This is a genomic window from Xanthomonas translucens pv. cerealis, from assembly GCF_006838285.1.
Classification (GTDB): Bacteria; Pseudomonadota; Gammaproteobacteria; order Xanthomonadales; family Xanthomonadaceae; genus Xanthomonas_A; species Xanthomonas_A cerealis.
This window is the reverse complement of sequence record NZ_CP038228.1, coordinates 4284476-4341479: the sequence shown is the minus strand read 5'-3', so window position 1 is coordinate 4341479 and position 57004 is coordinate 4284476. Positions and strand designations below refer to the sequence as shown.

The window sequence follows — 57004 nt, the reverse complement described above, 5'->3', positions numbered from 1 at the left end:
GAAAGGCTGCCGTTGCGGTCGCGGCGGTCGGCCTGTCCGAATCGCTGCGCGGCCATCGATGTAGCGCGGGTGGGGGCTCGCTCGCGATTCACGATGAGTTCGGGCGTTTCGGCAAGCGCCTCATGCGGACGGTTTTTGCTCGCAGCTGAAGCCGCTCCCATACGGGCCGCCTGATAACGCGCGGCCCACCTTGTAGGAGCTTCAGCCGCGACCGGCACAACCGACCGCCCGATAGCGGCCGCAACGCAAACCATTTCCCGCACCGATCGACCACCTCCCGCCAACACGCCGTCGCGCCGATCGCAGCGGCGCGGCACCCCACCACCCGTCGGCTCGGTTCTGTTGGCTCAGCTCTGCACCGGCTGCAGCTTCAGCAAGCGTCCGCTGCTGCCGTCCTCCAGCAGCCACAGCGCGCCGTCCGGGCCCTGCTCCACTTCGCGGATGCGCTTGCCCATGTCGTAGCGCGCCGCTTCGCGGGCGGTCTCGCCGTTGAACTCGATCCGTACCAGCGACTGCGACGACATACCGCCGATGAAGCCGTTGCCGCGCCATTGCGGAAAGGCGCTGCCGCTGTAGATGACGAAGCCGGCCGGCGAGATCACCGGCGTCCAGCTGAGTTTCGGCGCGGCGAATTGCGGACGCGTGCTGTGATCGGGGATCGGCCGGCCGTCGTAATGGTCGCCGTTGGAGACGATCGGATAGCCGTAGTTGGCGCCGCGCTGGATCAGGTTCAGTTCGTCGCCACCGGCCGGGCCCATTTCGTGTTCCCACAGCTGGCCGTTGGCGTCGAAGGCGAGGCCGAGCACGTTGCGATGACCCAGCGACCACACCTGCGCGGCGACCCCGCCGCGGCGCGCGAACGGGTTGTCGGCCGGCAAGCTGCCGTCGTCGTTGAGGCGCACGATCTTGCCCAGGTTGCTGTTCATGTCCTGCGCCGGATCGAATTTCTGCCGCTCGCTGGAACTGATCCACAGCTTGCCGTCGGGACCGAACGCCAGGCGATGGCCATAATGGCCGTCGCCGGACACCTTGGGCTGCTGGCGCCAGATCACCTGCAGCTGCGACAGCGCACCGCCGCCATTGCCGTCCAGGGTGAGCTTGGCGCGCGCCACCACGGCGCCGCGGGTGTCGCCGCTGCCGGCCTCGGCGTAACTCAGGTACACCCAGCCGTTCTGCGCAAAGCCCGGATGCGGCAGCACGTCGCCGAACCCGCCCTGGCCGCCGTAGTCGACCGCGGGCACACCGCTGACCGTGCCGGTGCGGCCGCTGGCCGGGTCGAAACGCTTGAGCGTGCCGCCTCTCTCGCTGATCAGCGCGCTGCCATCGGGCAGGAAGCTCATCGCCCAGGGTTCGTTGAACGTGGCGAACGGCGTCGCCGAGAACGGCCAGTCGCCCCGCCGTTCGGCGCTCTTGGCGGCCGGCGCCGCGTGTGCGGCGGACACGGCCAGACTCATCAACAACGCGCAGGCCAAACCCTGGGGAGAACGTTGCATGACGCGCACCTATCAAATGGGGTCGCGGGCGAACCTAGCAAACCCGGCGTGGACGACAAGCATGCAGCGGCCAAGCCGTGGTTGCGGTCACGCGTGGCGTTGGTGCGGCGTAGACAGCGCCTGCACGCGACGCAGCGGCCGGCAGGCAGAGCGGCGCGCAGACGAGCGTACCGCGGCCGCCTGCGCGCAGGTGTCAGGCCTGCGGCAGCAGTTCGAAGCCGACCGGCTCGCCGCTGACCGACGATGCGCACACCCACAGCTCGAACAGCCCCGGCTCGGCTTCGCAGCGGCCGTCGCGGCCGCTGAAGGCCAGGGCGCGGCGGTCCAGGGTGAACACCACGTCCGTGCCCTGCCCCGGCGCCAGTTGCACCTTGCGGAAGCCCTTCAGTTCGCGTACCGGGCGCACCCGGCTGGCGACGCGATCGTGCACGTACAGCTGCACCACTTCCTCGCCGACGCGCGCGCCGACGTTGTCGATGCGCGTGGTCACGGTCAGCGTGTCGTCCCAGCCCAGCTGCACGCGATCCAGCTGCGGCGCGCCGTAGGCGAAGCGGGTGTAGCCGATGCCATGGCCGAACGGATACAGCGGCGCGTTCGGGATTTCGCGCCAGCGCGCCTTGAACTCGCTCATCGTCGGCAGTTCCGGCCGCCCGGTGCGCGCATGGCTGTAGAAGTACGGCTGCTGGCCCGGGTCGAGCGGAAAGCTGACCGGCAGCCGCGCCGAGGGGTTGTAATCGCCGAACAGCACCTCGGCCACCGCCGGGCCGGTCTGCGTGCCCAGGTACCAGGTCACCGCGATCGCTGCCGCGTCGCGCACCGCGCCCTGCAGCGCCAGCGCGCGGCCGTTGCGCAGCAGCACCACCAGCGGCGTGCCGGTGACGGCAAGCGCTTCGGCCAACTCCTGCTGCGCCGGCGGCAACACGATCTGCGTGCGCGACTGCGCTTCGCCGCTGTAGCGCTGCGGCTCGCCCAGCGCCAGCACCACCACATCGGCGCCGCGCGCGGCGGCCACCGCCGCAGCGATGCCGCCGTCCAACGGCGCTTCCAGCGCGCAGCCCGGCACCACGCTCAGCGCATCGCTATCGTCCAGCGCGGCGCGCATGCCGGCTTCCAGGGTCACGTAGCGGGTCTTGTCGCCGAACAGGGTCCAGCAGCCTTCGATGTTATCGCGGTCCTGCGCGAACGGCCCGATCAGCGCGATGCTCTGCCCGCGCTTGCGCAGCGGCAGCACCTCGCCGTCGTTCTTCAGCAGCACGATCGAGCGCCGCGCCGCCTCGCGCGACAGCGCATCGTGCGCGGCGATGTGCGACTGGTCGGCCTCGCGTTGCGGGTCCAGCGAGCGGTACGGATCGTCGAACAGGCCGATGCTTTCCTTCAGCGCCAGCACCCGCCGCACCGCTGCGTCCAGCACGGCCATCGGCACTTCGCCGTCGGCCACCAGCGACGGCAGATGCGCGGCGTAGAAACCGCTCTGCATGCTCATGTCCATGCCGGCCAGGAACGCCTTCTTGGTGGCGTCGCGCTCGTCAGCCGCATAACCGTGCGCGATCAGCTCCATGTCGGCGGTGTAGTCGGAGATCACCACACCGGGAAACTTCCATTCGCCGCGCAGGATCTCGGTCAGCAGTTCGTGGTTGGCGCTGGCCGGCACGCCGTTGATGTCGTTGAACGAGGTCATCACGCTCAGCGCGCCGGCAGCGAACGCGGCCTGGAACGGCGGCAGGTGCACGTCGCGCAGGGTCTGCGGGGCGATGTCCACGCTGTTGTATTCCATGCCCGCGGCGACCGCGCCGTACGCGGCGAAGTGCTTGGGCGTGGCCAGCAGCGCGTCGTGCGCGCGCAGATCCGGGCCGTGGAAGCCGCGCACGCGCGCGGCGGCGAACGCGCAGCCCAGCACCACGTCCTCGCCAGCACCCTCGGCACCGCGGCCCCAGCGCTGGTCGCGGGCGATGTCCACTGCCGGCGCATAGGTCCAGTGGATGCCGGCGGCGGTGGCCTCGATCGCGGTGGCGCGCGCGGTGCGCTCGGCCAGTTCCGGCTCGAAGCTGGCGGCCTCGCCCAGCGGGATCGGGAACACGGTGCGCATGCCGTGGATCACGTCCGCGGCCAGGATCACCGGAATGCCCAGGCGGCTCTCTTCCAGCGCGGTCTGCTGGATCCGCCGCCCCAATTCGGCGCCCACGCCGTTGAACAGCGAGCCGACCAGGCCCGCGCGCACCTGCTGCAGCACCTCGTCGGCATTGCTGACGTTCGCTTCCGGATTCACGTCCGGCGCGAACGGGCGCACCATGTCGGCGAAGACGCCAAGCTGGCCGACCTTCTCTTCGACGGTCATGCGGGCGATGAGCGATTCGATACGATCCGAAGCCATGAGGTCCTTAGAGAAAACGTTTACATAGCCGGCAATTCTAGCTCTCCGGCCAGACGAAAGAGCAAATTCGGGCGCCGTACCCGCCCGTTCAGGCAACTGTCTACCGCCGGCTACCGACGCCACCGCCCGCCCCATACGCCCCCGCGCCGCCCAAGCGTTTGCGGCGCGAGCGCGGCGGCCCGGGCCGCGGCAGGCGCGCAGCGCTCGCATGCTGCGACCACGAACACGCCGGCATTGCCCCCTGGCGTAGGCCGAATTGCATCTCAACTTTCATGCGACGACATGGCCGCGAACCCCACGGCGGCGATGCACGGCAGCGGCCGGCCGCGCGGCCCTCACGAACTGAAGTAGGCCTCGGCGATCGCGCTGTGCAGGTAACCCAGGTGGGTCTGGATCTCGTCCATGAACTCGGCCGGATTGTGCCGCGCCAGGTAGGACGGGTCGGCATTGCGCACCAGCCCGTTGATCCGCATCAGCGCGCGCTCCACGTTCGGCCGCGGCGGCATGGTCGGCAGGATGTGCTGGGCGCGGGTCAGGCAGAAGTGCACGCTGCGCGGGAAATCGTTGTTCTGCAGCAGGAAGCGCAGCGCATGCTCACCGGTGACGCGCTGGCGCACATGGCGCCGGTACATCTGGTAGGCGGCCAGCGAGCGCAGCACGCTCATCCACTGCATGTTCTGGTAGGCCTCCAGATCGTCGGCCTTGCGCGGGGTGATCAACCCCGAGGCGCCGGCATCGATGATGCGCGTGGTCATGTCGGCCTGTTCGATCGCTGTGCCCAGGCGCAGGAACTGGAAGCCGATGTCGCGGCTGACGTTGGCGGTGAGCAGGCCGGACACCTTCAGGCAGGCGTCGGTGACGTGGCCGAGGAATTCCATCCGGTAGCGGCGACCGACGCTGCGCTCGCCGTTGGCGTCGATGTACAGGTGCAGGTCGTTGACCGCCTCCCACACTTCCTGCGGCAGCGTGTCGCGGATGCCGCGCAGCAGTTCGCGCGCCTGCCGCGCCGAACTGCGCAGCGAGGACGGATTGCGTTCGTCCAGCAACAGAAAGCGCACCACGTCGGCATCGCCGACATCGTCGCCGGCATTGGGGAACCACACGTTGAAGATCTCGCCGGCGCCAACCGTGTCGACCATCGGCCGCCAGGCGAAACGCACCGAGCGCGGCAGGTCCAGCTGCAGCAGGCTGCCCACGCCGACCAGCCGCGCGGTGGTCTCGGCGCGGCGCACGTAGCGACTGAACCAGTAGAGGTTGTCGGCGACCCGCGACAGCATCAGTCCATCTCCTCGTCCAGGTCCACCACCCAGGTGTCCTTGGCGCCGCCGCCCTGCGAGGAATTGACCACCAGCGAGCCCTCTTCCATCGCCACCCGGGTCAGCCCGCCGGTGGTGACGTAGACGTCCTCGCGCGACAGAATGAACGGGCGCAGGTCCAGATGCCGCGCCGACGGCCCGACCTCGGTCACGATCGGCGCGGTGGACAGGCCCAGCGTCGGCTGCGCCATGTAGTTGCGCGGATCGGCCTGGATCAGCTTGCGGAACTCGTCGCGCTGACGCTTGGTCGAGCGCGGCCCGATCAGCATGCCGTAGCCGCCGGATTCGTTGGCCGGCTTCACCACCAGTTCGTCGAGGTGCTCGAGCACGTACTGGCGGTCCTTGTCGTCGTGGCACAGGTAGCTGGGCACGTTGGGCAGGATCGGCTCTTCGTCCAGGTAGTAGCGGATCATCTTCGGCACGTAGGCGAACACCACCTTGTCGTCGGCCACGCCGGCACCGGGCGCATTGGCCAGCGCCACCTTGCCGGCGCGCCAGCTGCGGATCAGCCCGGGAACGCCGAGCACCGACTCGGGTTGAAACACCTCCGGGTCGATGAACAGGTCGTCAACCCGGCGATAGATCACATCGACCCGGCGCGGCCCGTAGATGGTGCGCATATAGGTGCAGTCGTCGTCGGCGACGAACAGGTCGTCGCCCTCGACCAGTTCGATGCCCATCGCCTGCGCCAGATAGGCGTGCTCGAAATACGCGCTATTGAAGATGCCCGGGGTCAGCAGCGCGATCACCGGCTGGTCGCCCGGACGCGGCGACAGCGCGGCCAGGGTGTCGTACAGCTGCGCCGGATATTCGTCCACCGGCAGGATCGCGCTGGTGTCGAACAGCTCCGGAAACACGCGCTTGGCGACCATGCGGTTTTCCAGCATGTACGACACGCCGCTGGGAATGCGCAGGTTGTCCTCCAGCGCGTACAGCGTTCCGTCGGCGTCGCGCACCAGGTCCGAACCGCAGATATGCGCCCATACGCCCAGCGCCGGGGTGATGCCGACGCACTGCGGACGGAAGTTCACCGAGTGCTCCAGCAGCATCGCCGGAAACACCTTGTCCTTGACGATGCGCTGCGCGCCGTAGACATCGCCGATGAACAGGTTGAGCGCGCGCATGCGCTGCTTCAGCCCGGCCTCGGTGCGCTCCCATTCGCGCAGCGGGATCACCCGCGGAATCAAGTCGAACGGCAGCGTGCGGTCGACGTTGCGGCCATCGGAATAGACGGTGAAGGTGATGCCCATGACCCGTGCGGCGACATCGGCGGCGAGCTGGCGCTCGGACAATTCGCGGCCGGACAGGCTGGACAGGTATTCGATGACCCGGCGGGCGGCGGGACGCGGCTGACCATCTGCCTGGATCAGCTCGTCGTAGGTGGCCGTGCGGTACTTACTCCAGTCCATCGTGTCCCGTGGGTGTACGCCACCGGACGCCAGCGGCCAGGTGTTGCGTTGCACAGCAACATGCCCGTAACCGGAATGAGCGTCAAGCGGCTGCGGCGATGCCGCGTGGGCGTGCGCTCAGCCAGCGTCGCGGCTGCGTTCGATGATCACGCCCACCGCCTGCGCGCCGCGCACCGCCCCCGGTTTGCTCAGTTTCAGCCGCAGCCAGCGCACCTCGAACTCGGCCAGCACCGCGGCCGCGCAGCGCTCGGCCAGCGTCTCCACCAGGCCGTAGCCGGACTGCTCGACCAGCTCCACCAGGCGCTTGCTGACCGCCTTGTAGTTGAGCGTATCGGCGATGTCGTCGCTGGCCGCCGGCACGCGGTTGTCGAAGCCCATCTCCAGATCGAAGCGCAAGGTCTGGCGGATCCGCCGCTCCCAATCGTAGATGCCGATCAGCGCGTCGATTTCTAGACCTTCGATGAAAACTCTATCCATTTTGGGGACCAGGGACCAGGGACCGGAGACCGGGAAAAGCAGAAGCAGAAGCCGGAAGCGGAGGCTCTACCGGGTCCCCGCTCCCCGGTCCCCGGTCCCGCAGCAGCGGCGCAGCCGCCAACGGCGGCAGCGCCGCCATGTCCCAGCGCGGCGTCACCCGTACCGCCGCGTCGCTGCACTGGCCGGCCTGCAGGCGCAGCGCGCCGGCGAAGGCGATCATCGCGCCGTTGTCGGTGCACAGCGCCGGGCGCGGGAAACAGGCGCGGCCGCCGCGCGCCTGCGCCATCGCCTGCAGCCTGGCGCGCAGACGCACATTGGCGCCGACGCCGCCGGCGACCACGATGGTGTCGCAGCCGGCCGCCTGCAGCGCGCGCTCGCACTTGATCGCCAGCGTGTCCACCACCGCATCCTCGAAGCCGCGGGCGATGTCGGCGCGGGTGCTCTCGCTCTGGTCGCTACCGCGCCAGGCCAGCAGCACCTGGGTCTTGAGCCCGGAGAAACTGAAATCCAGCCCGGGCCGGTCGGTCATCGGCCGCGCGAAGCGGAACCGGCCCGGCATGCCCTGCGCGGCCAGCGCGGCCAGCTGCGGGCCGCCCGGATACGGCAGGCCCATCATCTTGGCGGTCTTGTCGAAGGCCTCGCCGGCGGCGTCGTCCAGGGTCTCGCCGAGCAGCCGGTAGCTGCCGATCGCGTCAACCGCAATCAATTGGGTATGCCCGCCGGACACCAGCAGCGCCACGAACGGCGGCGCCGGCACGCCGTGCACCGGGTCGGGATCCTCCATCAGTGGCGCCAGCAGGTGGCCTTCCATATGGTGGACGCCGATCGCCGGCACCTCCAGCGCCCAGGCCAGCGCGCGGGCGACGCCGGCGCCGACCAGCAAGGCGCCGACCAGGCCCGGACCGGCGGTATAGGCCACCCCGTCCAGGTCGCGCACGTCCAGCCCGGCCTCGGCCAGGGTCTGGCGGATCAGCGGCAGCAGCTTGCGCACGTGGTCGCGGCTGGCCAGCTCCGGCACCACCCCACCGTATTCGGCGTGCAGCGCGATCTGGCTGTACAGCCCGTGCGCGCGCAGCGCGGCCGCGCCGCACAGGGCGGTGTCGTAGACGGCGACGCCGGTTTCGTCGCAGCTGGATTCGATGCCGAGGACTCTCATGGCTACCATTGTGGGGCCGAATTGGCGGCAGGCAAACGACCCGCTTGCAGCCAGGAAATCAGTCGCTATAATGTGCGGCTCGCCGGGCGTGACCCGGTCACCATTGTGTCCCGGAGATTCCATGCCCAGCGTCAAAGTCCGCGAGAACGAGCCCTTCGAGTTTGCGCTCCGTCGCTTCAAGCGCACCTGCGAAAAGGCCGGCGTGCTGGCCGAAACCCGCAAGCGCGAGTTCTACGAAAAGCCGACCCAGGAACGCAAGCGCAAGGCCGCAGCCGCGGTGAAGCGCCAGCTACGCCGGACGTCTCGCGACGTCACCAAGCGCCAGCGTCTGTACTGAGGATCGCGGTTTGCGGTAGCGGATCGTGCCGGTTTCGGCATCCGCTACGGTAAGCCCACGAAGCCGGCACGCGCAAGCGTCGCCGGCTTTTTGTGTGACCTTGGATTAAGGTCCGGATCTGCGACCAGGTACCGCGTGGCGCCGCCGCCGTGGCCCGACCCGTCGGTCCGCCCCGTACCGGGACCGATGCCCGCGCCCTGATTGCGCTTGCCCCCGTCCCGCCGCGGCCGGCATGGTGCAACGCCTAGAATGCCCACTTTCTTCCTTTAGGAACCCCTCATGACGACCCTCAAGCAGCAGCTCATCGACGACATGAAGGCCGCGATGAAGGCCCGCGACACGCACAGCCTGGGCGTGATCCGGCTGATCAACGCGGCGATCAAGCAGAAGGAAGTGGACGAGCGCAAGGACGTGGACGACGCCGCGGTGCTGGCGCTGATGGACAAGATGGTCAAGCAACGCAAGGACTCGGTGAGCCAGTACGCCGCGGCCGGGCGCGAGGACCTGGCCGCGATCGAGCGCGAGGAGATCGTGGTGATCGAGCGCTACCTGCCGGCCAAGCTCGGCGAGGCGGAGATCGTCGCCGCGATCCAAGCTGCGATCGCGCAGACCGGCGCCAGCGGCGCGGCCGACATGGGCAAGCTGATGGCCGTGCTGAAGCCGGCGCTGGCCGGCAAGGCCGACATGAGCCTGGTCTCGGTGCTGGTCAAGCAGCAGCTGGCCGGCTGATCCGGCGGCGGGTTTCACCCGCCTTTCGGCCGCCGGCTGCTACAACGCCGGCGAGCCTGCGATACCTTTCGCGCACACGCGGGCCCGGCATCGCACGCTGCCGCGCCCGTCGCAAGGCTGCTCCCTATCACCATGTCCCTGTCGCTGTCGCCCACACGCCTGCAAAAACACCTGGAACGGCTGCAGCAGAGCCTGCCGGCAGCATTGATGCGGCGTTTCGTCGAGATCGACCTGATGACCCAGGCCGCCTCGCTGTCGTTCTACGCGCTGCTGTCGCTGGCGCCGCTGCTGGTGTTGCTGCTGTGGCTGACCGCCTCGCTGTACCCGCAAGCGCAGCAGGCCTTTATCGAACAGATCGGGCAGCTGGCCGGGCATGGCGCGCGCGAAGTGGCGCAGACCATCATCGACAACGCCAAGAACCAGCCCAACATCGGCTCGCTGGCCGGGCTGTGGAGCACGCTGCTGCTGTTCGTCGGCGCCACCGCGGTGTTCGCGCAGCTGCAGAACGCGCTGAATCTGATCTTCCGCACCGACAAGCAGCGCCTGGAAGGCGTCATCGCCTGGCTGAAGAAGCGCGTGTTCTCCTTCGGCGTAGTGCTGGGGCTGGGCTTTCTGCTGCTGATCTCGATGATCCTGACCACCGTGGTGCAGGTGCTGTTCGCGCGCATGCCCTCGCTGCTGCCGGCGGTGGGCTACGCCTCCACGCTGGCGATCTACATCCTGGCCTTCGCCGTGCTCTACCACTACCTGCCGGACCGGCGCGTGGAATGGCGCCAGGCGTTCATCGGCGGCGCCATCACCGCCTGCCTGTTCGTGGCCGGCCGCTATGCGATCGGCGTATACATCGCCACCGCCGCGCCTGGCAGCGCCTACGGCTCGATGGGCGCGCTGGTGATCCTGCTGGTGTGGATCTACTACGCCACCGTGGTGTTCTTCGTCGGCGCGCTGATCACCGCGGTGATCGACGAACGCCTGCGCTCGCGGCGCACGCTCGCCGCGGCCGGGATCGACGCCAGCGCGATCACCGCGGTTCCGCCGCAACTCTAGCCCCGCAACGCCAGGGTTTGCGCCCCGATCCGTGGCGGCGGCGCGGGCGCGTGGCATCCTATCGCCCATGGCCCGCATCCCCGACGCATTCATCGACGATCTGCTCGCCCGCACCGACATCGTCGAGGTGGTCGGCACGCGCGTGCCGCTGAAGCGCCAGGGCAAGGAATACGCGGCGCGCTGCCCGTTCCACGACGAGCGCTCGGCCTCGTTCACGGTCTCGCCGACCAAGCAGTTCTACCACTGCTTCGGCTGCGGCGCGCACGGCACCGCGATCAGCTTCCTGATGAACTACGACCGCCTCGAATTTCTCGACGCGGTCGACGAACTGGCCAAGCGCGCCGGCATGGAAGTGCCGCGCGACGCGCAACAGCGCGGCGCCGCGCAGGCCGCCGGCGACGACCACCGCGACCTGTACTCGGCGCTCGACGCGGCCACCAAGTTCTTCCAGCGCCAGCTCGACACCAGCGACAAGGCGCGCAGCTATCTCGACGGCCGCGGCGTGGACGCGGACAACCGCACGCGCTTCCAGATCGGTTACGCGCCGGACGGCTACAGCGCGCTGAAGGAGGCGCTGGGCACCGACGAACGGCGCCACAAGCTGCTCGAGCGCGCCGGGCTGTTCTCCAAGAACGAGCGTGGCCACGTCTACGACAAGTTCCGCGACCGGGTCATGTTCCCGATCTTCGACCGCCGCGGCCGGGTCATCGCCTTCGGCGGCCGGGTCATGGACAAGGACGACGGCCCCAAGTACCTGAACTCGCCGGAGACCGCGCTGTTCCACAAGGGCCGCGAGCTGTACGGCCTATGGCAGGTGCGCCAGGCCAACCAGAAGATCGAGCGGCTGATCGTGGTCGAAGGCTACATGGACGTGGTCTCGCTGTTCCAGTTCGGCGTCACCCAAGCGGTGGCGACGCTGGGCACCGCGACCACCTCCGAGCACGCCGAGCTGCTGTTCCGCAACGCGCCGGACGTGTTCTTCTGCTTCGACGGCGACGCCGCCGGCCGCCGCGCCGGCTGGAAGGCGCTGGAATCGGTGCTGCCGCGGATGAAGGACGGGCGCCAGGCGTTCTTCCTGTTCCTGCCCGACGGCGAAGACCCGGACAGCATCGTACGCAAGGAAGGCGCCGACGGTTTCGCCGCGCGCCTGCAGCAGGCCACGCCGCTGTCGCAGTTCTTCTTCGACGAGCTGTCGCGCGAAGTCAACCTGGCCACGCTCGACGGCAAGGCGCGGCTGGCCGAACGCGCGCGGCCGATGCTGGCGCAGATTCCCGACGGCGCCTTTGGCGACCTGATGCGCCAGCGCCTGGCCGAGATCACCGGCATCGGCGGCCCCGCGCCCGCCGCCGCGCAGCTGGCCAAGCCGCCGCCGCGCGCGGCGGCACGGCCGACGCAAAAGCGCAGCCTGGTGCGCGAGGCGATCGTGCGCCTGCTGCACACGCCGGCGCTGGCGCTGGACCTGCCCCCGCCCTACCCGTTCGCCGCCCTGCGCCTGCCCGGCATCGAGCTAATGATCGAACTTCTGGAGATCGTGCACACGCGTCCGGACATCTCCACCGGCGCCCTGCTCGAGCATTTCCACGAACGCGAGGAACTGCCCGCGCTGCAGAAACTGGCGGTGCAGGAGATTCCCGGCGAAACCGCCAGCTGGCGCCAGGAACTGCACGACGTGGTGGTGCAGCTGGAGCGGCAGACCCTGCAGCAGCGGCTGGAGGAACTGCAGGCCAAGCAGCGCGCGCAGGGTCTGGACGAGACCGACAAGTACGAACTGCGCGAGCTGCTGCGACTGCGCCCCGGTGCGCGCTGACGCGATGCGTCGGCCTGCGACCAGGATGCATGCCGTGCTGGCGCAGCTTGCGTGCGTGCACGACCGGCAGCGTTTGCCGTCTGCGGCGCATGCGCTGCGCGTCGCACTCCACCACCCAGGCGATACCCGCGCCACGGAGCGCGGTCTACGCTGGCCAATGCGGGACGCAACCGCTTTGTGCACTACCGCGGCGATCGCAAGCGCTACGCACCACGGCGCAGTTGTGCACGCAGCGTCGCAAGCGCGCGTCCCGTGCCGCTGCTGCCGGCAGCCCACCTCGCACGGACGCCCCCCCCGATGAGCCTGCTGAAAAAACTGCGCATCGAACCGTTCACCCTGGCCCTGCTCGGCACCGTGCTGCTGGCCTCGCTGCTGCCGGTGCGCCGGCAGGCCGCGGCGACCATGGACGACGTCACCGACATCGCCATCGCCGCGCTGTTCTTCCTGCACGGCGCGCGCCTGTCGCGCGAGGCGATCGTCGCCGGCGCGCTGCACTGGCGCCTGCACCTGACCATCCTCGCCGCCACCTTCGTGCTGTTCCCGCTGCTGGGACTGCTGCTCAAGCCGCTGTCGCACTGGCTGCTGACCCCGCAGCTGTACATCGGCGTGCTGTTCCTGTGCGCGCTGCCGTCCACCGTGCAGTCGTCGATCGCATTCACCTCGATGGCCGGCGGCAACGTGCCGGCGGCGGTGTGCAGCGCCTCGCTGTCGAGCCTGCTCGGGGTGTTCCTGACGCCGCTGCTGATGGGCCTGCTGGCCGGCGCGCAAAGCGCGATGGCCGATCCGCTGCAGGCGATGGGCAAGATCATGCTGCAGCTGCTGGTGCCGTTCGTCGCAGGCCACCTGCTGCGGCCCTGGATCGGCGCCTGGGTCGAGCGGCGCCGCGCGGTGCTGCGCTATACCGACCAGGGGGTGATCCTGCTGGTGGTGTACACCGCCTTCAGCGCCGCGGTGATCGAGGGCCTCTGGCGCAAGACGCCGTTGCCGGCGCTGCTCGGCGTGGCGCTGGTCGCCGCGCTGCTGCTGGCGCTGGCGATGGGGCTGATCAGCTTCGCCGCGCGGCGGCTGGGCTTCGGCCGCCGCGACGAAATCCCGATCGTGTTCTGCGGCTCGAAGAAGAGCCTGGCCACCGGCGTACCGATGGCCAAGGTGCTGTTCGCCAGCGGCAGCCTGGGCGCGATCGTGCTGCCGGTGATGATCTACCACCAGATCCAGCTGATCGTCTGCGCCTTCGTCGCGCAGCGCTACGCACGCGATGACAAGGCCGCCAAGCCCGGCTGAGTGTGTATCGGATCGGCCGCCGCGCTGGCGAAACTGCAAAGCGGTTCACACCGCGCAATGTGATCATCCGACGGCGTCGGCAGCAGACGCCGCACCGATGCTGAATCAACGCATCTGCGAGCAATGCACGAAGAGAACCGATAGGTACAGTAAGCAGCGGCGCAATGGGTTTGGTGCGCGCCTCTTATTCCTCTGTTGGTGAACACGCATGCGCCGTAGATTCCGCCTTTCCGTGATGACGTCCGCCAGCCTGGCCGCAACCCTCGTGCTGGGCGGCTGCGACAAGCCGCCCGCACCGGCCAAGCCGCAGGCTGTCGCGCCGGCCAAAGCGCCGGACAGCGCCGGCATCGCCTGGCGCGAGGGCGACGTCGAGGATGCCTTCGCCGAAGCACGCGAGCAGAACAAGCCGTTGCTGCTGTACTGGGGCGCCGCCTGGTGCCCGCCGTGCAACCATCTCAAGGCCACGCTGTTCAAGGATCCGGCCTTCATCGCCCGTACCCGTGCCTTCGTCGCGGTGCACCTGGACGGCGATTCGAAAGGCGCGCAAGCCTGGGGCGAACGCTTCGGCATCCTGGGCTATCCCACCATCATCGTGCTGCGTCCGGATCGCAGCGAGATCACCCGCCTGGCCGGCGGAAGCGACACCGCCAGCCTGGCCGAGGCCCTGCGCGTAGCGGCGACCCGCACCACCACCTCGGCGCAGCTGCTGCAAAAAGCGATGCAGGCGCCAGCCACGCTGAGCGCCGACGATTGGACTCTGCTCAGCGGCTACAGCTGGACAGCCGACGCCAGCAGCGTGGTCAAGCCCGAACAGACCGCTGGCGTGCTCGCGAAACTGGCTGCCGCCGCCCCGCAACCGGCCCTGCAACGCCAATTCGCACTGCTGGCGCTGGCTGCGCAGGAGCCGGACAAGGCTGGTGCCATCGACGCCAGGCAACGCGCCGCCAACCGCCGCCTGCTGCTGACGGTCCTCGCCGATCCGGCCGAAGTCCGCGCCAACCACACCTCGCTGACCTACTCGACGCGCGAACTGGTGCAGGCCGCGGCGACCGACGCTGCCGAACGCGGCAAATTATCCGACGCGCTGAGCCACACATTGGATCAGATCTACGCCGACAGCAGCCTGCCGATCAATGATCGCCTGGGGACTGCCATCGCGGAAGTGGAACTGGCATGGCTGGCACAAGGCAAGCCGGCCGACCCGGGCAATGGGCCGTATCCGCCCCTGCCGGCCGCGGTGGTCGCCAAGGTGCAGCAGCGCGTGCAGTGGGCACAACAGGCGGCCAAGACCGACGCCGAACGCCAGTCCACGATCAGCACTGCCGCCAGCCTGCTCGACATCGCCGGCGACAGTGCCGGCGCCGAACAGCTGCTGTTGGCCGAACTGGGGCGCAGCAAGACGCCGTACTACTACATGCCGGAACTGGCCGACCTGGCCGAGAAGCGCGGCGACAAGCAGACCGCGCTGTACTGGTTGAAGAAGGCCTACGAGAGCGCCGAAGGCCCCGCCACCCGGGTGCAGTGGGGCGTGCTCTACGTCGATGGCCTGATCCGGCTGCAGCCGGACAATGCGGCCGCGATCGAGGCCGCCGCCGGCCAGGTCATCGGCGAACTGGCCGGGCAGCCCGGCGGCTATCACCAGCGCACCAAGCAGCGCTTCGATACGCTGGCCAAGGCGCTGCAGGGCTGGAGCAAGGGCCATGGCGGCAGCGCCGTGCTCGCACGCCTGCAGCACAAGATGCAGGAAAACTGCGGCAGCCAGGACCGCGACAGCTGCCAGCACTGGCTCAGCTGAGCGACGGCGTCGACGCGGACGGCCGCCAATTTGCAGCAGCAGCGGCGTTGCTGCGCAGGTTTGCGGACGCACTGGCTGATGCGCCGGAGCAACGCCGCGCGGCTGGTCGCCCAGGGCCATCCGTCCCGGCAGTGACCGGAGCCGGAACCCGCGCGGCTCAGGCGGTCGCGGCTGAAGACGCTCCAACGGCCTGCGGATAGCCGGCTGGGTGAACTGTGTCGGCTTCAGCCACGACCCTATCCGAAGCCGGAAGATCCATCGCTCCGCTCGTCGCGACTGAAAGTCGCTCCCACAGGGACTCGCGGCCAGCCAGGTGCACTGCGAGAGGCGCTTCAGCCCCGACGGCGTCCGCAGCCGATCGGTTCGGCGACTGACGCAGCATCGCCGCAGCCGCTGCCAGGCTTGGCCAGGCCGCTCAGCCCGGCAACAACCAGTGATCCACCAGCAGGAACGCGAACAGCGCCATCAGGTACACGATCGAATAGCCGAACATGCGCATCGAGAACATCTCGTCCGGCGGGTCGAGCATGCGCCAGGCGTACCAGACGAACACCGCGTTCAGCACCAGCGTGCCGCCGAGGTAGAACACCCCGCTCATGCCCACCGCCACCGGCAGCAGCGTCACCACCGCCAGCAGCAGCGTGTACACCAGGATCTGCTTGCGCGTATGCGCCACGCCATGGGTGACCGGCAGCATCGGGATCGACGCCTTGGCGTAGTCGGCGCGGCGGAAGATCGCCAGCGCCCAGAAGTGCGGCGGCGTCCACACGAAGATGATCAGCACCAGCAGCGACGCATAGGCCCAGTCCCACTGCCCCTGCATGCCGGTGATCGCGGCCCAGCCCAGCAGCGGCGGCGCCGCGCCGGCCAGGCCGCCGATGACGATGTTCTGCGGCGTGGTGCGCTTCAGGAACACGGTGTAGATCACCGCATAGCCGATCAGCGAGGCGAACGTCAGCACCGCGGTGATGGGGTTGACCCAGATCACCAGGATCGCCATCGACAGTGCGGTCAGCGCTGTGGCGAACAGCAGCACCTGCCACGGCAGCACCTTACCCACTACCAGCGGCCGCCACGAGGTGCGCGCCATCTGCGCGTCGATGCGCGCGTCCAGCAACTGGTTGATCGCCGCCGCGGCCGAGGCCGCCAGCCAGATGCCGAAGAAGCCGATCAGGCCGGTGCGCACCTGCGCCCAGGTCGGCACGCCGGGAACCGCCAGGCACATGCCGACCAGCGCGGTGAACACGATCAGCGCCACCACCTTGGGCTTGGTCAGGTCCCAGTAGTCGCGCCAGTAGATGCCCTTCGCGCTCATTGCGGCGCCCGCAGGCGCGCCAGCAGCGACACCAGCACGAACAGCAGCGCCACCGCGCCGGCGTTGTGCAGCACCGCCACCGGCAGCGGCAGCGCCAGCTTGACGTTGAAGATGCCCAGGCTGACCTGCGCCACCAGCAACAATGCCAGCGCCGCCGCCCAGCCGCGCATACCCGGCGAACGGCTCAGCCGCCAGCCCAGCCACAGCAGGTAGGCCGCCACCAGCAGCGCCATCATCCGGTGCGCCATCTGGATCGCGATGCGCGCCGCGCCGTCGAGCACGCCGCCTTCGTAGTCCACGCCGATGCCGCGCCACAGGGTGAAGCCTGCGCGGAAATCGTGCGGCGGCCACCATTGGCTGACGCAGCGCGGGAAGTTGTCGGCCGACCAGCTGCCGCCGCCGCAGGCCAGCGCCGCGTAGTTGGCGCTGACCCAGCCGCCGAGCGCGATCTGCAGCGCCAGCAGCGCCACGCCCAGGCGCAACAGCCACTTCAGCCGCGACGCATCGGCCAGGGTGATCGGCAGGTGGGTGGCGCGCCAGGCCATCCACACCAGCAGCGAGAACATCAGCAGGCCGCCGAGCAGATGCCCCATCACCACGATCGGCTTGAGCAGCAGGGTCACCGTCCACATGCCGAGCAGCGCCTGGAAGATCACCACCGCCAGGGTCAGCACCGCCGCGCGCGCCAGGTCGGCATTGGACCAGCGCAACGCCGCCAGCAGCAGGATCGCTTCGCCAGCGCCGGCCAGCGCCATCGCCAGCGACGGCCAGCCGGACATGTACAGCGGAATCGACAACGCCACCAGCAGCGCGGCACCGACGATCCGGGCGATGCCCAGGCGCCGCCGGCGCGCGGCCAGCAGCGACAGCACCAGCACTTCCACGCCCAGCGCCCCGGCCAGGAAGCGGTGCACCTGCTCGCGCCAGGCCTTGTGGGTTTCCAGCGGGCGGATCGCGCTGGCCGCGTGCGCGTTGGCCTCTGCGCTGCTCTGCGGCCAGGTCACCCGGCCATAGCAGGTCGGCCAGTCCGGGCAGCTCATGCCCGCATCGGACAGGCGCACGAACGAACCGAACATGATCGTACTGGCGGTGAACAGCGCCGCCAGCCAGGCCATGCGATGGAAGTGTCGAAACAGCGCCGGTGGCGCGAACAGGTTCATAGGGGACGGCTCACAGGAGTTTCAGCAGCTTCGACATATCCGCGCGCAGCCCGGCCGGGTCGAAGCCCGGCGCGTAGCGCAGCACCACAAAGCCGTTCGGATCGATCACGTAGACCGGCACCCCGGCCACGTCGTGCACGCGTGGCAGTGCGGCCAGCAACGCAGCGTCGGCACGCAGCACGCGCAGCTGAGGCAGCGCGCGCACCGCCGCTGGCGGCGTGCCGATCCACAGGATCTGCACGTGGTCGGCGTCGCGGCCGAACAGCTGCCAGACCTTGTCCAGCTCGCGCGCCAGCGCCTCGCAGGCGGTGGCGCAGTCGCGCGGCGGCGCCAGCGCGATGCGCCATAGCCGCTGCTGCGGCTGCCAGGCGTAGACGCTGCCGTCTTCGCGCTGCGGTCGTAGCGCGCGCAGGTCGGCCGGCGGCTGCAGCAACTCGCCATGGTTGCGGCTGCCGGGCGGTTGCCAGCCGGAAAACCGCAGCGCGCCGGCGACCAGCATCGAGCCGAAGAACAGCGCGAACAGCGCGATCAACGTCCAGCGCCCGCGCGCGGTCGCCTGGCGTGGAGCCGAGGGGGAGGCATTCATGCCAGGGATTTTCTCATGCGCGCGCGCTCAGCGCCCGCCTCGCCCCTTGCGCGCGCGCCAGCTGAGCAGGCCCGCGGTGATCAGCACGGCCAGCGCCAGGCCGAACCATTGCACCGCGTAACCCAGGTGGCGCTCGGGCGACAGCGTGTTCGGCAGCATGTCCAGGTCGCGCGGGTAGCCCAGCGGCAGCGCCGGATCCAGGCGCAGCACCTGCGACAAAATGTCGCGGTGGCCGAGCGCCTGGCCGATCGCCGCCGGCTCGATGCGCATCGCCAGCCACAGCTGCGGCGCCGGCGCGGCGACCAGCGCCGGCCCCAAAGTCAGCCCGTGCGAGGGCGCCGGCCCAAGCAGGCCGACCAGCGCGTGCCGCCCTTGCAACGGCACCGGCCTGGGCAATGCGCGGTCCGCCGGCAACGGCAACCAACCCAGTTCTACCAGCAGCGGCGCCGATGCGCCATCGGCCAGGAACGGCTGGTAGACCTTGACCCCGCTGCGGCCCCGGCGCAGTTGGTTGTCGAGCAGGATCTGTCCTGGCAGGAAGCGGCCATCGCCGTGCACCCAGGCTAGTTGCGCTGGCCGCAGCGTGTGCAGCGCAGCGGCCAGCGCCTGCGGACGCTCGCGGATGTGCGCGGCCTGCGCGAGCAAGGCTCGTTTCTCGTGCATGCGCAGCAATTGCCAGCGGCCGAGCGCGCAGAATCCCAGCGCCACCGCCAGCGCGAGGCACCAACCCAGCCACGGCGGCATGTGCGCGCGCGCGGCGACGCGCGGGGACGCGGCGAGGGTCATAATGCGGCGATACCGTGCACCGAGACGCCCATGAACGACTCGCTGAAAACCCTGCTGATCGTCGTGTTCCTGCTGGTCATTCTGTGGAACCTCGGCGCCGGCCTCTACTACCTGTTGGTGGACCGCGGCCAGAGCGAGCGCACGGTGAACGCACTGACCTGGCGCATCGGCCTATCAGTGTGTCTGATTCTGCTGGTGATCCTGGGGATTTATACCGGGGTGATCAAGCCGCATGGGTTGGGGCGGTAGAGCCGGGACCGGGGACCGGGGACCGGGGACCGGGGACCGGGGACCGGGGACCGGGGACCGGGGACCGGGGACCGGGGACCGGGGACCGGGGACCGGGGACCGCAGTGATGGTGTCTGAGCGAAAATCGCTGTCAAGCGATCATCCACCGGGACCCTGGTCCCTGGTCCGCGGTCCCCGCCTCACAACACATAAACAAACAAAAACAACGCCAGCCACACCACGTCCACGAAGTGCCAATACCACGCCGCCGCTTCGAAGGCGAAGTGGTTGTCGCGGCTGAAATGCCCGCGCGCCGAGCGCAGCCACATCACCAGCAGCATGATCGTGCCCAGCAGCACGTGCGCGCCGTGGAAGCCGGTGAGCATGAAGAAGGTCGAGCCGTAGATGCCCGAGCCCAAGGTCAGGTTGAGTTCCTTGTAGGCGTGGATGTATTCCTCGGCCTGGAAGTACAGGAAGGCACAGCCCAACAGCACGGTCAGCCCCTGGAACACCAGCAACCGCGTGCGCTGGCCGGCCTTCAGTGCATGGTGGGCGATGGTCAGGGTCACGCCGGAGCTGAGCAGGATCAGCGTGTTGATCAGCGGCAGGCCCCACGCCGGGATGGTCTGGAACTGGCCGCCGATCGCGCCCGGGCCGTTGCTCGGCCAGGCCGCCGAATAGCCGTCCCACAGCAGCGCGTTGGTCATCACCCCGTCGCCGTCGCCGCCCAGCCACGGCAGGATGAAGGTGCGGGTGTAGAACAGCGCGCCGAAGAACGCGCCGAAGAACATCACTTCGGAAAAGATGAACCAGACCATGCCCATGCGGAACGACACATCGACCTGGCGGTTGTAGTGCCCGGCGATCGATTCGCGGATCACGTCGCCGAACCACATGAACAAGGTCGCCATCAGCATCGCGATGCCGGTGAAGAAGGTCCACTTGCCCCAGGCCGCGTCGTTGAGCCAACTGGCCACGCCGATCATGGTCACGAACATCGCGATCGAGCCGATGAACGGCCAGCGGCTGTGGCTGGGCACGTAATAGGCAGTGGCGTCGGTGCTGGGCTGGGCCATGGCGGGCGTTCCGGGTGAGGTCAAGGGGCCGCGCGCACGGAACCGGCCAGTTTCGGCGATTCCAGTTCCGCGCTCAGCGCATCGTTCTTGTAGAAGGTGTAGGACAGGGTGATGGTGGTGATGTCGCCGGGCAGGTTCGGATCGACGATGAAGCGCACCGGCATGTCGCGTTTCTCGCCGGCCTGCAAGGTCTGCGCGGTGAAGCAGAAGCACTCGGTCTTGGTGAAGTAGCCGGAGGCGCGCGACGGCGCCACCGACGGCACCGCGCTGCCGACGATGGCGCGTGCGCTGTCGTTGCGCGCGTAGTACAGCGCTTCGTTGAGTTCGCCCGGCACCACCTGCATGGTGAGCTGTTCGGGATGGAACGACCACGGCAGCTTGGAATTGACCCCGCCGTCGAACTCGATCTTGACCATGCGCTTGCCGAGCAGCGGCTTGCCCGCCTGAGGGCCTTCGCCCGGGCCGCGCTCCAGGCGCACGCCGAACACCTTCTCGCAAGCGATGCGGTACAGCGGCACCAGCGAGAAGGTCAGCACGAACACCGCCAGCGCCACGCCGACCAGCTTGAACAGCCCAGCGCTGCTGTGCACTCGCGGCGCCGGCGCGTTCATCGGCCCAGTATCCCGGACAGGATGAAGCCGGCATAGATCAGCACCGCGATCGCGCCGATCAACAGCGCGGTACGCACCGCGCGCTTGCGGCGCAGGGCCAGATCGTCGAGCGGCGTTTGCGCGGTCATCAGTGGCTGATGTCGTCGTGGGCCAGGTCGCCGGGCTTGAGCACCGGCGGCAGAGTGAAGGTGTGCGCCGGCGCCGGCGACGGCACGGTCCACTCAAGGCCGCGCGCGCCTTCCCATGCACGCGCCTCGGCGCGCGCGCCGTTGCGCAGCGACGCCAGCAGGATGCCGGCCATCAGGAACGGGGTGACGAACATGCCGAACGCGCCGATCGAGCTGACCAGGTTCCAGTCGGCGAACACCACGTTGTAGTCGGGGATACGCCGCGGCATGCCGGCCAGACCGAGGAAATGCTGCGGGAAGAACAGCAGATTGACGAACAGCATCGTCCACCAGAAATGGAACTTGCCCCAGGCCTCGCTGTACATGCGCCCGGTCCACTTCGGCCACCAGTAGTAGACCGCGGCGATCAGCCCGAACACCGCGCCGGTGACCAGCACGTAATGGAAGTGGGCGACCACGAAATAGGTGTCGTGGTACTGGAAGTCGGCCGGCACGATCGCCAACATCAGCCCGGAGAAGCCGCCGATGGTGAACAGGATGACGAACGACACCGCCCACAGCATCGGCGCCTCGAAGGTCAGCGAGCCCTGCCACATGGTACTGACCCAGTTGAACACCTTCACTCCGGTGGGGATGGAGATCAGCATGGTGGCGAACATGAAGTAGATCTCGCCGCCCAGCGGCATGCCTACGGTGAACATGTGGTGCGCCCAGACGATGAAGCTCAGGAACGCGATCGCGGCGATCGCGTACACCATCGCCTGGTAGCCGAACAGCGGCTTGCGGCTGAAGGTCGGGATGATCTCGCTGACCACGCCGAACGCAGGCAGGATCATGATGTAGACCTCGGGATGGCCGAAGAACCAGAAGATGTGCTGGAACATCACCGGGTCGCCACCGCCGGCGGCGTTGAAGAAGCTGGTGCCGAAGAATTTGTCGGTCAGCAGCATGGTCACCGCGCCGGCCAGCACCGGCATCACCGCGATCAGCAGGAACGCGGTGATCAGCCAGGCCCAGCAGAAGATGGGCATCTTCAGCAGGTCGATGCCCGGCGCGCGCATGTTCAGCACGGTGGCGATGATGTTGATCGCGCCCATGATCGAGCTGATGCCGGCGACGTGGATCGCGAACACGCTGAAGGCGACGTTGTAGCCGCCCTGCAGCGACAGCGGCGGATACAGGGTCCAGCCGCCGGCCGGCGCGCCACCGGGCAGGAACAGGGTCAGCAGCAGCAGGCTGAAGGCCACCGGCAGCAGCCAGAACGACCAGTTGTTCATACGCGGCAGGGCCATGTCCGGCGCGCCGATCTGCAACGGGATCATCCAGTTGGCCAGGCCGACGAAGGCCGGCATCACCCCGCCGAAGATCATCACCAGCGCATGCACGGTGGTCATCTGGTTGAAGAACTCGGGCTTGACGAACTGCAGGCCCGGTTGCGCCAGTTCCGCGCGGATCACCACGCTCATCCCAGCGCCGATGATGAACATGATGAAGCTGAAAAGCAGGTACAGCGTGCCGATGTCCTTGTGGTTGGTGGAGAACAACCACCGTTCCACGAAGCTCTGCTGATGCCCGTGCTCGTCGTGGTGATCGACTGCGGAATGGGCCATGGCGGCTACCTCGAAAAGGAATGCAGGAGATCAGGCGGCTTGCACGGTCAGGTGTGAGCCGGAACGAAGACGGGGCAGCAGGGCCTGTGGCGGCGCGGCCGGCGCGGGCGCGGGCGCATCCGCAGCCGCCGGCGCGGCGGGCGCGGTGGCCGGGGCAGCCGGAGCCGCCGCCGGGGCCGGCTTGCGTGCCGCCAGCCACTTCTGGAAGTCCTGCTTGGACATCGCCTCGACCACGATCGGCATGAAACCGTGGTCCTTGCCGCACAGTTCCGCGCACTGGCCGCGGTACACGCCGGGCGTGTCGATGTCGGTCCAGGCTTCGTTGATGATCCCGGGGATGGCGTCCTGCTTCCAGCCCAGCGCCGGCACCCACCAGGCGTGGATCACATCATCGGAGGTGATCACGAAACGCACCTTGGTGTTCACCGGCAGCACCAGCCGGTTGTCCACGTCGAGCAGGTAGTGCGGATTGCTTTGCGGGGTCGGCACCTGGCCGCTCTGGCGCATGCGGTCCGAATCGCGCGCCAGGCGGCTGGTGAAGGTGACGTTCTCGCCCAGGTACTCGTAGCGCCACATCCACTGGTAGCCGGTGACCTTGACCGTCAGCTCGGCGTCGCGGGTGTCGTACATGGCGATGAGTTTGGCGGTGGCCGGCCACGCCATGGCGATCAGGATCAGCACCGGAATCACCGTCCAGATCACCTCGGCCTTGGTGTTGTGGCTGAACTGCGCCGCGACCGCGCCCTTGGACTTGCGGAACTTGAACATCGCATAGCCCATCGCGCCGAACACCAGCACGCCGATGACCGCGCAGATCCACAGCGACAGCATGTTCGAATCGTAAGCGTTGCGCGCGCTCTGGGTGACGCCGCGGCCCATGTTCAATTGCCAGGGTTTCGGGTCGGCCGATTGCGCCCACGCCAACGGTGCCGCCAGCGCTGCCGCCGTTGCCATCGCAGCCCTGACCGCCTGTTGCTTCCATCTGCCGCTTCGCTTCATTGCCTAGACCCCTTGGAGCGTCATCGGTTGCGGCCGGTCGCGGCCGCCAGCAAGCCTTCCAGGGTCTGCGCCAGCGCGCGGCGCTCGCCAGGGCCGAGGAATTCGCCGACCCGGACCTGCTTGCCGCTGCACGCCAGCACCACCCTGTCGTCGCCTTCGATCCGCAACCGCACCCAATGCGGGTGGGCGCGGAACGCCGGCGTTCCTGCATTCGTGCGGGTCACTTCCACGCAACCCGGACCCACCCGGATGTCCTCTTCTCGATCGCCGCTGCGCCATGACCAGCGCAGCGCGAGCGCCACCACGGTGCTGTGCAACAAGGCGAACACCGGCGCGAACACGTTGCCGGCGAACCACCCCACTACCGCCACTGCCCACATCGCCCCGGCCAGCACCGCGAACAACATCACGAATTGTCGGGCAGTGAGCGCCCGTGGCGGCCGCAGCCGCAGCTGCGTCCCCGCTCCTTCTGCAGAAAACGGACACATTTCGATCACGACGAACCGCGCCTCCGAGCCGCCGCGCCGTGCCAGCCGCGAGCAACGGTTCGATGGTAGCCCCGGGCCTGCGCGCCGGCAAGCGCGGCTTAATCATAAAAAATGCTGCATTGCAACCAGATTTATCGCCATGCACGTTCAGACAACGCGGTGCAGCGCGCGCAAGCGCAGGCCGCGCCGACGCGCTGCGCGAGCGGGTGCTGGCATAAAATGCGCGCATCTTCCATGGTCCTTCCTGCATGAACGCTCTGTCTGGCGCCGGTTCCTTCCCGGCGATGCCGTCTGCGTCTCCCTCGCCGTTGCTTGCCCCCGAACTGCCCCCTGCGCCCCAGGCCCTGCGCGCCGCGATCACCGCTGCGTGGCTGAAGGACGAGGCCGAACACGTGCACGAACTGCTCGAGCAGGCGCGCCTGCCCGCCGCCGACCAGGCCAAGGTGCAGGCGTTGGCGGCCGACCTGGTCACCCGGGTGCGCGCCCGCGCCCAGAACCAGGGCGCGATCGAAGCCTTCATGCGCCAGTACGACCTGGGCAGCGAGGAAGGCGTGCTGCTGATGTGCGTGGCCGAGGCGTTGCTGCGCATCCCCGACCAGGAAACCGCCGACAAGCTGATCCGCGACAAGCTCGGCGACGCGGACTGGAAAAAGCACATGGGCGAAAGCGACTCGGTGCTGGTCAACGCCTCCACCTGGGGCCTGATGCTCACCGGCAAGCTGGTGCAGATCAACGACCTGACCCGCGCCGACGTGGCCGGCGCGTTCAAGCGCCTGATCGGCCGCGTCGGCGAGCCGGTGATCCGCCTGGCGGTGCGCCAGGCGATGAAGATCATGGGCCACCAGTTCGTGATGGGCCGCAGCATCGGCGAGGCCTTGTCGCGCTCCAAGAAGGGCGATAACGCGCATTACCGCTACTCGTTCGACATGCTCGGCGAAGGCGCGCTGACGATGAAGGACGCGTATCGCTACCTCGACGCCTACCGCCAGGCAATCCACGCGATCGGACGCAGCGGCCCCAACGGCTCGTACCAGGGCAGCGACGTGTTCGCCGCGCCCAGCATCTCGATCAAACTGTCGGCGCTGTACCCGCGCTACGAGCACGCCAAGCGCGCGCGGGTGATGGCCGAGCTGGTGCCGGGCGTGCTGGAACTGGCGCAGCTGGCCCGGTCCTACGGCATCGGCTACACGGTCGATGCCGAGGAAGCCGACCGCCTGGAGCTGTCGCTGGACATCATCGAGGCTACCTTCTGCGATCCGTCGCTAGACGGCTGGGAAGGCTACGGCCTGGCGGTGCAGGCGTACCAGAAGCGTACCCCGTACACGATCGACTTCCTCGCCGACCTGGCGCGCCGCGTCGGCCGCCGCATCCCGGTGCGCCTGGTCAAGGGCGCGTACTGGGACGCGGAGATCAAGCGCGCTCAGGTTGAGGGCCATCCGGGCTATCCGGTATTCACCCGCAAGCAGAACACCGACGTGTCCTACCTGGCCTGCGCCAAGCGCATGTTCGCGCACAGCGACGCGCTGTACCCGATGTTCGCCACCCACAATGCGCAGACCATCGCCGCGGTGCGTGCCATCGCCAGCGGCAAGGACTACGAACACCAGAAGCTGCACGGCATGGGCGACGACCTGTACGCCGAGGTGATCCCGGCCGGGCGCCTGGGCGTGCCGTGCCGCGTGTACGCGCCGGTCGGCTCGCACGAAGACCTGCTGCCGTACCTGGTGCGGCGCCTGCTCGAGAACGGCGCCAACTCCAGCTTCGTCAACCGCATCACCGACGAGGACGTGGCCATCGAGGACCTGATCCGCGACCCGGTCGAGGCCGTGTCCGCGTTCGCCTCCATCCCGCATCCGAAGATCCCGCTGCCGGCCGACCTGCTGCGCAGCCAGAACCACAACAGGAAGAATTCCATGGGCGCCAACCTCGCCAACGACAACGACCTGCGCGCGCTGGCCGACCAGCTCAACGCCGCGATCAAGCCCTGGCAGGCCCCGCCGCTGGTGCCGGGCGCGGTGCTCGCCAACGACGCGCTGGCGGTGACCAACCCCGCCGACCGCCGCCAGGTGGTAGGCCGCTGGCAACCGGCCGACGCGGCCACCGTGGAGAAGGCGCTGGCCAACGCGGTGGCCGCGCAGCCGGGCTGGAACCGCACCCCGGCCGCCAGCCGCGCCACCATCCTCGAGCACGCCGCCGACCTGCTGGAAGCGCGTATGCCCGAGTTCATCGCGCTGTGCGTCAAGGAAGCGGGCAAGACCCTGCCCGACGGCGTCGCCGAAGTGCGCGAGGCGGTGGATTTCCTGCGCTATTACGCCGGCCAGGCGCGCGCCCAGTTCGGCGCGCCCGAGCGCCTGCCCGGGCCGACCGGCGAATCCAACGAACTGCAGCTGCACGGCCGCGGCGTGTTCGTGTGCATCAGCCCGTGGAATTTCCCGCTGGCGATCTTCCTCGGCCAGGTCGCCGCGGCGCTGGCCGCCGGCAACAGCGTCATCGCCAAGCCGGCCGAGCAGACCAACCTGGTCGGGCATGCCGCGGTGAAGCTGCTGCACGAAGCCGGCGTGCCGGAAGCGGCGGTGCAATTCCTGCCCGGCGACGGCGCCACCGTCGGCGCCGCACTGACTCGCGATGCGCGCGTGGCCGGCGTCGCCTTCACCGGCTCCACCGAGACCGCACGCGCGATCAACCGCGCACTGGCCGCGCGCGATGCCGCGATCGGCGTGCTGATCGCTGAGACCGGCGGCCAGAATGCGTTCATCGCCGACTCCTCGTCGCTGCCCGAGGCGGTGGTCAAGGACGCGATCTCCAGCGCTTTCATCTCCGCCGGCCAGCGCTGCTCGGCCGCGCGCGTGCTGTTCGTGCAGGACGACATCGCCGACAAGGTGATGACCATGCTCGCCGGCGCGATGGCCGAACTGAAGATCGGCGACCCGGGCCTGCTGTCCACCGACGTCGGCCCGGTGATCGACGCCGACGCGCTGCAACTGCTCACCGACCACGCCGCGCGCATGGACCGCGAAGCGCGGCTGATCGCGGTGGCCGCCAGCGACGACGGCACCGCGCACGGCAGCTTCTTCGCCCCGCGCGCGTACGAACTGCAATCGCTGGCGCAGCTGCAGCGCGAGATCTTCGGCCCGGTGCTGCACGTGATCCGCTGGAAGGCCGACCAGCTCGACGCAGTGATCGAGCAGATCAACGCCACTGGCTACGGCCTGACCCTGGGCGTGCACTCGCGCATCGACGAGACCATCGAGCGCATCGCCGCACGCGTGCAGGTCGGCAACGTCTACGTCAACCGCAACCAGATCGGCGCGGTGGTCGGCGTGCAACCGTTCGGTGGCCAAGGCCTGTCCGGCACCGGCCCCAAGGCCGGCGGCCCGCACTACCTGCTGCGCTTCGCCACCGAGAAAGTGGTGACGGTCAACACCACTGCCGCTGGCGGCAATGCGTCGTTGCTGACGCTGGGCGACTGATCGGCGCGCGCGTTTCTTCATTCATTCGGCTGTTCGTCGCCGAACTTGTGTGGAACTCGCCGCCCAGGCTATGGCCGCCGTAGTCGCGCGCACGGCTCTCCAGGCGCCCGCTGCCGGTCACGCTGACGCTGGTGGTGTGCTTGAAATCGAATGTGGTGGGCGTGCGGAAGTCGATGCGTCGCTGTCCATGTCGGCAGCGGAGGTCTTGTTGGCCACGATGGTCAGCAGCCCTGAGGGCGGCAGCAAGCTGAGCTGCACGTTGCGGCTATGGGGCATGCCCCGCGCGACGGTGACGCCGTCGATCAGGTTGACGTTGTATTTCGACGGCAAGCCGCGCACCGAGGCGAACATGCCCTCGCCGCGCGCCGCGCCATCCACGCCGCCGACCACGCCACCAAAATAGCCCGAACCGGTGGTGGTGATGTTGATGCCCGAGATCAGCCCCAGCGCCTCGGCGACGTTGTGCACCGCGGTGTGCTGCAGATCATTGGCGCAGAGCACGTCCACCGTGTTCGCCGCGTTCATCTTGAGGTTGCTGGCGTCGCAGAGATTGGCATCGCCTCAACCAGAACCTTGCTGTTCGAACGAACACGAATGCCCATGTGCTTCCCCTCGCCAAAAGTGCCAGGCACCGGGCGCGACGCATGTTTGCAACCCGGATGTCGTTGGGACCGACCGGACGCACGACGACTGCATGGCGCGCACGGGCAACGGAACACGGAAAACAGCGGCGACGCGTCGGTCAGATCAGACCGCGATGCACGATTAGCGTCGAGGCGGCCAGTAGCCGGCGACGCACTTGTCGCGTGAGCGCAGGGCGCTCAGTTTGTGGCGAACGGTCACGCCGGCAGGCCTTGGCGAACGCGCACAGCAGCGCAGGACGACGGGTTCGATTCGCGGTGGTGCATTGCCAACCGCTCCCAGTCCACGGCCGCAGGACGAATGGCGACGGCATCACTGCCGTGGCCACATGCCGATCTCATCTCCCAATCGGCTTCACAAGCCTCCTACGCCCGGCTCCGAGGTCAGTCAAGCAGTCGCCAGGATATGCGCAGAGCCGCACCGGCCACAGGGAAACACGCACAAAAAAGCCCCGCCGAAGCGGGGCTTTGGTGGCGCGCGGCCTGCGCCGCGCGACTGTCGCGCACGCGCTCGATCAGAACTTGTAGTTGACCGACGCCGCCAGCACGTTGCCGCTCACGTCGTAGCTGCCGACCAAGGTGTTGCCGGTCGCGGTGGTCGAGTTGATGCTCGGATCGCTGGTGAACAGGTGCGTATAGCCGAAGCTGTACTCGGCCTGCTCGGACGGACGCCAGCTCAGACCCAACGAGACCCACTTGCGGCTCGCGTCGGGCACGCGCACGTCGCGGTGCTCGTTGCTGGTCGGGGTTTCGTCGTAGGCCAGGCCGCCGCGCAGAGTCAGCGTGTCGCTCATGCGGTAGTCGGCACCGATCGAGACGAAGGTGGTGTCGTTGTAGGCGAAGTTCAGCACGCTGTTGGGCTGGTTGTTCGCGAAGTCCACCGTCACCTGGTCGAACTTGCTCCAGGCGGTGCGGCTGACGTCGGCCATCACCGTCCACTGCTCGTTGATGTTGTGGGTGAAGCTGGCGGTCGCGCTGGCCGGCAGCGTGACCGTGGCGCGGCCCTTGGTGTCGACGAAGGTGCCCGGCGCGGCGAAGGCCAGCACGGTGGCGGCGTTGGCCGGGCTGGTGAAGTCGGCCGTGCCGTCGGTGATTTTGTGCTCGACCTTCGAACGGTAGCTGAAGCCGATGTGGGTGTTCTCGTCGATGCTGAACAAGCCGCCCAGGGTGTAGCCGACATCGGTGCTGTCGCCCTTGATGCGCGAGTAGCCATCGGCGCTGCCCGGCGCAAAGCCCGGCACGCGGCGCGCGGCCAGGACGCTGCCCAGGTCGATCGCGTTGGACAGGTCGATGTCCAGGCGCTCGGCGAACACCGACGCGCCGAACGATACGTACGGGTTCACGTCGTAGGAGAACGCCACGTTGAAGTCGATCGCCTGCAGCTCAGTCTTGACGCCGTTGTAGCGGCCGACCCAGTCGCGGTCGTATTCGGTCTTGAAGCCGTACGGCACGGTCAGCGAGGTGCCGAGGTGCATGTTGTTGTTCTCGCCGAACGGCAGGTGGAAGTACACCGCCGGGACTGGCGCGATCGTGCCCGCATCGCCGCCGTTGCCGCCGGAGATTGGCGCGCCGGTGGCGTAGGTGCCGGTGCCCTGGTACTTGGCGGCGAACTGGATCGCGCTGACGTCGGCCTGGAACACCTTGCCGTCGAGCTGGCGCATGCCGGCCGGGTTGTTGGCGATGATCGAGGCGTCGCCGGGCGCACTGCCGGAGCCGGCGAAGGCACGGCCCAGACCCTTGGCGCTGTTTTCCTTCAGCTGGAACGCGGCGCCATGCGCCTGACCGATGGTCAGGGCGCCGACGATGCCGACGGCCAGGGCAGTGAAACGGATGAACTGGGTTGCGTTTTGCATGGCTTGTTACTCTCCGGAAGACGAAAATGTCTGTGTTCGCGTCTGCACATCCCCCGCTGAGCAAGCCAGGAATGCGCGCCGGAGACCCCTCCCGACATACGACGCCGTATGCAGTATACCCCGCTGCGTTAACCGAACAATAACAATAACGCCCGTTCAGTTTCACCCGAAGTAGGCGTGCGTTCAGCCGGATGAAGCCGGTATCGTTACAGCCCGCGTTCCCCGGTACAGGCATGTTCGTCTCCATTCCCTCCCGCGACCGGACCACGCTGCGCTGGGCCACGCCGTTGCTGTTCGCGGCCATGTGGCTGGCGTTCCTGTGGTCGATCAGCCGCCCCAACCAGGCTCGCGCCACGCTGTGGCTGGACTGGGGCGCGCTCTCGGCCGGCGTCGCCAGCCCGCGCGACTGGCTGGCCACCGTGCAGGACGGCAGTGTGCTGCGCCTGTTCACCGCGCTGTTCCTGCATGCGGACTGGTCGCACCTGCTCGGCAACCTGGTGTTCCTGCTGATCTTCGGCCTGCCAGCCGAGCGCGTGCTCGGGCCGTGGCGCTTCCTGCTGCTGTTCCTGGGCGGTGGCGCCCTCTCCAACCTGGCCGCAGTGTTCGCGATCGGCACCCCGGACCGGGTCATCATCGGCGCCAGCGGCGCGGTCTCGGCGCTGATCGGCACCTACCTGGCGCTGTTCCCGCGCGCCAAGCTCGGCGTGGTACTGCCGCTGGGGCTGTTCCTGGAATTCGTACGCGCGCCGGCCTCGCTGCTGATCGGCACCTGGGCGGCGCTGCAGGTGGTGTTCGCCTACATCGGGCCGGCGTTCGGCATGGTCGCATGGTCCGCGCACCTGACCGGCTTCACCCTGGGCATGGCGTACGGGCTGTACGTGCGCGCGGCGATCGCGCGGCGCCTGCGCAAGCGCAAGGGCTTCTGAGCCGGCGCGCCGCAGCGCTCTATACTTGGCCCATGGCCAAGTCCCTGTACAAAGTGACGTTCCTCAACCACGGCAAGGTGTACGAGCTGTACGCGCAACACGTGGGCAGCAGTCACCTGTGGGGCTTCAGCGAGATCGGCGGGCTGGTGTTCGACCTGCACGACGGCCTGGTCGTCGATCCCACCGAAGAACGCCTGCGCGAGGAATTCGGCGACACCAAGATGCTGCATCTGCCGATGCAGAGCATCGTGCGCATCGAGGAAGTGGAGAAGAAGGGCCAGTCGGCGATCCGCGACGCGGCCACCGGCGAAAAGGTGATCACACCGTTCCCGATGCCGGGCAAGCCGCGCTGAGCCGATGCGGATCCTGATCGCGGACGACTACCAGGACACGGTCCGGCAGCTCCCCTGCTTTCAGCGGCTGCAGGCGCATTCCGTCGATGTACTGACCGCGCCACTGCACGATCGCGCGGCTTTCGTCGAGCGCGCTGCGCCGGCCGAGGCGCTGGTGCTGATCCGCGAACGCACCCACATCGATGCCGCGCTGCTGGCGCAGCTACCGAACCTGCGCCTGATCAGCCAGACCGGCAAGATCGGCGCACACATCGACTTGGCCGCATGCACCACACACGGGATCGCGGTGAGCGAAGGGGCCGGCTCACCGATCGCACCGGCGGAGCTGACCTGGGCGCTGATGATGGCGGCCAGCCGGCGGCTGCCCGCTTATCACGATGCATTGCACGCCGGCCACTGGCAAGCCACCGGCGACGCGCACCTGGGCCGCAGCCTGCACGGCCTGACCCTGGGCGTGTGGAGCTACGGCAAGATCGGTCGCCGCGTGGCCGCGTATGGCCGCGCATTCGGCATGCGCGTGCTGATCTGGGGCGGCGAGAGTTCCTGCACGCAGGCACGCGCGGACGGATTCGAGGTAGCGACAAGCCGCGCGTCACTGTTCGCCGACAGCGACGTACTCAGTTTGCACCGGCGCCTGGTCGCCGCGACCCGGCACCAGATCGTGCTCGACGACCTGCTGCGAATGAAGCCCGACGCGCTGCTGGTCAATACCAGCCGCGCCGAGTTGCTCGCGCCCGGCGCGCTGCTGGCGGCGCTGGACGCCGGGCGTCCGGGACAGGCGGCGCTGGACGTGTTTGAGCACGAACCGGTGCTGGATCCGCAGTACCCGCTACTGCGCCACCCGCGGGTGCTGGCAACGCCGCACCTGGGCTATGTCGAGCAAGCCAGCTACGCACTTTACTTCGGCACGGCCTTCGACAACCTGCTGGCTTTCGCCGCTGGCGCGCCGCAATGCCTGGCCAACCCCGAAGTACTGGCGACGTCATCGGGCTGACCCGCATGTTGCCGGCGCCGGCGGCGCTGTGGCCGATGGCGGCTTTGGCGTGCCCCGGTTGCCGCACGCACGCGTTCCGCGCGGCGTGCGCGCCCGGCTCCTGACGCCATCTTCGTCTGCCGCACTCGCGCATGCGCGAACCCGTCGGCTGGCGATGGCGCCGTGCCGTCGCCCGCTCAGGAACCCGACGGCGGTAGCGCGGGTTCGCTCTTGCCCGGTTGGGTCGTCTTGCCGGACTCGGACTCGGCCGGCGGCTGCTGCTGCGGGGCGGAAGCCGCCGGTGCGGCCGGCTTCCGCGCCGACGCCGGCGCTGCGGCCGGCTTGGCTTTCGGTATGGCCTGCTTGGCCGCAGCGGCCCTGGCCACCGCGCCAGGCTGCTTGAGTTCGGCCAGGGCCTGCGCGATCGGCGCGTCGCCGGGCAGCACGTCGCCGGCGCTATAGCCCTCGGCGCCTTCGTCGTCGCCGTGCAGATGGCCAGGCAGCGTCGCTTCGCTGTAGTCGGCCAGCACCGCCGGCTTGTCGGCATCCTCCTTTTTGCTCTCTTCCGGGCGCAGCAGCACTTCCGGCACGATGCCGCTGGCCTGGATCGACTTGCCGCTGGGCGTGTAGTAGCGCGCCGTGGTCAGCTTGACCGAGTCGCCATTGTCCAGCGGCAGCACGGTCTGCACCGAGCCCTTGCCGAAGGTGCGGCTGCCGACGACGCGCGCGCGCTTGTTGTCGCGCAGCGCACCAGCCAGCACTTCCGAAGCGCTGGCAGATCCGGCGTCGACCAGCGCCACCATCGGCGCGCCGTTGAGCAGGTCGCCGGGAGTGGCGTCGAACTTGGAATCGCTGACCGAGATGCGCCCGCGCGTGGTCACGATGGTGCCCTTGTCGAGCAGGTCGTCGGCCACCTGCACCGCCGCGGTCAACAGGCCACCGGGGTTACTGCGCAGGTCCAGCACCAGCCCACGCAGCTTGCCGCCGGACTGCGCCTGCAACTGCTGCAGCTGCTTGTGGAAGTCGGCGCCGGTATCGGCCTGGAAGGTGCTGATGCGGATATAGCCGTAGCCCGGCTCGAGCATGCGGCTGCGCACGCTGGCGACGCGGATGGTCTGCCGGGTCAGGGTCACGTCGAACGGCTTGTCCATTTTCTCGCGGACGATGGTCAGCACCACCTTGCTGCCCGACTCGCCGCGCAACGGCTCCATCGCCTTGACCGCGCTGATCGGCTTGCCGTCGATGGCGACGATGATGTCGCCCGAGCGCACGCCGGCGCGCGCGGCCGGGGTGTCGTCGATCGGCGAGACCACCTTAAGCGTGTTGTCCGGCAGCTGCAGCAGCTCCACGCCGATGCCGTCGTAGGCGCCGGTGGCCTGTTCGTCGAAGGCCTCGGCGTCCTCCTTGCTGAAATAGGTGCTGTGCGGATCCAGGTCCAGCAATAGGCCGCGGATCGCCGACTGCATGAGTTTCTTGTCGTCGACCGGATCGACGTAGGCTTCCTTCACCGCGTTGTACACCGCCACGTAGCGGCGGATCTCGTCCAGCGGCACGCGCGAGGTGGCCGATTCGGTGGCGTCCGGATCGTCGGCGCTGGCCGCCGGAGCCGGGGGCGTCTGTTCGCCGACGCTCTGCGCCATCGACGGCAGCGGCGCCAGAGCAAGCAACAGGGCAGCGGACAGGACTACGCGCATGAAGCACTCCGATTGGGGGATGACCTGCGCCGTGCACGGCGCAGCTGTCCGGATTATGCGCGAAAGCGGGCTAAATCCGCGTTGAATGCACGGCCGCGGCCGCGCTCAGCGGCGCTGCAGCCACGACGACGGATCCACCGGCTGGCCGTTGCGGCGCAACTCGAAATACAGCGCTGGGCGCCCTTGTCCGCCGGAATTGCCGACCTTGGCCACCGCATCGCCACGCTTGACCCGGTCGCCGGGATCGCGCAGCAACGCATCGTTGTGGGCGTACAGGCTCATGTAGCCGTTGCCGTGGTCCACGATCAGGATCATGCCGTAACCGGTCATCCAGTCGGAGAACACTACCGTGCCGTCGGCCACGGCGGTGATCGTGCTGCCGGCCGGCGCGGCGATCAGCACGCCGTTGCTGGTGCGCCCGTCCGGCAGCTTGCCGCCATAGCGCGCGATCAAATCGCCGGACAGCGGCCAGCCCAGGCCGCCGACCTTCAACGCCGGCGCCGACGCCACCACCTTCGGCGGCACCTTGCTGCCGCCGCGCGACGGATGCTTCGCCGCGGCCTTGGCCTGCGCGGCCTGCTCGGCGGCGGCGCGTTTGGCGGCGGCGCGGCGCTCGGCCTCGGCCCGCGCCGCCGCCGCGCGCAGATTGGCCAGCAGCGTTTCCAGCGCCTTGGCATCCTGGCCCAGCGCCTTCTCGCGTTCGCTGCGATCCTGGTAACGCTCGTCCAGTTCGGACACCAGGCTGGCGCGCTGCGTGCGGTCGCGCTGCAGCGCCGCCGCCTGTTCCTGCTGCTGGCGCTGCGCTGCGCTGAGCTGTTGCCGCTTGGCCGCCACCTCGCGCTGCACCTGCTCCAGCGCCTGCAGCTCATGGGTCAGGGTGGCGATACGCTGCGCGCGCTCGCGCTGCAGATAGCGGTGATAGGCCAGCAGGCGATTGGCATCGGCCACCCGATCCTGCGCCAGCAGCAGCTTCAATGGCGCATTGCTGCCGATCGCATAGGCGGCACGCAGCAGTTGCGCCAGTTCGGCACGCTGCCGTACCAGGCCGCTGCGCAGCGTGTCGCGCTTGCGCTCCAGTTCGGCCAGGGTCTGCTGGTGCTGGCGCAGGGCCTGCTGGGTCTGCGCCAGGCTGCGCCCGGTCGTGGCCACCTTCTCGTCGGCATCGCGCAACTGCCGCGCCGCGTCGCCGCGCTTGCCTTCCAGCTGGTGCCGTTCCTCGGCCACGCTCTTCAGCTCGCCGCGCACCTTCTCCAGGCGCCGCTCGGCCTCGCGCGGGTTCTGCGCCAGCGCCAGCGTCGCGATCAGTAGCAATGCGGTCGCCGCCAGCAGTCGCATCGCAGCGCGCCCACAGGCGGGCAGGCGCCGCCGCACCGTGCTGGGCGACGCGGGACGCAACGAAGCAGAAACGTTTGCGGGCAAGGGCTGGTCCAATGACTTCAGGCAGGTGCGGATTGTAGCGAAGCGTGTTGTGATCGCCGCACGCGTGGTGCCGCGACTGGACTGCATTCTGGAGGTGAGTGATGAAGCGTACGCATTTATCGGTCCTGTTGACGTTGGCCCTGCTCGCTGGCCCCACCCTGGCGGCAGAAGGCATCAGCAAGGTCAATGGCAGCATCACCGCCGAAACCGGCAAGCAGTACGGCGACCTGGAAACCGTGAACGGCGGCATCAAGGTCGAATCCGGCGCCCGTATCGGCAATGTGGAAACCGTCAACGGTGGCCTCAACATCGCCGACAACGCGCAGACCGGAGGCCTGTCCACGGTCAACGGCGGCATCCGCGTGGGCCAGCAGGTGCAGATCGCCGATTCCATCGAGACGGTCAACGGCGGCATCTTCGTCGACCGCGGTAGCCACATCGGCGGCAGCGTGGAAAGCGTCAACGGCAGCATCGGACTGGTCGCCACGCAGCTGCAGGGCGGCATCGAGACGGTCAATGGCGACATCACCGTCGGCCACGACTCGCACCTCGGCGGCGGCATCGAGATGAAGAAGCCGAGCTTCAGCATGTCGTTCAAGCCGGCGCGCAAGCCACGCGTCATCATCGGCCCGCGCGCGGTGATCGATGGCCCGCTGCATTTCGAGCGCGAGGTGACCCTGTACGTGCACCGCAGCGCCAAGACCGGTCCGATCAGCGGCGCCACCGCGCAGCCGTTCGACAGCGACACCGCGCCGGAGAATTGATCCGACCGCGTCGTGCGCAATGCCGGCGGCGCGCGCGCGGGACTTGCCTATAGAATCGGGATTCCTCACACCCCAGGAGCCCCCATGTCCCGCAAGCTCGTGCTGTGCCTGGCTGCTGCTGCCGCGCTGACTGCATGCGAGCGCGAAGGGCCAGCCCCGGCCGCCGATGCCGCGCCGTCCGTGCCCGCTCCTGTTGCAGCCGCGGCCCACAGCTTTTCTCCCGAGATCACCCCGGCCGACTTCGGCGAGCTGGTCAAGACCCTGTCCTCGGACACGTTCGAAGGCCGCGGCCCCGGCACTGCGGGCGAAGAGAAGACGGTTTCCTACATCCGCGACCAGATGCAGCGCATCGGCCTGCAGCCGGGCAACGGCGACAGCTGGTTCCAGGACGTGGCGATGACCGAGACCACGGCCGATCCGAACACCACGCTGAAGCTGGAGCAGAACGGCAAGCCGCGCGAACTGAAATTCGGTACCGACATGGTGATCGGCACCCGCACCGGTCAGACCGAGGTCAGGATCGACGCCAGCGACATGGTGTTCGTCGGCTACGGCGTGGACGCGCCGGAGCAGAAGTGGAACGACTACGCCGACCAGGACTGGAAGGGCAAGACGGTGGTGATGTTCGTCAACGATCCGGGCTTCCATACCGAGGACGGCACGTTGTTTGAAGGCAAGCGCATGACGTACTACGGGCGCTGGACCTACAAGTTCGAGGAAGCGGCGCGCAAGGGCGCGGTGGCCGCATTGATCGTGCACGACACTCCCGGCGCCAGCTACGGCTGGGACGTGGTCAAGAATTCCTGGTCCGGCGCGCAATACGACCTGCCGGCCAAGGACGATCCGGAACCGCGCATCGCCGCGCAGGGCTGGATCACCGCGCAGGCCGCCCAGCAGTTGTTCGCCGATGCCGGGCTGGACCTGGACCAGGCCTACAAAGACGCCAGCAAGCGCGGCTTCACGCCGGTGCCGCTGAAGGCCAAGCTGTCGGTGGATCTGAAGAGCACGATTTCCGAGAAGAAATCGCGCAACGTGGTCGGCGTGCTGCCCGGCGGCAGCCGCGCCGACGAGGCCGTGCTGTACATGGCGCACTGGGATCACCTTGGCAAGCACGAGGGCGAATCCGGCGACAACATCTACAACGGTGCAGTGGACAATGCGACCGGCGTCGCCGGCATCCTCGAGGTCGCCGATGCGTTCGTGCACCAGCAGCCCAAGCCGGAACGGTCGGTGGTGTTCTTGGCGGTGACGCTGGAAGAGTCGGGCCTGCTCGGTTCCAAGTACTACGTCGCCCATCCGACCTTCCCCTTGAACAAGATCGCCGGCGTCATCAACCTCGATGCGATGCCGGTCGCCGGCCGCGCCAAGGACCTGGTGGTCAACGGCTTCGGCAGCTCCGAACTGGAGGACCTGCTCAAGCCGATCGCCGCCGCACAGGGCCGCGTGCTGCATGCAGAGTCTGCGCCGCAGAGTGGCTTCTACTTCCGCTCCGATCACTTCAACTTCGCCAAGGCCGGCGTACCGGCGCTTTATATCGGTGGCGGCGAAGACCTGATCGATGGGGGCCTTGATGCCGGCAAGCGCACCTCTGAGGACTACGGCAAGCACCGCTACCACACGCCCGCCGACCAATACGATCCGGCCACCTGGAAGCTCGATGGAGTGATGGACGACTTGCAGGCCGTCTACGGCGTCGGCAAGGAACTGGCGGCAGGCGATGCGTGGCCGAACTGGTATCAGGACAATCCGTTCAAGGCGGCCCGCGACAGCATGACGGGCGGTGTCAAACCGGCACCAGCCACGCCGGGCAAATGATCGGCTGACGCCTCTCTTCGCGACAGTCGCGACAACGCAACGGCGCTGCGACGCCGTTGTCGTTTCAACCCATTCCGCCGACTTCGACCACCGTCGCTGAGGCCCGACGCTGTTGCTTCCCCTGATGGCACATGAGGCGCATAAAAAACGCCTGGGCGCGCGCGCATCCAGGCGTCTCGTCGAACATCGCGCATCGCGAGCACATGGCCAGCCGCCTTGTTGCGCAGCCGGCCATGCCACTGCATCAAGCGGCCTGCTTGGCGTTCTCCAGGCTGGCCATGTCGATGACGAAGCGATACTTCACGTCGCCCTTGAGCATGCGCTCGTAGGCCTCGTTGATCTGCGCCATCTCGATCGTCTCGATGTCCGATACGATGCCGTGCTTCGCACAGAAGTCGAGCATCTCCTGGGTCTCGCGAATGCCGCCGATCAGCGAGCCGGCCAGCTGGCAGCGCTTCATGATCAGGTTGAACACCGTCGGCGACGGATGCGGCTCGGCCGGCGCGCCGACCAGCGTCATCGTGCCATCGCGCTTGAGCAGGGCCAGGAATGCGTCCAGGTCATGCGAGGCGGCGACCGTATTGAGGATGAAGTCGAAGCTGTTGGCATGCATGGCCATCTCCTGCGGCAATTTGGACACCACCACTTCGTCAGCGCCCAGACGCAAGGCATCGTCCTTCTTGCCGGCCGAGGTGGTGAACAGCACCACATGCGCGCCCATCGCGTGCGCAATCTTCACCCCCATGTGGCCCAGGCCGCCCAAGCCGACGATACCGACCTTCTTGCCCGGCCCGACCCTCCAATGGTTCAGCGGCGAATAGGTGGTGATGCCGGCGCATAGCAACGGCGCCACCGCCGCGAGGTCCTTTTCGGCGTGGCTGATGCGCAGCACGTAGTTCTGATCGACCACGATATGGTCGGAGTAGCCGCCATAGGTGTTCTCGCCGCCGAACATGGGACCGTTGTAGGTACCGATAAAACCGTTTTCGCAGTACTGCTCTTCGCCGTCGGCGCAGGAGGCGCAATGCCGGCAGCTATCGACCATGCAACCGACACCGGCCAGATCGCCGACCTTGAAGGCATCGACCTGGTCGCCGACCGCAGTGACACGCCCGACGATTTCATGCCCCGGTACGGACGGATACTGGGTGTTGTGCCACTCGTTGCGCGCGGTATGCAGGTCGGAATGGCAGACGCCGCAGTAGAGGATCTCGATGCTGACGTCGTGCGGTCCCGTCGTACGGCGCTCGAACACATAGGGGGTCAGCGGCTGATCGGACGTCAGTGCGGCGTATCCGTTGGCTTGGCTCATGGGAAAGTTCTCTGGTGACGGGAGAAGGGGCTGAAGCGTGGGCAACGCCTATGTCGTCGGCGCCTGCAACACACCTCAAAGCTGGCATGGCAGACGAAAAGTCTAAGCCGACCTGCATTAAAAGCACGCATCGCAGGTGGAACGGAGCGAGCCATACAGGCAGGAGCTATAACCGCGTTGGGAAGCGCGTTTGCACAGCGTTGGTAGATGCCCGGCAAGTGCCCCCTATCTGAACAAGCCGCAACGTTGAAAGACCTGTGGGACCAGACGTTCGAAGACGGTCCGCACAGTGCCATCGATAGGATGTGAGACACCTGGGATGTAGGCAGGTGAGCCGCGCTGATTCCGAGGAGGCTCCAGGAGGCCAGGACAATGCCAGTTCGCCGAATCAAGGCAGAGATGCAGATGAGTCTGCCGATCGCAGATCACTTGCGTGCGGTTGCAAGAAGGACGGCCATGAATGCGTCGCTGCTGGCATCGAGCTACTCGCATTAGCACGATCTGGCAGAGGAGGGTGTTTTTTGGATTTATCGCGCAAAAAAAATCCCCGTCCTTTTGGGACGGGGATTAGGGGTAAAGCCCCTGGCGATGACCTACTCTCGCATGGCTTGAGCCACACTACCATCGGCGCAGCTGCGTTTCACTTCCGAGTTCGGGATGGGATCGGGTGGTTCCACAGCGCTAATTTCACCAGGGAGACGGTTGGAGTGTCGCCTGGTTGTGTCTTCTGACAAGGCACGGAAGTGCGGATTGTCTGGAAGACGGCAACTGGCGCCAGCCTCTCATAGGGTGTGACGTAGCGAGCGTTTGGATAGCTATCGACGTGTGTCGTGCTAAGGGATGCTTGGAAGCACCTTGAGGTTATATGGTCAAGCCGCACGGATCATTAGTATCAGTTAGCTCAATGCATTGCTGCACTTACACACCTGACCTATCAACCACGTAGTCTACATGGTTCCTTAAGGGGGCTTGTGCCCCGGGAAGTCTCATCTTGAGGCGCGCTTCCCGCTTAGATGCTTTCAGCGGTTATCGCTTCCGAACATAGCTACCCGGCAATGCCACTGGCGTGACAACCGGAACACCAGAGGTTCGTCCACTCCGGTCCTCTCGTACTAGGAGCAGCCCCTCTCAAACTTCCAACGCCCATGGCAGATAGGGACCGAACTGTCTCACGACGTTCTGAACCCAGCTCGCGTACCACTTTAAATGGCGAACAGCCATACCCTTGGGACCGACTACAGCCCCAGGATGTGATGAGCCGACATCGAGGTGCCAAACACCGCCGTCGATATGAACTCTTGGGCGGTATCAGCCTGTTATCCCCGGAGTACCTTTTATCCGTTGAGCGATGGCCCTTCCATACAGAACCACCGGATCACTAAGACCTACTTTCGTACCTGCTTGATCCGTCGATCTTGCAGTCAAGCACGCTTATGCCTTTGCACACAGTGCGCGATGTCCGACCGCGCTGAGCGTACCTTCGTGCTCCTCCGTTACTCTTTAGGAGGAGACCGCCCCAGTCAAACTACCCACCATACACGGTCCCCGATCCGGATAACGGACCTAGGTTAGAACGTCAAGCACGACAGGGTGGTATTTCAAGGTTGGCTCCACCACAGCTAGCGCCATGGTTTCGTAGCCTCCCACCTATCCTACACAGACGAACTCAACGTTCAGTGTAAAGCTATAGTAAAGGTTCACGGGGTCTTTCCGTCTTGCCACGGGAACGCTGCATCTTCACAGCGATTTCAATTTCACTGAGTCTCGGGTGGAGACAGCGCCGCTGTCGTTACGCCATTCGTGCAGGTCGGAACTTACCCGACAAGGAATTTCGCTACCTTAGGACCGTTATAGTTACGGCCGCCGTTTACTGGGGCTTCGATCAAGAGCTTCGCCTTGCGGCTGACCCCATCAATTAACCTTCCAGCACCGGGCAGGCGTCACACCCTATACGTCCACTTTCGTGTTTGCAGAGTGCTGTGTTTTTGATAAACAGTCGCAGCGGCCTGGTTTCTGCGACCCTCTTCAGCTATAGCTCGCATGAGCCACCAAAAAGGGTGCACCTTCTCCCGAAGTTACGGTGCCATGTTGCCTAGTTCCTTCACCCGAGTTCTCTCAAGCGCCTGAGAATTCTCATCCTACCCACCTGTGTCGGTTTACGGTACGGTCTGCGTAAGCTGAAGCTTAGGAGCTTTTCCTGGAAGCGTGGTATCAGTGACTTCGTCTAAAAGACTCGTCTCGGTGCTCGGTCTTAAAGGATCCCGGATTTGCCAAAGATCCAAACCTACCGCCTTTCCCCGGGACAACCAACGCCCGGTACACCTAACCTTCTCCGTCCCTCCATCGCACTTACGCGAGGTGCAGGAATATTAACCTGCTTCCCATCGACTACGGCTTTCGCCCTCGCCTTAGGGGCCGACTCACCCTGCGCCGATTAACGTTGCGCAAGGAAACCTTGGGCTTTCGGCGTGCGGGTTTTTCACCCGCATTATCGTTACTCATGTCAGCATTCGCACTTCCGATACCTCCAGCGGACTTCTCAATCCACCTTCAACGGCTTACGGAACGCTCCTCTACCGCGCATCGCTTATCGCGATGCACCCCAAGCTTCGGTTCACTGCTTAGCCCCGTTAAATCTTCCGCGCAGACCGACTCGACCAGTGAGCTATTACGCTTTCTTTAAAGGGTGGCTGCTTCTAAGCCAACCTCCTGGCTGTCTGTGCCTTTCCACATCGTTTTCCACTTAGCAGTGAATTTGGGACCTTAGCTGTGGGTCTGGGTTGTTTCCCTTTTCACGACGGACGTTAGCACCCGCCGTGTGTCTCCCGGATAGTACGTACTGGTATTCGGAGTTTGCAATGGTTTGGTAAGTCGCGATGACCCCCTAGCCATAACAGTGCTCTACCCCCAGCAGTATTCGTCCGAGGCGCTACCTAAATAGCTTTCGAGGAGAACCAGCTATCTCCGGGTTCGATTAGCTTTTCACTCCTAATCACACCTCATCCCCTACCTTTGCAACGGGAGTGGGTTCGGGCCTCCAGTCAGTGTTACCTGACCTTCACCCTGGGCATGACTAGATCACCCGGTTTCGGGTCTACTGCCCGCGACTATGCGCCCTTATCAGACTCGGTTTCCCTTCGCCTCCCCTATACGGTTAAGCTTGCCACGAACAGTAAGTCGCTGACCCATTATACAAAAGGTACGCAGTCACTCTTGCGAGCTCCTACTGCTTGTACGCACACGGTTTCAGGATCTATTTCACTCCCCTCTCCGGGGTTCTTTTCGCCTTTCCCTCACGGTACTGGTTCACTATCGGTCGGTCAGGAGTATTTAGCCTTGGAGGATGGTCCCCCCATATTCAGACAGGGTTTCACGTGCCCCGCCCTACTCGTCTTCACTGGAATGGCCCTTTTAAATACAGGGCTATCACCTTCTATGGCCAACCTTTCCAGGTTGTTTTTCTAGAACCATACCAGCTTAAGGGCTAGTCCCCGTTCGCTCGTCACTACTTAGGGAATCTCGGTTGATTTCTTTTCCTCCGGTTACTTAGATATTTCAGTTCACCGGGTTCGCTTCCAGCAGCTATGTATTCACTGCAGGATACTGCCGAAGCAGTGGGTTTCCCCATTCGGACATTGCCGGATCAAAGCTTGTTGCCAGCTCCCCGACACTTTTCGCAGGCTGCCACGTCCTTCATCGCCTCTGACCGCCAAGGCATCCACCGTGTGCGCTTATTCGCTTGACCATATAACCTCAAGTTGCCTCAAGGTCATGCTGAGTCCGGGGGTACAAAACCCGGACGCGAACTATAACGACTCAATTTCTAGGGACTCGAAGTCCCCGCCTTAGCCACAACGACACGTCAAGATAGTTTGATCTCAAACGCTCGCTACGTCACAAATTTTAAAAGAACATACTCCAGCCTCACTGCTGGCGCATCTTAAATTCTTAGTGTGCTTCTTACATTCAGAGTGGTGGGTCTGGGAGGACTCGAACCACCGACCTCACCCTTATCAGGGGTGCGCTCTAACCACCTGAGCTACAGACCCAAAGTCTTTGCTCTCGCAGGTCCCTTAGACTGTCCGCACACGCAGGTACGGGCGTTTGCAGAGGGATCTGCAATCTGGTGGAGCCAGTCGGGATCGAACCGACGACCCCCTGCTTGCAAAGCAGGTGCTCTCCCAGCTGAGCTATGGCCCCGAAATCGGGGTGCTCCGCCCTGTGGCGGAACTCTCTGAATGCAGGTTACTTGTGAGGACGCCTGTAGGCGTAGTTGTCATGCTCAAAAGGAGGTGATCCAGCCGCACCTTCCGATACGGCTACCTTGTTACGACTTCACCCCAGTCATCGGCCACACCGTGGCAAGCGCCCTCCCGAAGGTTAAGCTACCTGCTTCTGGTGCAACAAACTCCCATGGTGTGACGGGCGGTGTGTACAAGGCCCGGGAACGTATTCACCGCAGCAATGCTGATCTGCGATTACTAGCGATTCCGACTTCATGGAGTCGAGTTGCAGACTCCAATCCGGACTGAGATGAGGTTTCTGGGATTGGCTTACTCTCGCGAGCTTGCAGCCCTCTGTCCTCACCATTGTAGTACGTGTGTAGCCCTGGTCGTAAGGGCCATGATGACTTGACGTCATCCCCACCTTCCTCCGGTTTGTCACCGGCGGTCTCCTTAGAGTTCCCACCATTACGTGCTGGCAACTAAGGACAAGGGTTGCGCTCGTTGCGGGACTTAACCCAACATCTCACGACACGAGCTGACGACAGCCATGCAGCACCTGTCTCACGGTTCCCGAAGGCACCAATCCATCTCTGGAAAGTTCCGTGGATGTCAAGACCAGGTAAGGTTCTTCGCGTTGCATCGAATTAAACCACATACTCCACCGCTTGTGCGGGCCCCCGTCAATTCCTTTGAGTTTCAGTCTTGCGACCGTACTCCCCAGGCGGCGAACTTAACGCGTTAGCTTCGATACTGCGTGCCAAGTTGCACCCAACATCCAGTTCGCATCGTTTAGGGCGTGGACTACCAGGGTATCTAATCCTGTTTGCTCCCCACGCTTTCGTGCCTCAGTGTCAGTGTTGGTCCAGATGGCCGCCTTCGCCACAGATGTTCCTCCCGATCTCTACGCATTTCACTGCTACACCGGGAATTCCGCCATCCTCTACCACACTCTAGTTGCCCAGTATCCACTGCAATTCCCAGGTTGAGCCCAGGGCTTTCACAACGGACTTAAACAACCACCTACGCACGCTTTACGCCCAGTAATTCCGAGTAACGCTTGCACCCTTCGTATTACCGCGGCTGCTGGCACGAAGTTAGCCGGTGCTTATTCTTTGGGTACCGTCAGAACAATCGGGTATTAACCGACTGCTTTTCTTTCCCAACAAAAGGGCTTTACAACCCGAAGGCCTTCTTCACCCACGCGGCATGGCTGGATCAGGCTTGCGCCCATTGTCCAATATTCCCCACTGCTGCCTCCCGTAGGAGTCTGGACCGTGTCTCAGTTCCAGTGTGGCTGATCATCCTCTCAGACCAGCTACGGATCGTCGCCTTGGTGGGCCTTTACCCCGCCAACTAGCTAATCCGACATCGGCTCATCTATCCGCGCGAAGCCCGAAGGTCCTCCGCTTTCACCCTAAGGTCGTATGCGGTATTAGCGTAAGTTTCCCTACGTTATCCCCCACGAAAAGGTAGATTCCGATGTATTCCTCACCCGTCCGCCACTCGCCACCCATGGTATTGCTACCACTGTGCTGCCGTTCGACTTGCATGTGTTAGGCCTGCCGCCAGCGTTCACTCTGAGCCAGGATCAAACTCTTCACTTAAAATTACAGACCCGAAGGCCAATACTTTGATATGCAGAGTTCAAACCAAGCTTACGTATCGCTTGCTTAGCAATTGATTTGTTGCTCTTGATTCGAACGTCTGCAAGATGGACATACTTCCACCTGCAGGCGCCCTCACAAGTTACCTGCGCACACTGTCAAAGAACTTGGGGGCCGGCCTCAGCGCCTTTCCCGTTCCGCCGCGACGTTTCCGTCGTAGCGAGCCGCCCATTATAGCGGGCTTTTTCTTGCCGTCAACACCTCGTTTCGGAGGGCTTGACGCCGATTCAACTCAAACCCCGAAGGCTTTTCGCTGAACCGAGCCGCACATCATAACGGCTTTTTTGTTGCCGTCAATACCTTTTTGATGAGGTTTTTGACGGCCCCGCCGCGTCGCTGCTGCGTTGCCGCAAGGCGTTGCGTCGGGTGGAGGGAAAGTATGGCCCCAAACCCGTCGCTTGGGAAGGGGGTGTGAAAGATTTTTTCACTGCACCGTCTCAGGACGCGCCGATGCGATGCACACAAAGACGCAGTTCGCAGCCCAGGCTCTACTACTTAAGGCTGTCACCGCGATGGCGGCGCTCAGCCGCCATCGCGCTCAGGCCAAGACCAGGCGCACGCGTGCGAAGGTCCGCTTGCCGACCTGCAGCACGCCTTCGAATCCGGGCACGAAGCTGTGCTGCGGGTCTTCCACCACCTCGCCCTCCACGCGTACCGCGCGCTCCTTGAGCTTGCGGCTGGCTTCGGAGTTGCTGGCGGTCAGCCCCGCGGCGGTCAACAGCGCGGTGATGCGCAGGCCTTCCGCCGGCACCACCACGTCCTGCAGCGGCAATGCGCTGGTGTCGCCCTGCCCGGTCACCACCGCATGCCAGCCGACGATGGCCCGCTCGGCCGCCGCCGCATCGTGGAAGCGCGTGGTCAGCTCGCGGGCCAGGCGCAGCTTCACTTCGCGCGGGTGCAATGCGCCGGCCTGTACCTGCCGCTTCAGTTCCCGCGCTTCGCTCAGGCTTATATTGAAGGACAGCAGCTCGATCCAGCGCCACATCAGCTCGTCGCCGATCTTCATGGTCTTGGTGACGATGTCGATCGCCGGCTCGCTGATGCCGATGTAGTTGCCCAGCGACTTGGACATCTTGTTGACCCCGTCCAGGCCCTCCAGCAACGGCATGGTCAGCACGATCTGCGCCGGCTGCCCGTAATGCTCCTGCAGGCCACGCCCCATCAGCAGGTTGAATTTCTGGTCGGTGCCGCCGAGCTCGACATCGGCCTTCAAGGCCACCGAATCGTAGCCCTGCACCAGCGGATACAGGAATTCATGGATGGCGATGGACTGTTGCGCGGCATAGCGCTTGGCGAAGTCGTCGCGCTCGAGCATGCGCGCCACCGTGTGCTGCCCGGCCAGGCGGATCATGTCGGCCGCGCTCATCTGTCCGAACCATTCGGAATTGAAGCGCACTTCGGTGCGCTCGCGGTCCAGCACCTTGAACACCTGCTCCTCATAAGTGCGCGCGTTGGCGAGCACGTCCTCGCGAGTCAGCGGCTTGCGGGTAACGTTCTTGCCGGTGGGGTCGCCGATCATGCCGGTGAAGTCGCCGATCAGGAAAATCGCCTGATGGCCCAGCTGTTGGAACTGACGCATCTTGTTCAGCAACACGGTGTGGCCGATGTGCAGATCGGGCGCGGTCGGATCGAAACCGGCCTTGACCCGCAGCGGGCGGCCCGCGTGCAGCCGCGCTTCCAGTTCCTCGCGCTTGAGGATTTCGTCGGCACCGCGGCCGATCAGGGCAAGAGACTCTTCAATCGTGGACAAAACGGAACTCCGACGGGTTGCCGCCAGGCAACATGAATGGCGTTAAATGCGAGTTAACCGCGCGTCCGGCGAAAACCTGAGCCGGTTCAATGGTTTGACGCGCTGTAGATCGATGTTTATGGTAGCCGAGTTTTGAGCTCGCGCTTCGAGCTCACGAGGAAGCTTTGATGCAGAACAGCGAAACCGAACAGGAACGCGCGCGCAAGCAGCGCTTCCAGCAACGTCTCCATGTACTTCACGACACCGCACTGCATCGTCAGCTGAGCCAACATCTCCCCGCCGGGCGCTGGACGCGCCGCCACTGGATCCACGCCAGCCTGTTCGCCACCATCGGCGCGCTGGTGTCCACGATCGTGCCCGGCTTCTCCAATGCGATCGACGCGCCGCTGCAGACCACGCACGCGACCCTGGCGCTGCCATTGCCGCCGATCTCGCTGGCCCAGCAGCAGGGCGTGGCCGGCGACAGCTGGCAGGTGGTGCGGATCCAGCCTGGGCAGACGCTGGGCGCGGTGTTCGAACAGCTCGACATCCCGGCCACGGTGATGCACCAGGTACTGGATCACCCCGGCACGCGTGAGGCGCTGACCAAGCTGCGCCCCGGCGCCGAGATCGGCTTCGACCTGCCGGTGGCCGGCAGCCTGCGCGGGATCCGCTTCGACCGCGACGCCACCCATCGCGTGGAACTGTCGCTGCTCGGCGACAATATCCGCGAGAAGGTGACCGAGCGCGAAACCAGCACCCGCACCGCGGTCATCAGCGGCGAAATCACCAGCTCGCTGTACGTGGCCGCGCGCAAGGCCGGACTGTCGCCGGCGGCGATCGCGACGATGACCGACGATATCTTCAAGTACGACATCGACTTCGACAAGGATCTTCAGCCGGGCGACCGTTTCAGCGTGGTGATGGACGAGACCTGGCGCGAAGGCGAGCGGATCGACACCAGCAAGATCCTGGCAGCGACCTTCACCACCAGCGGCAAGACCTACAGCGGCTTCCGCTTCGAGCGCGACGGCAAGCCGGCCGAGTACTTCGACGTCAGCGGGCGGCCGCTGAAGAAGAGCTTCATCCGCATGCCGGTGTCCTACAGCCGGATCAGCTCGACCTTCGGCGCGCGCAAGCATCCGGTGCTGGGCACCATGCGCATGCACAAGGGCATCGACTACGCGGCGCCGTCGGGCACGCCGATCATGGCCGCCGGCGATGCGCGGGTGCAGTTCGTCGGCACCCAGCACGGCTACGGCAACGTGGTGATCCTGGACCACGGCAAGGGCTACAGCACGCTATACGGGCACATGTCGCGCTTCGGCGCAATCAAGCCCGGCCAGCGCATCAACCAGGGCACGGTGATCGGCTTCGTCGGCATGACCGGCATGGCCACCGGCCCACACCTGCACTACGAATTCCGCGTGGACGGCGTGCAGCGCAATCCGGCGTCGGTGACGATGCCGCCGCCGACGCCGCTGGCCGGTGCGGAGTTGGTCGCGTTCCGTGCGCAGACCTCGCCGGCGCTTGCACGCATCCAGCGCGTGGAAAAGCTGATCTACGCCGACGCCATGCCGGCGCAGGACGGCCCACCGGCAAAGAAGAAAAAGGCGGTCGCCTCGGTTAGGCCGGCGCACTCCAGCGACGCCGGCTGAGCCGCGCGTCGATTCCGCGATGGCGGCGTGGATTGACGCGCTGCCATCCCTCGCCCACGCTGCGCTGCCGACCGCCGCCTGGTGCCCCGCAATGCCCGATCCGACCGCACTCGACGACGCATCCGTGTTCCTGGGCCTGATGTCCGGCACCAGCGCCGATGGCATCGACGCTGCGCTGGTGCGTTTCGATCGCGCCGGGCAGGCGCAGCTGCGCCTGGGCCGCACCTATGCCTGGGCGCCGCGCCAACGCAAAGCGCTGATCGCACTGGGCGAAGGCGGTGAGATCGATTCGCTGGACACGCTGGGCCGGCTCGATGCGCAAGTGGCGATCGCCTTCGCCGACGCGGCGCTGCAATTGCTCGAGGAAGCCGGCGTCGCGCCTGCGGCAGTGCGCGCGATCGGCTCGCACGGTCAGACCGTGCGCCACCGGCCGCTGGCCGACCCCGCCTTCACCTGGCAACTGGGCGACGGCAATCGCATCGCCGAGCTGACCGGGATCGCCACGGTGTGCGACTTCCGCCGCCGCGACGTCGCCGCAGGCGGCCATGGCGCGCCGCTGATGCCGGCCTTCCATGCGGCGATGCTCGGCGCGGCGCACGAGGACCGCGCGGTGCTGAACCTGGGCGGGATCGGCAACCTGACCTTGCTGCCGGCGCACGGCGACGTGCGCGGATTTGACACCGGCCCGGCCAACGCGCTGCTCGATGCCTGGTGCCAGCGCCATCTGGGCCAGCCCTACGATGCCGGCGGCGCCTTCGCCGCCAGCGGCCAGGTTGACGACGGCCTGCTGCGGCGCTTGCTGGCCGACCCCTGGTTCGCGCTGACCCCACCCAAGAGTACCGGCCGCGAGCAGTTCCACCTACGCTGGGTGGATGCGCTGCTGGAGCCGGCCGCGCATCCGGCCGCGGCGGTACAGGCAACCTTGCTGGAGCTGACCGCGGCCACCGTGGCCGACGCGCTGCTGGCGCAGCAGCCGGCGACACGGCAACTGATGGTGTGCGGCGGCGGCGTGCACAACCCGCTGTTGCTGGCGCGGCTGCAGGCGCGGCTGCCGGGCGTGCAGGTGCTGTCCACGCAGTCGCTGGGCCTGGATCCGGACTACGTGGAAGCGATGGGCTTCGCCTGGCTGGCGCGACAAACCCTGGCCGGATTGCCCGGCAACCTGCCTTCGGTCAGCGGCGCGCGCGGGCCGCGCATCCTGGGCGCGATCCACCTGGCCTGACGGCGGCGGCACCGATCAGCGCCATGGGCGCCGATGCGCGGCTCAGAAGCCGGCGCCGGCCGGCAGTTCGCGCAACGCGGCGATCGCCTCGGACAAGGCATCCACTTCCGGATTCTCGAAGCCGCTGCGCACCTCGTGCGCGCTGGCGAACAGGCCCTGCTCGATCAGGTTGAGCACGGTCTGGTGCTGGGTCCAGCCGCGCGCAACGGCGATGCGGCGAATCCGATCGACCAGGATCGGGTCGATGTCGCGCAGCAGCAGATCAGTCATACGGACTCCCGAACGGACGGCGGCGCACCCCATGCGCCGCCGAGCATCATCCGCAAGTCCGGGCGGGCTTTCAATCCGCCTGCGGCGCGGCGGGCGCCGATTGTTCGCGGATCCGCGGCCACAGCCAGGCCAGCAGCAGCATGGTCGGGATCACCGTGAACGCGCTGAGCACGAAGAAGGTGCTGTAGGAGGTGGCCTCGACGATGTAGCCGGAGGCGCCGCCGACGAACTTGCCGGGCAGATTGGCCAGCGACACCAGCAGCGCGTACTGGGTGGCGGTGAAGTTGCGGTCGGTGAGCGACGACATGAACGCGACCAGCACCGTGCCGGCGAAGCCCTGGAACAGGTTGTCGGCGCTGAGCGCGGCGTAGAACGACCACAGCTGCCCGGGATGGTGGGCCATCAGCAGGAACGCCAGGTTGGACAGCGCCACGCCCAGCGCGGCGACGAACAGCATGCGCCGGAAGCCGAACGCCGCCACCGCCAGGCCGCCAGCGAAGGCGCCGGCGATGCCCATCCACACCCCGAACAGCTTGGAGACGGTGGCGATGTCGGCCTTGCTGAAACCCGAATCCAGGTAGAACGGCCCGGACATCACCCCGATCACTTGGTCGGGGAACTTGAACAGGCCCACGAACAGCAGCAGCCCCAGGCCCAGCGCCAGGCCGTTGCTGCTGAAGAAGCTGGAGATCGGCTGCCAGAACGCGCCGACCACATCGATCTTGCGCACCACCGTGGCCACCGGCACCTCCGGTTCGCGGCACAGCAAGGTGGTGGCGATCGGCAGCAGCATCAGCCCGGCCATGACCAGATAGGCCAGGGTCCAGTTGCCGAACTGGGCCAGGTACAGCGCGCCGGCGCCGGACAGGATCAGTCCGATGCGGTAGCCGAAGGTGTAGGTCGCGGCGAGCGCAGCCTGCGCCGAAGCCGGGGCGATCTCAATCCGGTACGCATCGACCACCGAATCCTGGGTGGCGCCGGCGAAGGAGGCGATCAGCACCCACAGCACCAGGCCGCCGATGCTCAGCTCCGGGCGCATCAGCGCCAGCGCCGCCAGGCCGATCGTGACCCCCAGCTGCGACACCAGCAGCCACGAGCGGCGCCGGCCCAGGAACGCGACCAGCGGGAACGGATAGCGGTCCAGCAGTGGCGCCCACAGGAACTTGAGCAGGTAGAAGAAGCTGGCCAGGCTGATCAGGCCGATGCTGCCCAGGTCCAGGCCGACATCGCGCAGGCGCGTGGACAGGGTCTGCGAGGCGATCAGCAGGAACGGCAGGCCGCTGCCGAACCCGAGCAGCGCCATGGTCGCCGCCGACGGCGTGGCGAAGGCGCGCCTGATCCCGGCCCAGCCCTTGTAGGACGCCGGCGCGGACGCGGTTCCGCTCATTCGCGGTAGTCCACCACGAACGGCGCATGGTCGGAGAAGCGCTGCGCGGTGTAGATCGCGCAGCCCTGCAGGCGCTCGCGCAGCGACGGCGTGACGAACTGGTAGTCGATACGCCAACCCACGTCGTTGGCGCGCGCAGCGCCGCGGTTGCTCCACCAGGTGTAGTCCTGACCATCTGGGTGCAGCGCGCGGTACGCGTCGACCCAGCCGCGGCCGCTGACCGGGTCGGTGTCTTCGGCGCAGTCGGCGCACAGGCCGTTGAGCCAGTCGCGCTCGGCCGGCAGGCAGCCGGAATTCTTCTGGTTGGACTTCCAGTTCTTGATGTCCAGCGCCGAGCGCACGATGTTCCAGTCGCCGCACAGCACGTAGTCGCGGCCGCTGGCGAGCCATTCGGCCAGGATCGGCCGCAGCCAATCCATGACCTGGAACTTGTAGCCCTGGCGCAGTTCGCCGGACGAGCCGGAGGGGATGTAGAACGAGACCACGCTGAGGTTGCCGAAGCGCGCTTCCAGGTAGCGGCCCTCCTCGTCGAACTCGGGCCAGCCCAGCGCGGTGCGCACCTCGTCGGGCTCGCGCTTGCTGTAGATGGCCACGCCGCTGTAGCCCTTCTTGGTGCTGGCATCGCGGAACCAGACTCGATACCCCTGCGGCAGGAACGCCGGCCCGGCCAGCTGATGTTCCTGCGCCTTGGTTTCCTGCACGCACAGCACGTCGGCGTGCTGGCTGGAGAACCACTCGAAGAAGCCCTTGGTGGCGGCAGAACGCAGGCCGTTGGCGTTGAAACTGATGATGCGCATGGAGAGCCGGGAATGGGGAAAAGGGAAGGGGCAATCGGCAAAGCGTACCCCAGCAAGGCCGCGAAGACGGAACAACCGGCTATGCTTTTGACCATTGCTTATTCCCTATTGCCTACTCCCAGACCCCAATGACCAACTACCGGCAACGTTTCCTGCAATTGGCCCTGGATGCGCAGGCGCTGCGCTTCGGCGAGTTCACGCTGAAGTCCGGGCGCATCAGTCCCTATTTCTTCAATGCCGGGCGCTTCGATTCCGGGAGCACGGTGGCGCGCCTGGCGGCGTGCTACGCCGATGCGGCCGACGCCGCCGGGCTCGACTTCGACCTGCTGTTCGGCCCGGCCTACAAGGGCATCCCGCTGGCGACTGCGCTGGCCTGCGAGTACGCGCAGCGCGACCGCAACCTGCCGCTGGCATTCAACCGCAAGGAAGCCAAGACCCATGGCGAAGGCGGCAGCCTGATCGGCGCGCCGCTGGCCGGGCACCGGGTGCTGATCGTGGACGATGTGATCACCGCCGGCACCGCGATCCGCGAGGCGCTGGCGATCATCCGCGAGGCCGGCGGCATCCCGGCGGCGATCCTGGTCGCGCTGGACCGCCAGGAGATCGCCGGCGAGCACGACCGGCGCTCGGCGGCGCAGGCGGTGGCGGCGGAGGCCGGCGTCCCTGTGGTGTCGGTCGCGCACCTGGGCGATCTGCTTGCATTCATCGATGGAAACGCGGACCTTGTCGGCTTCCGCGAACCGCTGCTGGCCTATCGGGCACGCTACGGCTGCGATCCGTCAGGCTGACAGCAGGGGGCTGCCATGATGCCGATCCAACGACCACGGGCCCGGGCCGCGTTGCCGGTCCTGCTCGCACTGATTGCGCTGCCGGCCGCAGCGCAGCAGGCGTCATCCAAGAAACTGTACTGCTGGAACCAGAGCGGGCAGCGCATGTGCAGCGATGCGCTGCCGCCGGAAGCGGTGAACCAGGCGCGCGACGAATTCAATGCCAGGAGCGGGATGCGCAGCGGCGCGGTCGGCCGCGCGCTGAATGCCGAGGAGCGCGCCGCGGCCGCCGCCGATGCCGCGCAGCAGCGCGCCGATCAGGCGGCGCTGGAGACGCGCAAACGCACCGACCAGGCGATGCTGCTGTCGTTCCAGACCGAAGAGGAACTGCGCCGGGTGTTCTCCGAGCGTATCGGCATTGTCGACAACAACATCAACACCGCGCGCTACAACGTCAACAGCCTGCGCGAGAGCCTGGTCGGCCTGCTCGCCAGCGGCGGCGCGCGCGAGCTGGCCGGGCAGAAGGTGACCGGCAAGATCGTCGAGGACGTGCAGCAGCGGCATCGCGCGCTGCTGTGGCAGCTGCGCATGCAGAAGAACTTCGAGCAGCAGCGGCTCGGCCTGAACCAGGAAATCGACGACGCCCTGCAACGCTATCGTGCGGCGAAGCGGCCGGAAACCGGGACGGCGCCGGCTGCGTCGACGAGCAGCGGTTGAGCGCAGCGCGCGGCCAGCGACGGTAACCAGGTCGCCGCGGCAGGCAAGTCGTGACTGAAAGTCCCCCCCCCACAGTGCACCCAGCGAGTACGCCGCGCGTCCCTTGTGGGAGCGACTTCAACCGCGACGAGCGCAGCCCGCAATCGTTGCGCTCTCGGCAACTCTGTCGCGGGCTGACGCCCCTCCTCCAGCACGCCGCGTGCCGGCGGCGCTACGTCACCTCGCCCGGCGCGGCCGGGCGCATACGGCGCGCGCCTCAGAATCCCGCCGCCAGCGACGGCGACAGGGCCTGCAGCTGGCTGCGGAACAGGTCCTTGATCCGCTCCAGCGCGGCACTGGTGTCGGCCTCGAAGCGCAGCACCAGCACCGGCGTGGTGTTGGACGCGCGCAGCAGGCCCCAGCCATCGGCGAAGTCGGCGCGCAGGCCATCGATGGTGAGCAGGCGTGCGCCGGCGAACGCCGAATCTTCCTGCTGCGCGGCGGCGACCAACTGCGCGACCAGCGCAGGCGCGTCCTGGCCGTCGGCCAGCGGCAGCTTGATCTCCGGCGTGGACACGCTGTCGGGCAACTCGGCCAATACTTCGGACGGACTCTCCTGGCGCTGCGCCAGGATCTCCAGCAGCCGCGCCGCCGCGTACAGGCCGTCGTCGAAGCCGTACCAGCGTTCCTTGAAGAAGAAGTGGCCGCTCATCTCGCCGGCCAGCTCGGCATCGGTCTCGCGCATCTTCGCCTTGATCAGCGAATGCCCGGTCTTCCACACCATCGGGCTGCCGCCGTTGCGCAGCACGTAGTCCGACAGCTTGCCGGTGCACTTGACGTCGTAGATTACCAGCGCGCCGGGATTGCGCTGCAGCACATCGGCGGCGAACAACATCAGCAAGCGATCTGGGTAGATCACCGCGCCTTCCTTGGTGACCACGCCGAGCCGGTCGGCATCGCCGTCGAAGGCGATGCCCAGGTCGGCGTCGAAACGCTTCACGGTCTGGATCAGGTCTTGCAGGTTGTGCGGTTCGCTGGGATCTGGGTGGTGGTTGGGGAAGGTGCCGTCGACATCGCAGTACAGCGGGATGACTTCCGCGCCGATCGCCTCCAGCAGCCGCGGCGCCAGTTCGCCGCCGACGCCGTTGCCGGCATCGGCCACCACCTTGAGCGGGCGGTCCAGTTGCACGTCGTCGGCGATGCGCTGGATGTAGTCGTTGCCGACGTCGCGCTGCTCCAGCCGCCCCGGTTCGGCGGCACTCGGCAGGCGGCCTTCGTTGATGCGTGCGTACAGGTCGGCGATCGCCGCGCCGGACAGCGTCTCGCCGCCGACCACGATCTTGAAGCCGTTGTAATCCGGCGGGTTGTGGCTGCCGGTGACCACCACGCAACTGCCGGCGCGCAGGTGGAAGCTGGCGAAGTACACGACCGGGGTCGGCGCCAGGCCGATATCGGTGACGTGGCAGCCGGCGCGGCGCAGGCCTTCGATCAGCGCCGCCGACAGTTCCGGGCCGGACAGGCGGCCGTCGCGGCCGACCACCACGTCGTTCAGCCCCTGCTCCTGCATCACCGCGCCGATCGCCTGGCCGATCAGTGTGGCAACCTGCGGGCTGAGGTCGCGGCCGACCACGCCGCGGATGTCGTAGGCACGGAAGATGGCGGCCGGCACCGTCTGCGCCGGCGCCGTCCTGGACGGCGCGGACTCGCCCTCGCCCTCGCCCTCGGGCGACAGCGGCGGCGGCGGCGGCGGTTCCTGGTGTTGCAGGCTCTGCCGCAGGGTGGGTTCGTGCTCGGTACCGGCGGCGGCGGCCTTGGCGCGACGCGGTCGCGGCAGGCGGCCGCGCGCGGCCAGCAACACTGCCAGGGCCAGGACGCCGAGCAGGCCGGCAAGGATCAGGCACGGCAGCGCGTCCAGGCCGAGCGGACCGACATCGGCATCGGGCAACGCCGCGACCACGCGCAGCCCGGACGTGCCGATCGGGCGCGACAACGCATCGCCATGGTCGGCCAGGCCGGTATCGCCGGCGCCGATCACGTCGTAGCCGCCCTGGCGCAGCGCCAGGTAGCCGCTGGCCGGGACCGCGGCCTGCGCCACCGGCGCGGTCAGCACGCGCAGCGGCAAGCGCAGGTAGGCCACGCCGACGCCGGTGTCCAGGGTCACCGGCGCCGCCAGTCCCAGCCGCGGCCCGCCGCCGTCGCGCACCACCGCGCTGGCGACCGCGTTGGTCAGCAATGCCTTTTCCAGCAGCGCCAGGCGCCCGTAGCCGAAGCCGCCCACATCGGCATAGCCGGCATCGAGGTCGCCGGGCAGCACCTGCGCGTCTTCCGCCTCCTTCCAGCCCTCGCGCAACGCCTGCACGGCCGTCGCCGCGTCGCCGCGCGCCAATGCGGCCTGCACCGCGGGCTGCTGCAACTGCGCAGCCAAGCGCCTGGCGGCAGCGGCCAGCGCCTGCGAGGTCTGCGCCACCGCCGCGTCGCGCGCCTGCTCCAGCGCGGTGGCGCTATCTGCGTGGCGCCATTGCTGCGCGCCGCTCCAGCCGAACCACGCGGCCAGCATCACCAGCAGCAGCGCCAGCAGCGGCACCGCCTTGCGCAAACCTTCCGGCGCAGGCCGCCGTTGTGTTGCCTCGCTCATGCACACGATCCCCTGTCAGCGCACTCCGGTATGGCCGAATCCACCCGTTCCCCTGGTGCTGTCGGCGAAAGTATCCACCACCTGCAGGGCAACGCGCACGACCGGCATCACCACCAGCTGCGCGATGCGGTCGCCAGGGGCGATGGTGAACGTCTCGCGGCCGCGGTTCCAGACGCTGATCAGCAGCGGCCCCTGGTAGTCGGCGTCGATCAGGCCGGTGCCGTTGCCGAGCACGATGCCGTGGCGATGGCCCAGCCCGGAACGCGGCAGCACCACCGCGCACAGCTGCGGATCGGCGATGTAGATGGACAGCCCGCTGGGAATCAGCGCGGTGTCGCCCGGCGCCAGGGTCAGCGGCGCCTCGGTGGCCGCGCGCAGATCCAGTCCGGCGCTGGCTTCGGTGGCATAGTCCGGCAACGGCCAGCTGTCGCCGAAGCGCGGGTCGAGCAGTTTGACCTGCAGCGGGTATGGGGTCGGGATAGTCATGCGTGCAGTCGCTCCGCGATCAGGGCCAGCAATTGTTCGGC

General features: G+C 66.9%; 44 protein-coding genes, 2 tRNA genes, 3 rRNA genes and 1 pseudogene (1 of these 50 only partly in view). 17 read left to right on the top strand and 33 right to left on the bottom strand.

What is annotated here, in order from left to right; all coding sequences use genetic code 11:
- Nucleotides 1-347: 347 nt before the first annotated feature.
- The 6 genes from E4A48_RS19195 to tsaD form a co-directional block, all read right to left on the bottom strand.
- The gene (locus tag E4A48_RS19195) at nucleotides 348-1493 is read right to left on the bottom strand and encodes a PQQ-dependent sugar dehydrogenase (RefSeq protein ID WP_142742982.1); all 1146 of its coding nucleotides are present in this window, start codon (nucleotides 1491-1493) and stop codon (nucleotides 348-350) included.
- 193 nt (nucleotides 1494-1686) lie between these two features.
- Nucleotides 1687-3864: a glycoside hydrolase family 3 N-terminal domain-containing protein gene (locus tag E4A48_RS19190; protein WP_039006234.1), complete on the bottom strand. Its 2178-nt coding sequence runs from the start codon at nucleotides 3862-3864 to the stop codon at nucleotides 1687-1689.
- A gap of 335 nt (nucleotides 3865-4199) precedes the next feature.
- Entirely contained in the window at nucleotides 4200-5141 is a 942-nt protein-coding gene (locus tag E4A48_RS19185) for an alpha-E domain-containing protein (protein ID WP_009605407.1), read from the bottom strand.
- The gene (locus E4A48_RS19180) at nucleotides 5141-6589 is read right to left on the bottom strand and encodes a circularly permuted type 2 ATP-grasp protein (protein ID WP_039006235.1); all 1449 of its coding nucleotides are present in this window, start codon (nucleotides 6587-6589) and stop codon (nucleotides 5141-5143) included. The genes E4A48_RS19185 and E4A48_RS19180 overlap by 1 nt, the downstream gene beginning before the upstream one ends.
- 117 nt (nucleotides 6590-6706) lie before the next feature.
- Nucleotides 6707-7066 carry a dihydroneopterin aldolase gene (gene folB / locus E4A48_RS19175; protein WP_058196938.1) on the bottom strand — a complete coding sequence of 120 codons (360 nt, stop codon included), beginning with the start codon at nucleotides 7064-7066 and terminating at the stop codon, nucleotides 6707-6709.
- Entirely contained in the window at nucleotides 7059-8222 is a 1164-nt protein-coding gene (gene tsaD / locus E4A48_RS19170) for a tRNA (adenosine(37)-N6)-threonylcarbamoyltransferase complex transferase subunit TsaD (RefSeq protein ID WP_142742981.1), read from the bottom strand. The genes folB and tsaD overlap by 8 nt, the downstream gene beginning before the upstream one ends.
- 121 nt (nucleotides 8223-8343) lie before the next feature.
- Here tsaD and rpsU point away from each other — a divergent pair, with 121 nt between their 5' ends.
- The 6 genes from rpsU to E4A48_RS19140 all read left to right on the top strand — a co-directional run bounded on the left by rpsU (nucleotide 8344) and on the right by E4A48_RS19140 (nucleotide 15218).
- Nucleotides 8344-8559, top strand: a complete 216-nt coding sequence (gene rpsU, locus E4A48_RS19165; RefSeq protein WP_003465342.1) for a 30S ribosomal protein S21 — start codon at nucleotides 8344-8346, stop codon at nucleotides 8557-8559.
- A 279-nt stretch (nucleotides 8560-8838) separates the two neighbouring features.
- The gene (locus E4A48_RS19160; protein ID WP_003480639.1) at nucleotides 8839-9288 is read left to right on the top strand and encodes a GatB/YqeY domain-containing protein; all 450 of its coding nucleotides are present in this window, start codon (nucleotides 8839-8841) and stop codon (nucleotides 9286-9288) included.
- Between the two features lie 132 nt (nucleotides 9289-9420).
- Nucleotides 9421-10335, top strand: coding sequence for a YihY/virulence factor BrkB family protein (locus tag E4A48_RS19155; protein ID WP_009605378.1), 915 nt, complete (start codon nucleotides 9421-9423; stop codon nucleotides 10333-10335).
- 67 nt (nucleotides 10336-10402) lie between these two features.
- Nucleotides 10403-12142: a DNA primase gene (gene dnaG, locus E4A48_RS19150; protein ID WP_039006238.1), complete on the top strand. Its 1740-nt coding sequence runs from the start codon at nucleotides 10403-10405 to the stop codon at nucleotides 12140-12142.
- A 297-nt stretch (nucleotides 12143-12439) separates the two neighbouring features.
- Entirely contained in the window at nucleotides 12440-13423 is a 984-nt protein-coding gene (locus tag E4A48_RS19145) for a bile acid:sodium symporter family protein (protein ID WP_039006239.1), read from the top strand.
- 208 nt (nucleotides 13424-13631) lie between these two features.
- Nucleotides 13632-15218 carry a thioredoxin family protein gene (locus E4A48_RS19140; protein WP_142742980.1) on the top strand — a complete coding sequence of 529 codons (1587 nt, stop codon included), beginning with the start codon at nucleotides 13632-13634 and terminating at the stop codon, nucleotides 15216-15218.
- A gap of 415 nt (nucleotides 15219-15633) precedes the next feature.
- On the opposite strand, the gene cyoE is transcribed toward E4A48_RS19140, so the two are convergent.
- Genes cyoE through E4A48_RS19120 form a run of 4 tightly spaced genes read right to left on the bottom strand, consistent with a single transcriptional unit; the run spans nucleotide 15634 to nucleotide 19065 of the window.
- The gene (gene cyoE, locus E4A48_RS19135; RefSeq protein ID WP_039006241.1) at nucleotides 15634-16533 is read right to left on the bottom strand and encodes a heme o synthase; all 900 of its coding nucleotides are present in this window, start codon (nucleotides 16531-16533) and stop codon (nucleotides 15634-15636) included.
- Complete coding sequence (locus E4A48_RS19130; RefSeq protein WP_142742979.1) at nucleotides 16530-17693, bottom strand: COX15/CtaA family protein; 1164 nt, start codon at nucleotides 17691-17693, stop codon at nucleotides 16530-16532. Before E4A48_RS19130 ends, cyoE begins: the two co-directional genes overlap by 4 nt.
- A 10-nt stretch (nucleotides 17694-17703) precedes the next feature.
- A complete protein-coding gene (locus E4A48_RS19125; RefSeq protein WP_039006243.1) occupies nucleotides 17704-18279 on the bottom strand; it encodes a hypothetical protein in 576 nt (191 codons plus the stop codon).
- Nucleotides 18280-18306: 27 nt separating this feature from the next.
- Nucleotides 18307-19065, bottom strand: coding sequence for an SURF1 family protein (locus tag E4A48_RS19120; RefSeq protein WP_052235013.1), 759 nt, complete (start codon nucleotides 19063-19065; stop codon nucleotides 18307-18309).
- 30 nt (nucleotides 19066-19095) lie between these two features.
- Here E4A48_RS19120 and E4A48_RS19115 point away from each other — a divergent pair, with 30 nt between their 5' ends.
- Nucleotides 19096-19314: a twin transmembrane helix small protein gene (locus E4A48_RS19115; RefSeq protein WP_039006244.1), complete on the top strand. Its 219-nt coding sequence runs from the start codon at nucleotides 19096-19098 to the stop codon at nucleotides 19312-19314.
- A gap of 180 nt (nucleotides 19315-19494) precedes the next feature.
- On the opposite strand, the gene E4A48_RS19105 is transcribed toward E4A48_RS19115, so the two are convergent.
- From E4A48_RS19105 to E4A48_RS19085, 6 genes are all read right to left on the bottom strand, one after another.
- Nucleotides 19495-20370 carry a cytochrome c oxidase subunit 3 gene (locus E4A48_RS19105; RefSeq protein ID WP_039006245.1) on the bottom strand — a complete coding sequence of 292 codons (876 nt, stop codon included), beginning with the start codon at nucleotides 20368-20370 and terminating at the stop codon, nucleotides 19495-19497.
- Nucleotides 20371-20390: 20 nt separating this feature from the next.
- Nucleotides 20391-20981 (bottom strand): cytochrome c oxidase assembly protein, encoded by a 591-nt coding sequence (locus tag E4A48_RS19100; protein WP_039006246.1) that lies wholly within the window; start codon nucleotides 20979-20981, stop codon nucleotides 20391-20393.
- Complete coding sequence (locus E4A48_RS21360) at nucleotides 20978-21109, bottom strand: hypothetical protein (RefSeq protein WP_003471848.1); 132 nt, start codon at nucleotides 21107-21109, stop codon at nucleotides 20978-20980. The genes E4A48_RS19100 and E4A48_RS21360 overlap by 4 nt, the downstream gene beginning before the upstream one ends.
- Nucleotides 21109-22719 carry a cytochrome c oxidase subunit I gene (gene ctaD / locus E4A48_RS19095; RefSeq protein WP_039006247.1) on the bottom strand — a complete coding sequence of 537 codons (1611 nt, stop codon included), beginning with the start codon at nucleotides 22717-22719 and terminating at the stop codon, nucleotides 21109-21111. Before ctaD ends, E4A48_RS21360 begins: the two co-directional genes overlap by 1 nt.
- Nucleotides 22720-22749: 30 nt before the next feature.
- Entirely contained in the window at nucleotides 22750-23673 is a 924-nt protein-coding gene (coxB, locus tag E4A48_RS19090) for a cytochrome c oxidase subunit II (RefSeq protein WP_409976354.1), read from the bottom strand.
- A gap of 65 nt (nucleotides 23674-23738) precedes the next feature.
- Nucleotides 23739-24215, bottom strand: a complete 477-nt coding sequence (locus E4A48_RS19085; RefSeq protein ID WP_039006248.1) for a DUF2244 domain-containing protein — start codon at nucleotides 24213-24215, stop codon at nucleotides 23739-23741.
- 275 nt (nucleotides 24216-24490) lie between these two features.
- Here E4A48_RS19085 and putA point away from each other — a divergent pair, with 275 nt between their 5' ends.
- A complete protein-coding gene (gene putA, locus E4A48_RS19080; protein ID WP_142743215.1) occupies nucleotides 24491-27676 on the top strand; it encodes a bifunctional proline dehydrogenase/L-glutamate gamma-semialdehyde dehydrogenase PutA in 3186 nt (1061 codons plus the stop codon).
- A gap of 29 nt (nucleotides 27677-27705) precedes the next feature.
- Here putA and E4A48_RS19075 read toward each other — a convergent pair.
- A pseudogene (locus tag E4A48_RS19075) lies at nucleotides 27706-28231 on the bottom strand (TonB-dependent receptor plug domain-containing protein); the annotation flags it as partial.
- Nucleotides 28232-28832: 601 nt separating this feature from the next.
- The gene (locus E4A48_RS19070) at nucleotides 28833-30170 is read right to left on the bottom strand and encodes an outer membrane protein transport protein (RefSeq protein ID WP_039006252.1); all 1338 of its coding nucleotides are present in this window, start codon (nucleotides 30168-30170) and stop codon (nucleotides 28833-28835) included.
- A gap of 233 nt (nucleotides 30171-30403) precedes the next feature.
- Here E4A48_RS19070 and E4A48_RS19065 point away from each other — a divergent pair, with 233 nt between their 5' ends.
- The 3 genes from E4A48_RS19065 to E4A48_RS19055 are packed head-to-tail and all read left to right on the top strand — an operon-like array spanning nucleotide 30404 to nucleotide 32443.
- Nucleotides 30404-31096: a rhomboid family intramembrane serine protease gene (locus E4A48_RS19065; protein WP_039006253.1), complete on the top strand. Its 693-nt coding sequence runs from the start codon at nucleotides 30404-30406 to the stop codon at nucleotides 31094-31096.
- A gap of 32 nt (nucleotides 31097-31128) precedes the next feature.
- Nucleotides 31129-31449 (top strand): DUF1820 family protein, encoded by a 321-nt coding sequence (locus tag E4A48_RS19060; RefSeq protein WP_142742976.1) that lies wholly within the window; start codon nucleotides 31129-31131, stop codon nucleotides 31447-31449.
- 4 nt (nucleotides 31450-31453) lie between these two features.
- Nucleotides 31454-32443, top strand: a complete 990-nt coding sequence (locus E4A48_RS19055; protein WP_039006255.1) for a D-2-hydroxyacid dehydrogenase family protein — start codon at nucleotides 31454-31456, stop codon at nucleotides 32441-32443.
- 176 nt (nucleotides 32444-32619) lie between these two features.
- Here the strand turns inward: E4A48_RS19055 and E4A48_RS19050 are convergent, their stop codons facing one another.
- Together E4A48_RS19050 and E4A48_RS19045 are read right to left on the bottom strand one after the other, a co-directional pair.
- Nucleotides 32620-34116, bottom strand: a complete 1497-nt coding sequence (locus E4A48_RS19050; protein ID WP_142742975.1) for a S41 family peptidase — start codon at nucleotides 34114-34116, stop codon at nucleotides 32620-32622.
- A gap of 105 nt (nucleotides 34117-34221) precedes the next feature.
- Nucleotides 34222-35451, bottom strand: a complete 1230-nt coding sequence (locus E4A48_RS19045) for a murein hydrolase activator EnvC family protein (RefSeq protein ID WP_039006257.1) — start codon at nucleotides 35449-35451, stop codon at nucleotides 34222-34224.
- A gap of 185 nt (nucleotides 35452-35636) precedes the next feature.
- Here E4A48_RS19045 and E4A48_RS19040 point away from each other — a divergent pair, with 185 nt between their 5' ends.
- Nucleotides 35637-36299 (top strand): DUF4097 family beta strand repeat-containing protein, encoded by a 663-nt coding sequence (locus tag E4A48_RS19040; protein WP_142742974.1) that lies wholly within the window; start codon nucleotides 35637-35639, stop codon nucleotides 36297-36299.
- A gap of 84 nt (nucleotides 36300-36383) precedes the next feature.
- Nucleotides 36384-38114, top strand: a complete 1731-nt coding sequence (locus E4A48_RS19035; RefSeq protein WP_039006259.1) for a M28 family metallopeptidase — start codon at nucleotides 36384-36386, stop codon at nucleotides 38112-38114.
- Between the two features lie 244 nt (nucleotides 38115-38358).
- Here E4A48_RS19035 and E4A48_RS19030 read toward each other — a convergent pair whose 3' ends face one another.
- The 7 genes from E4A48_RS19030 to tyrS form a co-directional block, all read right to left on the bottom strand.
- Nucleotides 38359-39426 (bottom strand): NAD(P)-dependent alcohol dehydrogenase, encoded by a 1068-nt coding sequence (locus E4A48_RS19030; protein ID WP_058197073.1) that lies wholly within the window; start codon nucleotides 39424-39426, stop codon nucleotides 38359-38361.
- A gap of 580 nt (nucleotides 39427-40006) precedes the next feature.
- Nucleotides 40007-40121, bottom strand: a 5S ribosomal RNA gene (gene rrf / locus E4A48_RS19025).
- A gap of 170 nt (nucleotides 40122-40291) precedes the next feature.
- Nucleotides 40292-43171 (bottom strand): 23S ribosomal RNA (locus E4A48_RS19020).
- Nucleotides 43172-43398: 227 nt separating this feature from the next.
- Nucleotides 43399-43475, bottom strand: a tRNA-Ile gene (locus tag E4A48_RS19015).
- A gap of 75 nt (nucleotides 43476-43550) precedes the next feature.
- Nucleotides 43551-43626, bottom strand: a tRNA-Ala gene (locus E4A48_RS19010).
- An 85-nt stretch (nucleotides 43627-43711) separates the two neighbouring features.
- A 16S ribosomal RNA gene (locus E4A48_RS19005) occupies nucleotides 43712-45256 on the bottom strand.
- Together the 16S, 23S and 5S rRNA genes with 2 tRNA genes alongside form the textbook arrangement of a ribosomal RNA operon.
- A gap of 598 nt (nucleotides 45257-45854) precedes the next feature.
- Complete coding sequence (gene tyrS / locus E4A48_RS19000; RefSeq protein WP_142742973.1) at nucleotides 45855-47066, bottom strand: tyrosine--tRNA ligase; 1212 nt, start codon at nucleotides 47064-47066, stop codon at nucleotides 45855-45857.
- Between the two features lie 167 nt (nucleotides 47067-47233).
- Between tyrS and E4A48_RS18995 the strand changes: the two genes are divergently transcribed.
- Nucleotides 47234-48703: a M23 family metallopeptidase gene (locus E4A48_RS18995; RefSeq protein ID WP_142742972.1), complete on the top strand. Its 1470-nt coding sequence runs from the start codon at nucleotides 47234-47236 to the stop codon at nucleotides 48701-48703.
- Between the two features lie 91 nt (nucleotides 48704-48794).
- Nucleotides 48795-49925, top strand: coding sequence for an anhydro-N-acetylmuramic acid kinase (locus E4A48_RS18990; RefSeq protein ID WP_142742971.1), 1131 nt, complete (start codon nucleotides 48795-48797; stop codon nucleotides 49923-49925).
- A gap of 42 nt (nucleotides 49926-49967) precedes the next feature.
- On the opposite strand, the gene E4A48_RS18985 is transcribed toward E4A48_RS18990, so the two are convergent.
- From E4A48_RS18985 to E4A48_RS18975, 3 genes are all read right to left on the bottom strand, one after another.
- The gene (locus tag E4A48_RS18985; RefSeq protein WP_039006263.1) at nucleotides 49968-50195 is read right to left on the bottom strand and encodes a hypothetical protein; all 228 of its coding nucleotides are present in this window, start codon (nucleotides 50193-50195) and stop codon (nucleotides 49968-49970) included.
- 70 nt (nucleotides 50196-50265) lie between these two features.
- The gene (locus E4A48_RS18980) at nucleotides 50266-51582 is read right to left on the bottom strand and encodes an AmpG family muropeptide MFS transporter (RefSeq protein ID WP_039006264.1); all 1317 of its coding nucleotides are present in this window, start codon (nucleotides 51580-51582) and stop codon (nucleotides 50266-50268) included.
- Nucleotides 51579-52379: an exodeoxyribonuclease III gene (locus E4A48_RS18975; protein ID WP_039006265.1), complete on the bottom strand. Its 801-nt coding sequence runs from the start codon at nucleotides 52377-52379 to the stop codon at nucleotides 51579-51581. The genes E4A48_RS18980 and E4A48_RS18975 overlap by 4 nt, the downstream gene beginning before the upstream one ends.
- Before the next feature lie 128 nt (nucleotides 52380-52507).
- Here E4A48_RS18975 and pyrE point away from each other — a divergent pair, with 128 nt between their 5' ends.
- A complete protein-coding gene (gene pyrE / locus E4A48_RS18970) occupies nucleotides 52508-53167 on the top strand; it encodes an orotate phosphoribosyltransferase (protein ID WP_058196730.1) in 660 nt (219 codons plus the stop codon).
- Nucleotides 53168-53182: 15 nt separating this feature from the next.
- Entirely contained in the window at nucleotides 53183-53863 is a 681-nt protein-coding gene (locus tag E4A48_RS18965; RefSeq protein ID WP_039006267.1) for a hypothetical protein, read from the top strand.
- A gap of 256 nt (nucleotides 53864-54119) precedes the next feature.
- On the opposite strand, the gene E4A48_RS18960 is transcribed toward E4A48_RS18965, so the two are convergent.
- The 3 genes in view from E4A48_RS18960 to coaBC are tightly spaced (at most 15 nt apart) and all read right to left on the bottom strand, a layout consistent with a single transcriptional unit that may run on beyond the window.
- Nucleotides 54120-56477 (bottom strand): phosphomannomutase/phosphoglucomutase, encoded by a 2358-nt coding sequence (locus E4A48_RS18960; protein WP_142742970.1) that lies wholly within the window; start codon nucleotides 56475-56477, stop codon nucleotides 54120-54122.
- A 15-nt stretch (nucleotides 56478-56492) separates the two neighbouring features.
- Complete coding sequence (gene dut / locus E4A48_RS18955) at nucleotides 56493-56963, bottom strand: dUTP diphosphatase (RefSeq protein ID WP_039006269.1); 471 nt, start codon at nucleotides 56961-56963, stop codon at nucleotides 56493-56495.
- Nucleotides 56960-57004, bottom strand: the end of a protein-coding gene (coaBC, locus tag E4A48_RS18950) for a bifunctional phosphopantothenoylcysteine decarboxylase/phosphopantothenate--cysteine ligase CoaBC (RefSeq protein ID WP_142742969.1). Its footprint extends 1221 nt past the window's final position; only the last 45 of its 1266 coding nucleotides appear in the window; its start codon lies beyond the right edge, outside the window; its stop codon occupies nucleotides 56960-56962. Before coaBC ends, dut begins: the two co-directional genes overlap by 4 nt.

What these genes read in the sequence shown, in the direction of transcription:
- E4A48_RS18965 (WP_039006267.1), top strand. Translation starts at nt 53,183, where the DNA reads ATGATGCCGATCCAACGACCACGGGCCCGGGCCGCGTTGCCGGTCCTG.
- E4A48_RS19070 (WP_039006252.1), bottom strand. Translation starts at nt 30,170, where the DNA reads ATGCAAAACGCAACCCAGTTCATCCGTTTCACTGCCCTGGCCGTCGGC.
- E4A48_RS19045 (WP_039006257.1), bottom strand. Translation starts at nt 35,451, where the DNA reads ATGCGACTGCTGGCGGCGACCGCATTGCTACTGATCGCGACGCTGGCG.
- E4A48_RS19105 (WP_039006245.1), bottom strand. Translation starts at nt 20,370, where the DNA reads ATGGCCCAGCCCAGCACCGACGCCACTGCCTATTACGTGCCCAGCCAC.
- E4A48_RS18990 (WP_142742971.1), top strand. Translation starts at nt 48,795, where the DNA reads ATGCCCGATCCGACCGCACTCGACGACGCATCCGTGTTCCTGGGCCTG.
- dnaG (WP_039006238.1), top strand. Translation starts at nt 10,403, where the DNA reads ATGGCCCGCATCCCCGACGCATTCATCGACGATCTGCTCGCCCGCACC.
- cyoE (WP_039006241.1), bottom strand. Translation starts at nt 16,533, where the DNA reads ATGAGCGCGAAGGGCATCTACTGGCGCGACTACTGGGACCTGACCAAG.
- E4A48_RS19120 (WP_052235013.1), bottom strand. Translation starts at nt 19,065, where the DNA reads ATGACCCTCGCCGCGTCCCCGCGCGTCGCCGCGCGCGCGCACATGCCG.
- E4A48_RS19140 (WP_142742980.1), top strand. Translation starts at nt 13,632, where the DNA reads ATGCGCCGTAGATTCCGCCTTTCCGTGATGACGTCCGCCAGCCTGGCC.
- E4A48_RS19160 (WP_003480639.1), top strand. Translation starts at nt 8,839, where the DNA reads ATGACGACCCTCAAGCAGCAGCTCATCGACGACATGAAGGCCGCGATG.
- E4A48_RS19195 (WP_142742982.1), bottom strand. Translation starts at nt 1,493, where the DNA reads ATGCAACGTTCTCCCCAGGGTTTGGCCTGCGCGTTGTTGATGAGTCTG.
- E4A48_RS19185 (WP_009605407.1), bottom strand. Translation starts at nt 5,141, where the DNA reads ATGCTGTCGCGGGTCGCCGACAACCTCTACTGGTTCAGTCGCTACGTG.
- coxB (WP_409976354.1), bottom strand. Translation starts at nt 23,673, where the DNA reads ATGGCAACGGCGGCAGCGCTGGCGGCACCGTTGGCGTGGGCGCAATCG.
- E4A48_RS19055 (WP_039006255.1), top strand. Translation starts at nt 31,454, where the DNA reads ATGCGGATCCTGATCGCGGACGACTACCAGGACACGGTCCGGCAGCTC.
- folB (WP_058196938.1), bottom strand. Translation starts at nt 7,066, where the DNA reads ATGGATAGAGTTTTCATCGAAGGTCTAGAAATCGACGCGCTGATCGGC.
- E4A48_RS19100 (WP_039006246.1), bottom strand. Translation starts at nt 20,981, where the DNA reads ATGAACGCGCCGGCGCCGCGAGTGCACAGCAGCGCTGGGCTGTTCAAG.
- E4A48_RS19155 (WP_009605378.1), top strand. Translation starts at nt 9,421, where the DNA reads ATGTCCCTGTCGCTGTCGCCCACACGCCTGCAAAAACACCTGGAACGG.
- pyrE (WP_058196730.1), top strand. Translation starts at nt 52,508, where the DNA reads ATGACCAACTACCGGCAACGTTTCCTGCAATTGGCCCTGGATGCGCAG.
- E4A48_RS19065 (WP_039006253.1), top strand. Translation starts at nt 30,404, where the DNA reads ATGTTCGTCTCCATTCCCTCCCGCGACCGGACCACGCTGCGCTGGGCC.
- E4A48_RS18975 (WP_039006265.1), bottom strand. Translation starts at nt 52,379, where the DNA reads ATGCGCATCATCAGTTTCAACGCCAACGGCCTGCGTTCTGCCGCCACC.
- putA (WP_142743215.1), top strand. Translation starts at nt 24,491, where the DNA reads ATGCCGTCTGCGTCTCCCTCGCCGTTGCTTGCCCCCGAACTGCCCCCT.
- E4A48_RS18985 (WP_039006263.1), bottom strand. Translation starts at nt 50,195, where the DNA reads ATGACTGATCTGCTGCTGCGCGACATCGACCCGATCCTGGTCGATCGG.
- E4A48_RS19190 (WP_039006234.1), bottom strand. Translation starts at nt 3,864, where the DNA reads ATGGCTTCGGATCGTATCGAATCGCTCATCGCCCGCATGACCGTCGAA.
- rpsU (WP_003465342.1), top strand. Translation starts at nt 8,344, where the DNA reads ATGCCCAGCGTCAAAGTCCGCGAGAACGAGCCCTTCGAGTTTGCGCTC.
- E4A48_RS21360 (WP_003471848.1), bottom strand. Translation starts at nt 21,109, where the DNA reads ATGACCGCGCAAACGCCGCTCGACGATCTGGCCCTGCGCCGCAAGCGC.
- ctaD (WP_039006247.1), bottom strand. Translation starts at nt 22,719, where the DNA reads ATGGCCCATTCCGCAGTCGATCACCACGACGAGCACGGGCATCAGCAG.
- E4A48_RS19145 (WP_039006239.1), top strand. Translation starts at nt 12,440, where the DNA reads ATGAGCCTGCTGAAAAAACTGCGCATCGAACCGTTCACCCTGGCCCTG.
- E4A48_RS18995 (WP_142742972.1), top strand. Translation starts at nt 47,234, where the DNA reads ATGCAGAACAGCGAAACCGAACAGGAACGCGCGCGCAAGCAGCGCTTC.
- E4A48_RS19180 (WP_039006235.1), bottom strand. Translation starts at nt 6,589, where the DNA reads ATGGACTGGAGTAAGTACCGCACGGCCACCTACGACGAGCTGATCCAG.
- E4A48_RS19060 (WP_142742976.1), top strand. Translation starts at nt 31,129, where the DNA reads ATGGCCAAGTCCCTGTACAAAGTGACGTTCCTCAACCACGGCAAGGTG.
- E4A48_RS18980 (WP_039006264.1), bottom strand. Translation starts at nt 51,582, where the DNA reads ATGAGCGGAACCGCGTCCGCGCCGGCGTCCTACAAGGGCTGGGCCGGG.
- E4A48_RS19050 (WP_142742975.1), bottom strand. Translation starts at nt 34,116, where the DNA reads ATGCGCGTAGTCCTGTCCGCTGCCCTGTTGCTTGCTCTGGCGCCGCTG.
- E4A48_RS19115 (WP_039006244.1), top strand. Translation starts at nt 19,096, where the DNA reads ATGAACGACTCGCTGAAAACCCTGCTGATCGTCGTGTTCCTGCTGGTC.
- E4A48_RS18960 (WP_142742970.1), bottom strand. Translation starts at nt 56,477, where the DNA reads ATGAGCGAGGCAACACAACGGCGGCCTGCGCCGGAAGGTTTGCGCAAG.
- dut (WP_039006269.1), bottom strand. Translation starts at nt 56,963, where the DNA reads ATGACTATCCCGACCCCATACCCGCTGCAGGTCAAACTGCTCGACCCG.
- E4A48_RS19030 (WP_058197073.1), bottom strand. Translation starts at nt 39,426, where the DNA reads ATGAGCCAAGCCAACGGATACGCCGCACTGACGTCCGATCAGCCGCTG.
- E4A48_RS19035 (WP_039006259.1), top strand. Translation starts at nt 36,384, where the DNA reads ATGTCCCGCAAGCTCGTGCTGTGCCTGGCTGCTGCTGCCGCGCTGACT.
- E4A48_RS19040 (WP_142742974.1), top strand. Translation starts at nt 35,637, where the DNA reads ATGAAGCGTACGCATTTATCGGTCCTGTTGACGTTGGCCCTGCTCGCT.
- E4A48_RS19125 (WP_039006243.1), bottom strand. Translation starts at nt 18,279, where the DNA reads ATGAATGCCTCCCCCTCGGCTCCACGCCAGGCGACCGCGCGCGGGCGC.
- tsaD (WP_142742981.1), bottom strand. Translation starts at nt 8,222, where the DNA reads ATGAGAGTCCTCGGCATCGAATCCAGCTGCGACGAAACCGGCGTCGCC.
- E4A48_RS19130 (WP_142742979.1), bottom strand. Translation starts at nt 17,693, where the DNA reads ATGAACCTGTTCGCGCCACCGGCGCTGTTTCGACACTTCCATCGCATG.